Annotated in this window: 49 protein-coding genes (2 of these 49 running past the window's edge); 29 read left to right on the top strand and 20 right to left on the bottom strand. The window is 48.8% G+C overall.

Annotation, left to right across the window (positions count from 1 at the left end; translation table 11 throughout):
- The 6 genes from L0Y31_RS00955 to L0Y31_RS00930 all read left to right on the top strand — a co-directional run.
- Nucleotides 1–58, top strand: partial view of a four-helix bundle copper-binding protein gene (locus L0Y31_RS00955; protein WP_234735195.1) — the final stretch only. 347 nt of this gene lie to the left of the window's left edge; the window shows 58 of its 405 coding nt (coding positions 348–405); the start codon falls outside the window, past its left edge; its stop codon occupies nt 56–58.
- A gap of 131 nt (nt 59–189) precedes the next feature.
- Nucleotides 190–690, top strand: a complete 501-nt coding sequence (locus L0Y31_RS00950; RefSeq protein WP_234735194.1) for a pyridoxamine 5'-phosphate oxidase family protein — start codon at nt 190–192, stop codon at nt 688–690.
- A 204-nt stretch (nt 691–894) separates the two neighbouring features.
- Nucleotides 895–2,193 (top strand): MFS transporter, encoded by a 1,299-nt coding sequence (locus L0Y31_RS00945; RefSeq protein ID WP_234735193.1) that lies wholly within the window; start codon nt 895–897, stop codon nt 2,191–2,193.
- Nucleotides 2,194–2,329: 136 nt separating this feature from the next.
- Nucleotides 2,330–3,055: a DUF3891 family protein gene (locus L0Y31_RS00940; protein WP_234735192.1), complete on the top strand. Its 726-nt coding sequence runs from the start codon at nt 2,330–2,332 to the stop codon at nt 3,053–3,055.
- Between the two features lie 167 nt (nt 3,056–3,222).
- Nucleotides 3,223–4,395, top strand: a complete 1,173-nt coding sequence (locus L0Y31_RS00935; protein ID WP_234735191.1) for a galactokinase — start codon at nt 3,223–3,225, stop codon at nt 4,393–4,395.
- A gap of 38 nt (nt 4,396–4,433) precedes the next feature.
- On the top strand, nt 4,434–5,483 hold the full coding sequence (locus L0Y31_RS00930; protein ID WP_234735190.1) for a glycoside hydrolase family 43 protein: 1,050 nt from the start codon (nt 4,434–4,436) through the stop codon (nt 5,481–5,483).
- A 74-nt stretch (nt 5,484–5,557) separates the two neighbouring features.
- On the opposite strand, the gene glgX is transcribed toward L0Y31_RS00930, so the two are convergent.
- From glgX to L0Y31_RS00910, 4 genes are all read right to left on the bottom strand, one after another.
- Nucleotides 5,558–7,654, bottom strand: a complete 2,097-nt coding sequence (gene glgX, locus L0Y31_RS00925) for a glycogen debranching protein GlgX (protein WP_234735189.1) — start codon at nt 7,652–7,654, stop codon at nt 5,558–5,560.
- 154 nt (nt 7,655–7,808) lie between these two features.
- The gene (locus tag L0Y31_RS00920) at nt 7,809–8,264 is read right to left on the bottom strand and encodes a ferritin-like domain-containing protein (RefSeq protein WP_234735188.1); all 456 of its coding nucleotides are present in this window, start codon (nt 8,262–8,264) and stop codon (nt 7,809–7,811) included.
- A gap of 89 nt (nt 8,265–8,353) precedes the next feature.
- Nucleotides 8,354–8,683, bottom strand: a complete 330-nt coding sequence (locus tag L0Y31_RS00915) for a DUF3140 domain-containing protein (RefSeq protein ID WP_234735187.1) — start codon at nt 8,681–8,683, stop codon at nt 8,354–8,356.
- A 22-nt stretch (nt 8,684–8,705) separates the two neighbouring features.
- The gene (locus L0Y31_RS00910) at nt 8,706–9,413 is read right to left on the bottom strand and encodes a YiaD family glycine zipper/OmpA-like lipoprotein (RefSeq protein ID WP_234735186.1); all 708 of its coding nucleotides are present in this window, start codon (nt 9,411–9,413) and stop codon (nt 8,706–8,708) included.
- 371 nt (nt 9,414–9,784) lie between these two features.
- Between L0Y31_RS00910 and L0Y31_RS00905 the strand changes: the two genes are divergently transcribed.
- Nucleotides 9,785–10,063 carry a hypothetical protein gene (locus tag L0Y31_RS00905; RefSeq protein WP_234735185.1) on the top strand — a complete coding sequence of 93 codons (279 nt, stop codon included), beginning with the start codon at nt 9,785–9,787 and terminating at the stop codon, nt 10,061–10,063.
- Between the two features lie 48 nt (nt 10,064–10,111).
- Here L0Y31_RS00905 and L0Y31_RS00900 read toward each other — a convergent pair whose 3' ends face one another.
- From L0Y31_RS00900 to L0Y31_RS00890, 3 genes are all read right to left on the bottom strand, one after another.
- Entirely contained in the window at nt 10,112–11,404 is a 1,293-nt protein-coding gene (locus tag L0Y31_RS00900; protein ID WP_234735184.1) for a beta-propeller fold lactonase family protein, read from the bottom strand.
- A gap of 125 nt (nt 11,405–11,529) precedes the next feature.
- A complete protein-coding gene (locus L0Y31_RS00895; protein WP_234735183.1) occupies nt 11,530–12,225 on the bottom strand; it encodes a response regulator transcription factor in 696 nt (231 codons plus the stop codon).
- A gap of 11 nt (nt 12,226–12,236) precedes the next feature.
- Nucleotides 12,237–13,475 carry a sensor histidine kinase gene (locus L0Y31_RS00890; protein ID WP_234735182.1) on the bottom strand — a complete coding sequence of 413 codons (1,239 nt, stop codon included), beginning with the start codon at nt 13,473–13,475 and terminating at the stop codon, nt 12,237–12,239.
- A gap of 182 nt (nt 13,476–13,657) precedes the next feature.
- On the opposite strand from L0Y31_RS00890, the gene L0Y31_RS00885 reads away from it, so the two are divergent.
- The 3 genes from L0Y31_RS00885 to L0Y31_RS00875 all read left to right on the top strand — a co-directional run bounded on the left by L0Y31_RS00885 (nt 13,658) and on the right by L0Y31_RS00875 (nt 16,379).
- On the top strand, nt 13,658–14,053 hold the full coding sequence (locus L0Y31_RS00885; protein ID WP_234735181.1) for a DUF1573 domain-containing protein: 396 nt from the start codon (nt 13,658–13,660) through the stop codon (nt 14,051–14,053).
- 227 nt (nt 14,054–14,280) lie between these two features.
- Entirely contained in the window at nt 14,281–15,675 is a 1,395-nt protein-coding gene (locus L0Y31_RS00880; RefSeq protein ID WP_234735180.1) for an NAD-dependent succinate-semialdehyde dehydrogenase, read from the top strand.
- Between the two features lie 11 nt (nt 15,676–15,686).
- Complete coding sequence (locus L0Y31_RS00875; RefSeq protein WP_234735179.1) at nt 15,687–16,379, top strand: type 1 glutamine amidotransferase domain-containing protein; 693 nt, start codon at nt 15,687–15,689, stop codon at nt 16,377–16,379.
- 27 nt (nt 16,380–16,406) lie between these two features.
- Here L0Y31_RS00875 and L0Y31_RS00870 read toward each other — a convergent pair whose 3' ends face one another.
- Both L0Y31_RS00870 and rfbC read right to left on the bottom strand, forming a co-directional pair.
- Nucleotides 16,407–17,168, bottom strand: coding sequence for a tyrosine-protein phosphatase (locus L0Y31_RS00870; protein WP_234735178.1), 762 nt, complete (start codon nt 17,166–17,168; stop codon nt 16,407–16,409).
- A gap of 212 nt (nt 17,169–17,380) precedes the next feature.
- Complete coding sequence (gene rfbC, locus L0Y31_RS00865) at nt 17,381–17,926, bottom strand: dTDP-4-dehydrorhamnose 3,5-epimerase (protein ID WP_234735177.1); 546 nt, start codon at nt 17,924–17,926, stop codon at nt 17,381–17,383.
- A 109-nt stretch (nt 17,927–18,035) separates the two neighbouring features.
- Here rfbC and pyrF point away from each other — a divergent pair, with 109 nt between their 5' ends.
- Complete coding sequence (gene pyrF / locus L0Y31_RS00860; protein ID WP_234735176.1) at nt 18,036–18,848, top strand: orotidine-5'-phosphate decarboxylase; 813 nt, start codon at nt 18,036–18,038, stop codon at nt 18,846–18,848.
- A gap of 111 nt (nt 18,849–18,959) precedes the next feature.
- Nucleotides 18,960–20,252 carry a DUF2851 family protein gene (locus L0Y31_RS00855; RefSeq protein ID WP_234735175.1) on the top strand — a complete coding sequence of 431 codons (1,293 nt, stop codon included), beginning with the start codon at nt 18,960–18,962 and terminating at the stop codon, nt 20,250–20,252.
- Nucleotides 20,253–20,331: 79 nt separating this feature from the next.
- On the opposite strand, the gene L0Y31_RS00850 is transcribed toward L0Y31_RS00855, so the two are convergent.
- The 5 genes from L0Y31_RS00850 to L0Y31_RS00830 form a co-directional block, all read right to left on the bottom strand.
- Complete coding sequence (locus L0Y31_RS00850; RefSeq protein WP_234735174.1) at nt 20,332–21,270, bottom strand: YciE/YciF ferroxidase family protein; 939 nt, start codon at nt 21,268–21,270, stop codon at nt 20,332–20,334.
- Between the two features lie 162 nt (nt 21,271–21,432).
- On the bottom strand, nt 21,433–23,349 hold the full coding sequence (locus L0Y31_RS00845) for a PAS domain-containing sensor histidine kinase (protein ID WP_234735173.1): 1,917 nt from the start codon (nt 23,347–23,349) through the stop codon (nt 21,433–21,435).
- Between the two features lie 232 nt (nt 23,350–23,581).
- On the bottom strand, nt 23,582–23,788 hold the full coding sequence (locus tag L0Y31_RS00840) for a hypothetical protein (protein ID WP_234735172.1): 207 nt from the start codon (nt 23,786–23,788) through the stop codon (nt 23,582–23,584).
- Nucleotides 23,789–23,815: 27 nt separating this feature from the next.
- Nucleotides 23,816–25,282, bottom strand: a complete 1,467-nt coding sequence (locus L0Y31_RS00835) for a CCA tRNA nucleotidyltransferase (protein ID WP_234735171.1) — start codon at nt 25,280–25,282, stop codon at nt 23,816–23,818.
- The gene (locus tag L0Y31_RS00830; protein ID WP_234735170.1) at nt 25,282–25,800 is read right to left on the bottom strand and encodes an L-threonylcarbamoyladenylate synthase; all 519 of its coding nucleotides are present in this window, start codon (nt 25,798–25,800) and stop codon (nt 25,282–25,284) included. The genes L0Y31_RS00835 and L0Y31_RS00830 overlap by 1 nt, the downstream gene beginning before the upstream one ends.
- Before the next feature lie 172 nt (nt 25,801–25,972).
- On the opposite strand from L0Y31_RS00830, the gene L0Y31_RS00825 reads away from it, so the two are divergent.
- The 3 genes from L0Y31_RS00825 to L0Y31_RS00815 all read left to right on the top strand — a co-directional run bounded on the left by L0Y31_RS00825 (nt 25,973) and on the right by L0Y31_RS00815 (nt 28,344).
- Entirely contained in the window at nt 25,973–27,394 is a 1,422-nt protein-coding gene (locus L0Y31_RS00825; protein ID WP_234735169.1) for a glycoside hydrolase family 140 protein, read from the top strand.
- 326 nt (nt 27,395–27,720) lie between these two features.
- On the top strand, nt 27,721–28,026 hold the full coding sequence (locus L0Y31_RS00820) for a response regulator (RefSeq protein WP_234735168.1): 306 nt from the start codon (nt 27,721–27,723) through the stop codon (nt 28,024–28,026).
- Between the two features lie 90 nt (nt 28,027–28,116).
- Nucleotides 28,117–28,344 (top strand): DUF2905 domain-containing protein, encoded by a 228-nt coding sequence (locus L0Y31_RS00815; protein WP_234735167.1) that lies wholly within the window; start codon nt 28,117–28,119, stop codon nt 28,342–28,344.
- On the opposite strand, the gene L0Y31_RS00810 is transcribed toward L0Y31_RS00815, so the two are convergent.
- Nucleotides 28,313–29,890, bottom strand: coding sequence for a hypothetical protein (locus L0Y31_RS00810; protein ID WP_234735166.1), 1,578 nt, complete (start codon nt 29,888–29,890; stop codon nt 28,313–28,315). The genes L0Y31_RS00815 and L0Y31_RS00810 overlap by 32 nt on opposite strands.
- A 145-nt stretch (nt 29,891–30,035) precedes the next feature.
- On the opposite strand from L0Y31_RS00810, the gene argS reads away from it, so the two are divergent.
- The 3 genes from argS to L0Y31_RS00795 all read left to right on the top strand — a co-directional run bounded on the left by argS (nt 30,036) and on the right by L0Y31_RS00795 (nt 33,562).
- Nucleotides 30,036–31,829, top strand: a complete 1,794-nt coding sequence (argS, locus tag L0Y31_RS00805) for an arginine--tRNA ligase (protein ID WP_234735165.1) — start codon at nt 30,036–30,038, stop codon at nt 31,827–31,829.
- A 131-nt stretch (nt 31,830–31,960) separates the two neighbouring features.
- Nucleotides 31,961–32,578 (top strand): glutathione peroxidase, encoded by a 618-nt coding sequence (locus L0Y31_RS00800; RefSeq protein ID WP_234735164.1) that lies wholly within the window; start codon nt 31,961–31,963, stop codon nt 32,576–32,578.
- 81 nt (nt 32,579–32,659) lie between these two features.
- Complete coding sequence (locus tag L0Y31_RS00795; RefSeq protein ID WP_234735163.1) at nt 32,660–33,562, top strand: 1,4-dihydroxy-2-naphthoate polyprenyltransferase; 903 nt, start codon at nt 32,660–32,662, stop codon at nt 33,560–33,562.
- Here L0Y31_RS00795 and L0Y31_RS00790 read toward each other — a convergent pair.
- The 4 genes from L0Y31_RS00790 to L0Y31_RS00775 all read right to left on the bottom strand — a co-directional run bounded on the left by L0Y31_RS00790 (nt 33,518) and on the right by L0Y31_RS00775 (nt 40,090).
- Nucleotides 33,518–34,912 carry a hypothetical protein gene (locus L0Y31_RS00790; protein WP_234735162.1) on the bottom strand — a complete coding sequence of 465 codons (1,395 nt, stop codon included), beginning with the start codon at nt 34,910–34,912 and terminating at the stop codon, nt 33,518–33,520. The two genes, L0Y31_RS00795 and L0Y31_RS00790, sit on opposite strands and share 45 nt — an antisense overlap.
- Nucleotides 34,909–35,505: a hypothetical protein gene (locus L0Y31_RS00785; protein WP_234735161.1), complete on the bottom strand. Its 597-nt coding sequence runs from the start codon at nt 35,503–35,505 to the stop codon at nt 34,909–34,911. The genes L0Y31_RS00790 and L0Y31_RS00785 overlap by 4 nt, the downstream gene beginning before the upstream one ends.
- 13 nt (nt 35,506–35,518) lie before the next feature.
- Nucleotides 35,519–38,956 (bottom strand): isoleucine--tRNA ligase, encoded by a 3,438-nt coding sequence (ileS, locus tag L0Y31_RS00780; RefSeq protein WP_234735160.1) that lies wholly within the window; start codon nt 38,954–38,956, stop codon nt 35,519–35,521.
- A 78-nt stretch (nt 38,957–39,034) separates the two neighbouring features.
- A complete protein-coding gene (locus L0Y31_RS00775) occupies nt 39,035–40,090 on the bottom strand; it encodes a sialidase family protein (RefSeq protein ID WP_234735159.1) in 1,056 nt (351 codons plus the stop codon).
- Nucleotides 40,091–40,298: 208 nt separating this feature from the next.
- On the opposite strand from L0Y31_RS00775, the gene L0Y31_RS00770 reads away from it, so the two are divergent.
- Nucleotides 40,299–42,641, top strand: coding sequence for a glycoside hydrolase family 20 protein (locus L0Y31_RS00770; RefSeq protein WP_234735158.1), 2,343 nt, complete (start codon nt 40,299–40,301; stop codon nt 42,639–42,641).
- Between the two features lie 114 nt (nt 42,642–42,755).
- Here the strand turns inward: L0Y31_RS00770 and L0Y31_RS00765 are convergent, their stop codons facing one another.
- The gene (locus tag L0Y31_RS00765) at nt 42,756–43,547 is read right to left on the bottom strand and encodes a helix-turn-helix transcriptional regulator (protein WP_234735157.1); all 792 of its coding nucleotides are present in this window, start codon (nt 43,545–43,547) and stop codon (nt 42,756–42,758) included.
- Between the two features lie 1,132 nt (nt 43,548–44,679).
- Between L0Y31_RS00765 and L0Y31_RS00760 the strand changes: the two genes are divergently transcribed.
- The 10 genes from L0Y31_RS00760 to L0Y31_RS00715 all read left to right on the top strand — a co-directional run.
- Nucleotides 44,680–46,335, top strand: a complete 1,656-nt coding sequence (locus L0Y31_RS00760; protein WP_234735156.1) for a M14 family metallopeptidase — start codon at nt 44,680–44,682, stop codon at nt 46,333–46,335.
- A gap of 5 nt (nt 46,336–46,340) precedes the next feature.
- On the top strand, nt 46,341–48,107 hold the full coding sequence (locus tag L0Y31_RS00755; protein WP_234735155.1) for a M14 family metallopeptidase: 1,767 nt from the start codon (nt 46,341–46,343) through the stop codon (nt 48,105–48,107).
- A gap of 145 nt (nt 48,108–48,252) precedes the next feature.
- A complete protein-coding gene (locus L0Y31_RS00750) occupies nt 48,253–48,963 on the top strand; it encodes a gluconate 2-dehydrogenase subunit 3 family protein (protein ID WP_234735154.1) in 711 nt (236 codons plus the stop codon).
- Nucleotides 48,964–49,017: 54 nt separating this feature from the next.
- Nucleotides 49,018–50,736, top strand: coding sequence for a GMC oxidoreductase (locus L0Y31_RS00745; RefSeq protein ID WP_234735153.1), 1,719 nt, complete (start codon nt 49,018–49,020; stop codon nt 50,734–50,736).
- Between the two features lie 188 nt (nt 50,737–50,924).
- Nucleotides 50,925–51,149 (top strand): DUF4834 family protein, encoded by a 225-nt coding sequence (locus L0Y31_RS00740; protein ID WP_234735152.1) that lies wholly within the window; start codon nt 50,925–50,927, stop codon nt 51,147–51,149.
- A gap of 123 nt (nt 51,150–51,272) precedes the next feature.
- Nucleotides 51,273–52,751, top strand: coding sequence for an APC family permease (locus L0Y31_RS00735; protein WP_234735151.1), 1,479 nt, complete (start codon nt 51,273–51,275; stop codon nt 52,749–52,751).
- A gap of 129 nt (nt 52,752–52,880) precedes the next feature.
- On the top strand, nt 52,881–54,548 hold the full coding sequence (locus L0Y31_RS00730) for a hypothetical protein (RefSeq protein WP_234735150.1): 1,668 nt from the start codon (nt 52,881–52,883) through the stop codon (nt 54,546–54,548).
- 269 nt (nt 54,549–54,817) lie between these two features.
- Nucleotides 54,818–55,723 (top strand): sugar phosphate isomerase/epimerase family protein, encoded by a 906-nt coding sequence (locus L0Y31_RS00725; RefSeq protein ID WP_234735149.1) that lies wholly within the window; start codon nt 54,818–54,820, stop codon nt 55,721–55,723.
- 54 nt (nt 55,724–55,777) lie between these two features.
- A complete protein-coding gene (locus L0Y31_RS00720; protein WP_234735148.1) occupies nt 55,778–56,899 on the top strand; it encodes a Gfo/Idh/MocA family oxidoreductase in 1,122 nt (373 codons plus the stop codon).
- Between the two features lie 17 nt (nt 56,900–56,916).
- Nucleotides 56,917–57,671, top strand: the beginning of a protein-coding gene (locus L0Y31_RS00715; protein WP_455432033.1) for a PVC-type heme-binding CxxCH protein. The gene runs 3,031 nt beyond the window's last position; the window shows 755 of its 3,786 coding nt (coding positions 1–755); its start codon is at nt 56,917–56,919; its stop codon lies off the right edge, out of view.

Here is a 57,671-nt window from a genome sequence, read left to right as displayed (position 1 = left end):
GGCTTTGTCCCGCACTTTATTTGATGCGCTGGGACGTCAGGAAATGCTCTATAATTAATAACTATTATTACTGGCGGTTCTTTGTAGGATCAGCAGAAACAGCGTTGGCGGACTATTCCTAAAACCTAACCCTTTCTGCATACTCCTATAGAGAACCGCCAACGATTTTCATTCTAATCCACAAATCCCATGAGTACGCAACAGCAAAACCCCGGTATGGAGAAAGTCAAGGAATTGATTGAATCTATTCGAATAGGAATGCTCACAACCCAGAACGAGCAGGGACATCTGGTGAGCCGTCCAATGGCTGTAATGAACATAGATGCACAAGGAAATCTTTGGTTTCTGACGAAAAAGGATTCCGCAAAAACAGATGAGATCCAACAGGATTACCACGTAAACGTAGCCTTTTCTCATCCTGATAAGGCTTCGTATGTATCTGTGGCTGGTACGGCAACAGAAATCCACGATCGTGCAAAAATCGAAGAGCTTTGGTCGCCGATGGCAAAACCCTGGTTCCCCGATGGCAAAGAAGATCCAAGTTTGCTGGCCCTAAAAGTTCATACCGCTACGGCTGAGTACTGGGATTCAACGTCTAGCCGCATGGTGCGCCTTTTTGAGATGGCACGAGCAGCTATCACGGGAGATACCTACAAAGAAGGAGAAAACGAACTGGTTGAAAACCGGTAGTCTATAGATTTTGCAATATCCACACCATTCTTTAAGATAACATAGTTTCCAGTAGGAAACCCGCAACGCCCAATAACAACAGCTTTATAGCTGGATGTTGTTGGGCGTTTCTGCGTTGTTTTAAGGTATGCGTATTTCTGGCTATTTGCCTATATTTAAGCTCTTTTGCTTTTTGGTAACTTGTTAGAAATCGATTCTGAAGACATGCATCAACAAACCACTGAGCCACCGCAGCGAGTCAGAAATCGGCTGAAATCTGTTGTGGGCGGTTCAATTGGCAACCTGATTGAGTGGTACGACTGGTATGCTTACTCGGTATTTGCCCTTTACTTTGCCGGCTCGTTTTTTCCAAAAGAAGATGAAACGGCGCAACTCCTCAATACGGCGGGTATCTTTGCTATCGGGTTTTTGATGCGACCCGTTGGCGGGTGGTTAATGGGTGCCTATGCTGACCGGAAAGGGCGGAAGGCAGCCCTGACATTATCAGTTCTGCTCATGAGTGGGGGCTCATTCCTTATAACCATTGTGCCTGATTATAACCAGATTGGCATTATGGCACCTCTGATTTTAGTCTTGGCCAGAATGTTGCAGGGCCTCAGCGTTGGCGGTGAATACGGAACCGTTGCTACGTATTTGAGCGAAATCGCGCCTGCCAACCAACGGGGCTTCTATTCCAGTTTTCAGTACGTTAGCTCTACCCTGGGTCAGTTGATCGCGCTGGGAATCTTGATGGTGCTGCAACGGTGGGTTTTGAACCCTGAACAATTGAGCGCCTGGGGGTGGCGCATTCCGTTTGGTATCGGAACACTGCTGGCTTTTTCGGCCATTTACCTACGCCGCAACTTGTTAGAAACAGAGTCGTTTCGGCACGAAGAGGTGCCCGCAAAACAACGGGGTACGCTTCGGGAGTTGGCCAAATACAAAAAAGAAGCGGCTACCATCGTTGGTTTTACCATTGGACTGACGGTTGCCTTCTACACTTTTACTGCCTATGTGCAAAAATTTCTGGTCAATACGGCCGGTTTCAGCAAAAACGATTCAACGCTAATTACTACCCTGTCGCTGATTGTTTTCATGCTGGCCCAACCTGTGTTTGGCATGCTGGGCGATCGGTTTGGGCGTAAACGCATGATGATTGTATACGGTGTTCTGGGTGTGATAACTACGGTGCCTCTATTAACCGCGCTTGGTAACACCACAGATATCTGGATGGCTACCTTTTTGGTCATCCTTGCTTTGCTAATTACGAGCATTAACACTTCCCTGTCGGCCATCATCAAGGCGGAGCTTTTTCCGGCCAACGTGCGCTCGCTGGGCGTTAGTTTACCTTATTCTCTGGCGGTAGCTTTGTTCGGCGGAACGGCGGAATACGTGGCGCTGTTGTTCAAAAACGTAGGGCATGCTACCTGGTTTTACTGGTACCTAACTGCCTGTATTGCTGTGTCTTTGGTAGTAAGTGTCAACATGCGTGATCCCGAAAAATATTCAAAGTTAGCGGAGTAATAAGGCAACGGCGGATTTGTGCATCGAAAACACAGTTAAACTCTTCAACCAATACCGCAAGCTTTAAAGAAGAGCCAAATTCCAACAGTTTCAGGTTGGGTGGTGTTCTACGCTACATACTACTATTCGTATAAGCATGATTGTAAACGCCACAGATGAAGGGTGGGAGGTAATCCACCAGCAGGCTCATGGTTTGTTGGCGGTTCAACTCGCCGTAAACTGGAAACCAGAACTGCGCCCGATTCGCTGGATCGAAACCCTTATTGCGCTAACAGAACACGATGATGGGCAGGAAGAGTGGGCAGGAAAAAATCACCTCACAAAAACCGGTGCTCCCAAAGATTTCCAAATTCAGGAATATTCAGTGACCCAGGCCCGCAACATGGTTACCATTGCGTTGGAAAAAAGCCGCTGGAACGCTTTAATGGTATCGATGCACGCTAGGTTTCTGTATGAACCGATGCAAGGAAAAGATCCGCAAATGGATGAATTTCTGGAACAGCAGCGTAAAAACCAGAAAGATTGGCTACGAAAATTAGCCGTTACGAAAGAAGAGGCGCAGTACGCTTACGCTTTCTTACAGTGGTGCGATGCGTTTTCGTTGATTTTGGTTCAGGGCCACATCCCACCTAGCCAGCGTCGTCTGGAGATTAGCCCGGGGCCAGATGGCGTTTCGTATTACCTGTCGCAACGGGCCGATCAAACCCTTCTGGTGGACCCCTGGCCCTTTGAATGCGATGAGTTTACAGCCCATACAGAAGTCTATCACCTGAACGAACTCAGCTTTAAAAATGATCAGGAGCTATACGATGCGATCGGAAAAGCACCTATAGAAGAGCGAAAGTGGACGATTAAGGCTTAATGATCCCCCTGTTTGGACAGAAATAAGAATTTATTTACGGCTAGAGGCACTAAGATTCACAAGGAATATACAACGAGAAACATACTTCACGATCTTTGCGGAAATCTTGGTAAAGAGATACCAGGCGAACCTGCCTAAATGGCTTTATTCAGACTTATTTCTATACAATGGACTTAAAAAATACGTTCTTCCACCAGGTTTCTCAACGTTTTCAGACTCATTTTCAAGCCCAGCCTGAATTAATCGTCCGTGGACCCGGCCGGATTAATTTGATTGGTGAGCATACGGATTATAACGGTGGGTTTGTTTTGCCAGCCAGCATTGACAAGGAAATCATTTTCGCGATTTCAAAAAAAGAAGGAACGACCTGTGAAGTTTACGCCGAAAACGTGGGCGATTCGACGACGTTTAGCCTGGACCAGCTTGAAAAATCCCGGAAAGGATGGCCGAATTACCTGATGGGCGTCGTGGATCAGTTGCAGAAAAGAGGCTGTAAACTGGGTGGCTTTCGGTTGGTATTTGGCGGTGATATTCCAACGGGGGCGGGCCTGTCGTCGTCGGCGGCTATTGAGTGCGGTCTGGCTTTTTGCCTAAACGAGCTCTATGCGTTGGGCTTGTCAAAAATAGAAATGGTAAAGCTAAGCCAGGCGGCTGAAAACCAGTTCGTTGGTGTGCAGTGCGGTATTATGGATCAGTTTGCGTCCATGATGGGAAAAGCAAATTCGGTTATTCAGCTGGACTGTCGGTCGCTGGAATATCAGTATTTTCCGCTGGAACTAAATGATTATTTAGTGGTGCTTTGCGATACGGCAGTAAAACATTCATTGGGTAATAGCGAATACAATACCCGCCGCCAGGAATGTGAAGCAGGCGTGGATATTCTGCAACGAAAATACCCTGAGGTTCAGTTACTACGTGATGCTACGCCAGCGATGGTAGAAACTTGCCGGGACGAAATGCCGGCTAAAGTTTATGATCGGTGCCGTTATATGACCGAAGAAATCGAGCGCGTTCAGCTCGCTTGCCAATTGCTGTTAGCGAACGATTTAGAAGGCTTTGGGCAAAAAATGTACGAAACGCACGACGGCTTGCAGCACCTTTATGAGGTGAGTTGCCCAGAACTGGATTTTCTTGTCGATCAGACGCGTAGTGACGACAACGTATTGGGTTCTCGCATGATGGGCGGCGGATTTGGCGGCTGTACCATTAATATCGTTCGGAAAGATGCGGTTGATGCCTTTGAGCAGAAACTGGCTCAAGCCTACCACGAAGCATTTGGTATCGATTTGAAGTGTTACCGGGTAACCATTACGGATGGTACCGAAGCCATCACGGCCTAAAAGTTTGATTTACAGTACTAAATTCCTAAACTCTTACCATGAGATTGACGTTCGTTAGCCTGCTGTTCCTAATCCTGATTGGACCAACGGCGGTGGCTCAGACGCAGCCAACATCAACAACTTTTTCTAATCCGCTACTGCCCGCTGGTGCCGATCCGTGGAGTATTTACCGGGATGGTTATTATTACTACACGCATACCACAGGCCGGAATATAACGCTTTGGCGAACCCCTTCGCTGGCGGAATTACCCAATGCCGAGAAAAAAGTAGTTTGGACGCCGCCCGCAACCGGGCCTTATAGCAAGGAAATATGGGCACCAGAATTGCACCATATGAATGGACGCTGGTATTTAGTCTTTGCCGCGGATGATGGCCGAAATCGCAACCACCGCCTCTGGGTGCTGGAAAACGAATCAGCAAATCCGCTGGAAGGGGAATGGACCATGAAAGGCCAGATTAAAACACCCGAGGATAAATGGGCCATTGACGGATCGCTATTTGATTATCAAGGCCAGCTTTATCTGGTGTGGTCAGGCTGGGAAGGGGATGAAAACGGGCGGCAGGACATTTACATCTGTCGGATGGAAAATCCCTGGACGGCTGTCGGAGCGCGCACGCTCATTTCAACCCCAACCTACGAATGGGAACGCGACGGCACCCTTTCCCGGCCAGGACCAGATGACAAACCGCTAGTATTAGTAAATGAAGGTCCGCAACCGCTTGTGCGCGACAATAAACTGTTTATTATCTACTCGGCCTCGGGTTGCTGGACAGATAGTTATGCGCTAGGGATGGTTTCGGCAACAGGAGATAAGAATTTGCTGGATGCCAGTTCATGGACAAAACATCCGAAGCCTGTTTTCAAAGCCGTTAACGTTGATGGCACGAACGCCGCCGGACACAATTCGTTTTTCAAATCCCCGGACGGAACGGAAGACTGGATTTTATACCACGCCAATCCAGAATCGGGGCAGGGTTGTGGTCAGAAACGGTCACCAAGAGCGCAGCGTTTCACCTGGACTGCCGATGGCTTACCCGATTTTGGCCAGCCTGTAGCAACGGGAACGATATTGTCTAGCCCCAAGTAAAAAGCCTTAAGGTTTCACAAAAAGGCCCACTCTATTTTGTAGAGTGGGCCTTTTTGTGAATTAGATATGTATGATTAAGCTTTCAAAACCAGCATTGAGCGTGGGGCCAGATCAAGATCCTTTCCGGCTGGAACATCTTTTTTGGATTGATCCTCGGCCGTATTGATCAACACGTCCCATTTGCGCTTACGCCCTGCTTTTGGAATGGAAAACGAGAGAGGCTCCCAATAAGTGTTAAACAGCAATAAGTATTGGCCACCGCTGATTGGTTCTCCATTCTCGTCCTGTTCCTCAACTTTTGAGCCATCAATGTGCAGCCCCAGGCAGCGCGTGTTACAGTCATGCCAGTTTTCAGGCGTCATTGCTTCACCATTTGTACAGAGCCACGATACTTCGTCCTGCGTATAGAACTTACGGCGGCGGAGCAGAGCGATGTCTTTACGAAGCGCTAATACCTGACGGGTATAATCAAACAAAGCTTGTTGCTTTTCATCCCACTCCCAGTTAAACCAGCTAATTTCGTTATCCTGTGAGTAAGCGTTGTTATTTCCCTGCTGGGTCCGGCCACACTCATCGCCCATAAGCAACATTGGAGTTCCTTGGCTCAGCAGGAGCGTTGCCAGAAAATTACGCTTTTGCTTTTCCCGCAATGCGTTGATTTCAGCGTCATCGGTTGGGCCTTCCGCCCCGCAGTTCCAACTCAGGTTGTCGTTGTGTCCGTCGCGGTTGTCTTCGCCGTTAGCGTCGTTGTGTTTATCGTTGTAGCTAACGAGATCATTGAGCGTAAAACCGTCGTGAGCCGTAATCAGGTTGATGCTGTTGGTTGGATTTCGTCCATCGTTGCCGTACAAATCCGGGCTACCCAATACACGCAGCGCCAATTCATGTGCCTGTCCTTCATCACCTTTCCAGAATGACCGAACGCAGTCGCGGTATTTTCCATTCCACTCCGACCATTTTACCGGGAAGTTCCCAACATGGTAGCTTTGAATATCCCAAGGCTCTGCAATCAGTTTTACCTGCGACAGAATTGGATCCTGGTGAACCGCATCCAGGAAGGCCGACAATTGACCGGCGGCGCTCAGGCTTTGCGCCAGGGCCGAAGCCAGGTCGAAGCGGAAACCATCGACGTGCATTTCCGTAACCCAGTACCGCAGGCTGTCCATAACGAGTTGCAACGTCCGCGGATGGTTCATGTTCACGGTATTACCCGTTCCGGTATAATCCATGTAAAAGGCTTTGTTGTCTTCAACCAGCCAGTAATAAGCCGGGTTGTCAATGCCTTTCATGGAAAGCGTTGGGCCAAACTGGTTGCCTTCCGCCGTGTGGTTGTACACAACGTCCAGCACAACTTCCAGACCTGCTTTGTGCAAGGCTTTAACCATGCCTTTAAATTCATCAACTTGCTGGCCCATAGCACCGTTAGCCGCATATCCGGAGTGAGGAGCGAAAAAACCAATGCTGTTGTAGCCCCAGTAACTTTCTCCCGTAAACTGATGCACAGGCATTAGTTCAACAGTCGTAACGCCAAGCTTCGTCAGGTAGTCGATGGCTTCCGGGCTGGCCAGACCAGCGTAGGTTCCCCGTATGTTTTTAGGGAGTTTCGGATGCTGAGCGGTAAAGCCTTTAACGTGTAATTCATAGATAACCGAGCGGTTTTGCGGAATGTCAGGACTCTTGTCGTCTTCCCAGTCGAACGCATTGTCGATAACAATGGATTTAGGAATGACCGCACTATTATCCGTCGTGCTTTGTGTGCGAAAGCGCTCATCCGACTCATCATCCAGATCATAACCCAACAACTCAACCTCTCCGTCAATAGGGCCACTAATGGCTTTGGCATAGGGGTCGAGCAACACTTTGTTGGGGTTGAAAAGCAAACCCTGCGATGGATCAAAAGGACCATCAACGCGATAGCCGTAAAGTTGTCCTGGTTTTATGTCGTCAAGGTAAATATGCCAGACATAGTCGGTTTGTTCAGTTAATGCGATGGTTTGAATTTCCTTAGTTGGGTCATTGGCGTCGTACAAACAAAGCATAACACCCGTTGCATGCTCACTAAACAAGGCAAAATTGACACCTTCGCCATCAAATGTAGCTCCTAGTGGATATGGTTTTCCGGGTTTAGACCGGAGTGATTCAGAATTTTCGATTGTGATAGTGTTTTCCATAGACGAACACGGACTAAGCCGCCGAAGAGATTACTAATTTATTGTAACTAATGTAGGCACATCAATTTAATGCCTTGAACAAGGAAAAGCCCTCACTTGTTGGAAGTAAGGGCTTTTCAACTAATTCATTTAGCGAAAGGCCACGAAGTACCTATTACAGTACATCAGCTAGCCGGCTCATGGATGAATGGGCTGATTGGATGCGGTCCTGCTGACGAATCAGTAGCTCACGCGTACTAGCTGCCAGGTTAGTTCCTTGCAAAATGTCATTGTAATCGGCCAATGCTTCGCCATCGCCGCGCTTACATTCTTCTGCTACTGCCTTGTCATCATCGCTGGTAAAAGCTGATTTTATATTAATCCAGGCACGGTGTAAATCGGCCATCAGGCTAGTTGTTTTCTCTGGATCGCCCCCCAAAGTCCGAATTTCGCGGTCTAGTTCCAGCGCAAATTCACCCCGCTGTTTCGACTGGGCTAGAAACAGGCTTTTCAGTTCTGGGTCTTTTACGTTTTCAGACGCTTCTTCATAACCACGTTCACCGTCACGTGTACGAGTTAACAATGTATTTAGGCGATCGATCAATTCTTCGCTTGTGTTTGTAACATTCATGGTATTTCAATTAACGTTGTGTGCTACATGTTGACAAGTTGATAGGCTGGAACTCGCTTAGTTAACCTAAGGAGTTCCAGCCATATCCACTACTTCTCGGGATCGTGACCCCAGTTTTTCAATGAAAACGCCCAATTACTCCCCCTCACATCTTTCGGCCTCTGGGCGTTGTGCCTTTTTATATAACTAATCACCTTACGCATATGTTCGTAATCAGGATTAGCTAACTCGCTGTTTTTCTTCTGTTTGATAGTAATAATTTTCTCTCCAGACTTATGCCCGATTGACTCACCATCACCGCTGTCCTGGCCAACCGATTTGGAATCATCTGTTTCCAGCCATTTCTTTAGTTCAGAAGCTGACATGTTTGTTAATTCATCAAACTCATCTAAAACTTCCTTTTTTTCCTGATCAGTCATTGAAGTATCGTTTAGAGATCAATTAGATTTGGCCGCGTTCTGCCGCTTTCTGTAACTTATCGTTTGCAAAAATGGCTACTTCTACCCGACGGTTTCGCTGACGACCTGCCTCCGTTGAATTGTCGGCCAATGGCTGGGCTTCACCGTAACCTTTTTCAGTCAGGCGGTTGTTTTTTACCCCCTGAGAGTTCAGAAAATTAGCTACTTTTTTAGCCCGACGTTCAGAAAGCTTGACGTTATAGTCATCACTTCCCTGCGCATCTGCGTGACCCTCAATCACGACATTGGTATCGTCGTATTTCTTGAGCGTTTCGGCGAGCTGGGTCAAGTTCTGACGAGTTGCAGACTTCAGATCATATTTGTCTACGTCGAATAGCAAGTCAGAATTAAACGTGATTTTTATACCCTCTCCCACACGCTCTACGCGGGCATTCTCCAACCCCCGACGCAATTCCTCTGCCTGCTTATCCATGCGGCGACCAATCAAGGCACCAGCCGCGCCACCCACTGTTGCGCCAAGAATAGCGCCAACAGCCGTGTTTCCTGATTTTCTACCAATCAGACCTCCCGCTACAGCTCCGGCACCAACACCGATGGCTGCTCCGCGCTGGGTCTTGTTTGTATTTTGTTTGATGGATTTACAACTCGTTAACACATCTGTTGCTAAAAGGCTTCCAGCTAGTGCAATTGCCACAGCTTTCACTTTCAGCGTATGGCTACTTGTTTTCATCGTATTCATAGCTTGATTGTATTTAGTTTATGCCAAAACTTGTACCAACTAACACTAAATATTCTACTCTTGCGTGTAAGGGGCTGTTGGCCAATTTCTTATTAGAGAAAGAGGGGTTTAAATGGTTTAACGAGAGAATGTAATTTTTTGGGATAGTGTGGATAGGCGTCAAACATAATGGGGCGACGTTTCCACAATTGGAGCATTTTTTGTTAGCACAGAATTAGTTGCTGAGCAGGTAGAATCGTGACGTAGCAGTGAGCCGCGAAGGCAGTTAAAAAGCCCTTTTAATTCGTGACTATTTAGGGTAGATGCATCTTTATCGTAGTACCGTTTTTCACCAAAAGACAGTTTCATCTCTATCGTTTGTTATGAAAAAGAACCACTATTTAAAAGCCATGCTTTTGCTGGGGGCGCTTGAACTAAGTAGCTGTATGGCACCCAACTGCCCGATTAAAAGCTGTCATGTTCGAAAAGAACACCGGCACGGGAAAATTTATCGAGGAGTAGCTTTTGGCCAGCTTCATAACCCAATCTGGTGGCTGTCTAACCGGCGGGATGAAGGCGTAGCTGCTTCTGGAATCGCGAAGAAAGATTCAAAAGCTAAAAAGCCGAAATTCAAAAAGCTGATGGAGTGGGAGAGTCAATAAAATACGGAAGAACAAACTAGACTAGGTAACGTTTATCCTTCCGTATTTTTAGTAAACCTTGATGGTGTGGCAACCACGGTTCACAGTGATTTTTGCCGGAAGCCTTTCTAAACTGGGTTTATCGCTTTTGTTTACTTTCCAGAACTCGACTGCGCCCTTGCGGTCACCATAGTCGAGGTATTCGTATACAGCCACCGCCAGGGTATTGCCACTTTTGTCAAACTCTACGCTCTGAGGCATTACGCCTTCAAAAGGATAGTCATTGCCCAGTTGTAATTGACCGGCTTTACTCAGGGTATAAATTGATAACGAACTTTTACCCGCCGCCGAATGGCTGTAAGGCTGGTAGGATTGGTTTGAATTAGCAATAACAACCGTTGATCCATCGGGACTGATGGCCAGCGCCTCGGCACTTTCACCGCTAGCAACTTGTGAAATAATTTTACTTTCACCCGGCGCATCGTCTGTGCTGAGTTGAACCACAAAAAGCTCTCCTTTACCAGCACCCTGAGCATTCGCGTTTTTCTTAATGTCGCTTACAATCAGAAAGTTGCCGTCTGGCGTGAAACGGCCCGTTGCGGGTAAACTACCCACTTTGATGGGCTTTCCGTGGGGAATGAGAGTTGGTTTTCGGGCGTTATCGGTTGATAGTTTCAGCAATCCAATCTCCTGCGTTTCCCCGATGATATACGCAATAAAGCGGCCGCCCGGATGCCAGATTAGGTTAGTAATACGGGCACTATCAACTGGAGAGGCCGCCGTTACAATGCGCGTAGGTTTGCCCGTATTATCGACCTCGACCAACCGGATTTCCTTACCCGCTTCGCCCGATGCCACCGCTAGCAGGTTGCCTTGTGGGTTGATAACTACAGCCGTTGGTTGATTGCCAACATTAAATCCATATCGGACAACGGGTTTGCCCGGTATGCTCAAATCAACCGTGAACATTTTCGACGAAAGCGGTAAGTCGCCAAGTCCATTTTTGAGCGTTGTAAGGCTGTCATTCAGGGGGCCGTGGCCTTCCAGAACGAAAGCAACGCGGCCATTTGGGGTAATTGCTAAAGTCTTGTCGTACAGCGCTGATGAGTTAGAAACCGAAGCCTGACCAATGTTTTGGCCACTGCGGTCGAGTGGAAAACTGATAACTGTCAGGGCGTCACGGGTACCTTTTCCTTTGTGTAAGTAACCGTCGGCCACGGTAGAAGCGGCCATGTCGGCGTCCGATAAGGTAATAATGCCCCGCGCCTGAAACGGAATTGTACTTTGTTGCCCATTGCTGCGGAGCGGCCATAAGCTGCCCGCCAGCAGAGCCGTATAGATTACTAAATGCTGTTTTCTCATGCTAGAAAGCCAGGGAGGTTGAGCGCAGGTTACTAAAAAATAAAAACCAGATCTCACAAAGATAAACGAAAGCCTAAAGCTAGGTAAGCCCGGAAAGGCTTTTATACGTATTGTTTGGAGGTTAACTAAAATGAGAATCGAAAACCGATGCCATGCATGTTTTCAATCCGAATGGAGGGGTCATGCCGGAGCCGTTTGCGGAGTCGGGAAATAAAAACATCCAGGCTGCGGCCCATGAAATAATCGTTATCGCCCCAGATTGCTTTCAGGATTTCGTCGCGGCGAACAAGGGTATTCCGCCGCTCAAGCAGGTAAGAAAGCACTTCGGCTTCCCGGTGAGTCAGCGTTTCAACGTGGTTATGAGACTGGATTTTCAGGTTTTGCCGGTCAAAGAGATAATGTCCAATTTGCACGATGGACCCGGATGGCGACGCCTCTGGGCGCTGCTGGCAGCGACGCAGAAAAACGCCGATCTTCAACAATAATTCTTCAATGCTGAAAGGCTTAGTCAAATAATCATCGCCCCCGAGCCGTAAGCCCTGCAACCGATTGTCTTTGTCCGCCAGCGCACTCAGGAACAAAATGGGTACGTGATTGTCGGTTTGCCGAATACGCTGGGCCAGCTCAAAGCCATCGGAGCCGGGGAGCATTACGTCCAGAATGCACAAATCGAATGGCTGACGGTTAAAAGCCTCCCAGGCAGCCACGCCGTTAATGTGGTGTTCAACTTGAAAATGAGCGAGTTCTAGATTGTCCTTCGTGACGAAGCCCAGGTTAATGTCGTCTTCAACGTACAAGATGCGGGCTTTGGGTGTGGGCATAAGACCGGCTTTTACGTTGAAATAATGACAAATTCACTTCCGGCTCCTTCTGCGCTTTGCAGGCGAATTTGCCAGCGATGCGCCCGAATGACCTTCCGAACGTAATAAAGCCCAATGCCAAATCCTTTGACGGTATGCATCCGATCCGTTGGAACGCGGTAAAATTGACCGAATATTTTCTCGTGGTATTCCTGAGCAATGCCAATGCCATTATCCCGCACCGACCAGATCACCTGGGCGCCCTCGTTACGGGTCTGGATGGTTACGCAAGGGGCATCGGTACAGTATTTTACCGCATTGTCGAGCAGGTTTTTGACCAGATTTTCGAGATGGTATCGATCGGCTTTGATGACGGATTGCGCGGCTTTCAGGTCTAAGCTGACGTGCGGTTGATACAACGCGGCCAGCGTTTTTAAAACCTCGTGTAAGTCAAGCTCCTGCCGGTCAAGGGCGAAACGCAGCCGCTCGGAACGAGCCAGTTGCAGCACATCCTGTACCTGATTCTGAAGACGCACACTTTCTTCCTGCAAAATGCGGGTGTACTGACGCAATCGCTCCGGCTGTTCGGTAATGGTATCGGAGCGAAGCACGTCGGCAGCGATGCGGATGGTCGAAATGGGTGTTTGCAGTTCGTGGGTAATGTTGTTGATAAAATCCTGCTGTACTTCGGTTAATCGTCGCTGGCGGAGCACCACGAAAAGCGTATACCCAAAAAATAAAACCACGACCAGCACCGCCACTGAGGAAGCAATGTAATTGTCGAGTTGCGAGGTCAGAAAGCCGGTCTGATTAGGAAAGCGAATCCCAAAATGATACGTAAACTGCGGCAAAGTCGGAAACTGACGGGTTGGCTGAACAGCGGTTAGACTGGCCTGCGTACTGACGTAATTTCCATACACCATGCGATCACTTTCGCAGCTGTAAACACCGTATTCAAAGTCAGTGATTAGGTTGTGCTGTCGCAGCGACTGCGTAATGAAATGCTCGAGTATGGTTGGATCAACGGGGGATTCGGTGTTGACAACGAAGTAGTTAGAGGAAATCTGAGAAACAGCGTCGCAGCGGAGTGTAACTTTATTGAGCTGTGCGACCTGCTCGGCAACATCCTGCAAAGCGATAAAAGCGGTTTGCCGAAATTGGCGCTCACCTAGCCGATAAGCCTGCGTGACCCACACAATCTGCACTGTTAAAATGCCGATGATAGACAGCACCGATAAAACAACCAATATTCTGATAAGCCGTCGGGACATAATGCGTCTGATCTACAAATCAAATGTAACAGCTTCGGGGAAGATTGCAAGAAGGAGTAGCCCGCCATTAACATCTCATTAACATTTATTACCGACTCATTAACAGGCTTGAACGAAGCGTGCAGATACCTTTGCTTTGAACAAAAAGCACTTTGTTGTAACCCATAAACACAGAGAAATTTATGAAAAAATCCTTGATTTTCGCTTCGGTTCTTTGGCTGGCAGCAGCGGCCTATCTGGTGGCTGGCTCGATGGCCGCTGCCTTCAACTGGACAGAAACTACCCACAATTTTGGAAAAATTAAGCAGGGAAAGCCGGTTGTTGCAGAGTTTGCCTTTACCAACAAAGGGCAGGCACCATTGGTGATTACAAACGCCCGGGGTTCCTGCGGTTGCACAGGCGTTGAGTTTCCGAAAAGTGCCATTTTACCGGGCAAAGAAGGAAAAATCAAAGCGACCTTCAACGCGGCGGCCGTAGGGACGTTTAGCAAAACAGTTACCGTCGAATCCAATGCCGAAGGTGGTCTGACAACGCTGGCCATTACGGGTGAAGTAGTGGCCGAAAAAGCAGCCAGGTAATTCATTTCTTATCCACACCAGGTCTATCCTCCGCGTCTTTGTGTACGATTGCGCTTGCCACGCCGTACACAAAGACGCGGAGTTTTTGTTATAGGAGAACAAGCTAATCAAGCAAAGGCTAGGGCAGAAGTGCACCGATTTAGGACAAAAAGTAAATCGAATTTGTCTTCCCGAAAGAATTATGCGTCTTTGTGCTTGAGAAGATTTCACCGATAAGGCAGACTCAGATGGCAAAAATAGTCAAAACCATAAATCCGTATACGCTCGAGCCAGTCGAGGAGTATGCAGAAGAAACCCCCCAGCAAATTGACACCAAAGTAGAGCAGGCGAGTGATGCGCTGGTTCATTGGGCAGAGGTTTCGTTTGCGGAGCGAGGACAATATTTCAAAAATCTGGCCAATTATCTGCGTGCCCATCAAGACAAGCTAGCCACCCTGATTACTACCGAAATGGGAAAAGTTCGGGTGGAAGCGGTAGCTGAGGTGGAAAAATGCGCCGCCCAATGTGCGTATTATGCCGACGAAGCGGAAGGATTGTTACAGCCTGACCTCATTCCAACGGATGCTCAAAAAAGTCTGGTTGTTTACGAACCAGTTGGCATCGTGCTGGCTATCATGCCCTGGAATTTCCCGTTTTGGCAGGTATTTCGGTACTCGGTTCCGGCCCTGATGGCTGGAAATGTAACCTTGCTGAAACATGCGCCAAATGTGTTTGGCTGTGCGCTGGCCATCGAAAAAGCCTACCGGGCGGCTGGGTTCCCGGAAGGAATTTTCCAAACCATTCTGACGGATACGGATGCCGTTGAGCGCCTGTTGGCCGACGACCGCGTGGGCATGGTAACCCTGACGGGCAGTGAGCGGGCGGGGTCGGCGGTGGCTAGTCTGGCCGGGAAAAACATCAAAAAATCAATTCTGGAACTGGGAGGCAGTGATGCCCTCATTGTGTTAGCCGACGCCGATCTTGACAAGGCAGCGGCGGCGGCTGTGCAGTCGCGGATGGCTAATGCCGGACAGGTGTGTCTGGCAGCAAAGCGCTTTTTGGTAGAAAAATCAGTCAAGGAAGCTTTTACACAGAAAGTCAAAAAGCTCATCGAAGAGTTAAAGCAGGGCGACCCGATGAATCCGGAGTCAAAGTTAGGCCCATTGGCACGCCCGGATTTAGCGGATAATCTGGAAAAGCAACTGAAAGAAGCCCTGGCAGAAGGGGCCACCTTGCTGGTCGGTGGACAGCGGGAGGCGTGTAATTTTCAGCCTACTTTGCTGGATCATGTATCGCCGGATTCGGTGGTCTTTCGGGAAGAAACGTTTGGCCCGCTGGCGATCATTACAGAAGTGGCCGATGAAAACGAAGCGATTCGGCTGGCCAATCAATCCCGCTACGGCCTTAGTGCTTCCATTTGGACGCAGGACAGTGCGAAAGCGGAGCGATTAAGCCGGAAATTGGCTGTGGGGAGTGTATTTATCAATGCAGTTCCTCGCTCCGACTCGCGTTTGCCCATCGGCGGCGTTAAAAAATCAGGCTATGGGCGGGAATTGGCCGAAGCCGGAATAAAGGATTTTTGCGTCACAAAAACGGTGTATATTGGTCAAAATGAAGTGGCTACTCGTGCTGCTGGTGAATAAAAATTATCCTTATGAACCCTTACATCCGCGCTTTATTTGTCTGCACAAATCATACAGACTATAAAACAAAACCGCAGAAGACGGGCCTTTGGTTGAGTGAGGCTACGCACTTTTACGATGAATTATCGGATCGGGATATTCCATTCGATGTGGTGAGTCCGCGCGGTGGTGCTATCCCGATAGATCAGCGTAGCCTCGATCTAAAGGACAATACAAACGATAAGTGGTATAACAACCCGATGTTTCGGGAGAAATTGGAAAAATCGCTCTCACCAGAAGAGGTAAATGCGGCTGATTATAAGTTGATTTACTTCACGGGAGGGCATGGAACGATGTGGGATTTTCCGGAAAACAACCACTTGCAGGAACTAACACGACGCGTTTACGAAAATGGCGGTATGGTGGCAGCCGTATGTCATGGCGTAAGTGGATTACTTAACGTCCAGCTGTCCGACAAAACGTGGCTAGTTGCCGGTCGGCAAATTACCGGCTTTTCCAACATGGAGGAAAAACTGGTTCGGCTGGACGAAGAAGTTCCTTTTTTGCTGGAAGATGCACTGCGGCAGAAAAATGCACTCTATAGTAAAGGATTCATTCCGTTCCTGCCCTATATTGAAGTTGATGAGCGGCTAGTAACAGGGCAAAATCCGCTCTCTGCCCGGAAAGTAGGGAAAAAAGTGATGGAGGAAATGTACGAGAAATAGCAAGCAGGGAAAGCCAATCCTTGCTCGCTAGATCGTGTTGTTTAGAATACCTGCCTGAAGAACTTTCTGATAATAGGGCAGCGTCATGGCGTAATGCAGAAGCGGCAATTGATGGTCTTTCTGTAAGTTACTGCCTAGAAAAGAAACCAGCTTCTGGTCGATCATCCATTCGGCCAACTGCTTTGCCTCCCGCGACGGCTGACCCACCAACGATAAAATATTGACTTGAAACAGCACACCCATTTCCTGCAGGGTGAACAGATAAGAGGGCATTTTCTGTAAATAAATGTATTGTTCAGGATGCGTCATCACCGGCGTAATTCCCTGTTTTCTGAAAGCCCGAATGGCATCTTCCAACTCTTGGGGTGCAGTAACCAGACTCGTATCGAAAAGCAGGTACCGGTGCTTTTGTTGGGCATCGCTGAAAGTCAGCAGGGGCTCCTGTTTGTAAAGTAAGCGCATCAAACCACGATCTATGTAGTATTCAGCGGCTGGTTTGATCTCTATTTGGCCATACTCTTCTTCCAGGCGTTCGGTAAGTTCAGCGGCAGTTGCCAGAATGCTGGCAGCTGTATTATCGTAGTAATTATCCATGATGTGCAACGTCGCAATCACCTTGCGAAAGCCATACGCCGCGAGTTCATTTAGCAACATCAGGCTGTGATCGACCGAATCGGTTCCGTCGTGGCGACCGGGGAGCAGGTGCGCGTGGACATCTACCTGTAGGGTAGGCGGCTGAAAGGACGAATTGCTCGGTTTTCGGCCAAGGGGTAAAAATGGGAAAGCCATTGCTCTATGGGTTAGCTACTTGAGAGAACTAAGTGAACTCAATTAAAATGCTAGTTCGAAAGGAGGGCATCTCACTTTCTTAATTTACCCAAAGGCAGGAACCGTGCCAAAAGAACACTAAATAAATTTCGGACTGAAACTTGTATGAGAAAAACGGAAAAAGCGCCTGAGAGTTAATCAAGGCGCTTTTTAGAGTAATTATTTTTCTTTTGTCAGACTAAAATATGCGGAAATAGCTGACGGAGAGAAGCTAGCTCCTGGTCTTTGGCCGACACGATTGGATTGTCGATATTCCAGTCAATATTCAGGTCTGGATCGTTCCAGATAATGCCAGACTCAGCCCCTTTATTGTATACGTTGGTACATTTGTAGCTGAAAATGCTGTCTTCAAGCGCCACAAACCCATGGGCAAAACCGGTCGGAATGTAAACCATGTTGTTCTGCTTCGGATCCAGAATGAACGTTTCGTATTTTCCGAACGTAGGCGAGTCTTCGCGAATATCGACGGCAATATCCATTACTTTTCCAGAAATAACCCGGACGAGTTTCCCTTGCGCAAAAGGCTCATTCTGAAAGTGAAGCCCCCGTAAAACGCCTTTTGTGGAAAACGATTGGTTATCCTGCACAAAGTTGGTTGGCAGACCCAGTTGTTCAAATACTTGTTGGTTGTAAGACTCAAAAAAAGCACCGCGCTCATCTTCAAAGATACGCGGAAAGAGTTCGACGAGTCCTTCAATGGATGTTTTTCTAACTTGCATGGAAAGTGTTTATATGTAGGATGCGGCTATTCAGGTTGTGAAGGCCAAATTTAGGAAACTCTTGCCAGTTCACGTATTTTTAACCGCTTTTTAACTTAAGTCCCTGTTCATGACGCGTAACCAGCTCTATCAGAATATTTTGCAAAAAAAGTCTTATCTCTGTGTTGGTTTAGATACAGATTTACGCCGTATTCCGGCCCATTTGCAGAACGAATCGGATCCAATTGCGGCCTTTAATCGGCAAATTATTGAGGCAACGGCAGAGTTTGCGGTCGCTTATAAACCAAACATTGCCTTTTACGAAGCCCTGGGGCCGCGCGGCTGGGAAAGTTTGCAGCGAACGTTGGAATACATCCCGAAAGATTGTTTTACCATTGCTGATGCCAAGCGGGGTGATATCGGGAATACCTCTGGGTTGTATGCCCGGACGTTTTTCGACCCTTCCTCGTCGGGTCTGGATTTTGATTCGGTAACCGTTGCGCCTTACATGGGCCGCGATTCTGTGGAGCCGTTTTTGGATTACGAAGGGAAGTGGGTTATTCTGCTGGCTTTGACTTCCAACGCAGGAAGCGCCGATTTTCAGCGTTTGGAAGGCAGCGGAGGCGCTTTGTATGAATCTGTAATCAAAACGTCGCAGACCTGGGCAAGTCCTGATCAATTGATGTATGTTGTTGGAGCTACCCAAGCCGATCAGTTGGCGCACATTCGTACGCTCGCACCCGATCATTTTCTGCTGGTACCGGGGGTAGGAGCACAGGGTGGCAGTTTGGAGGAGGTTTCCAAATACGGAATGAATGATCATTGTGGACTGCTGGTCAATGCATCCCGCAGTATTTTATATGCTTCGAGCGGTGTTGATTTTGCCCAGCGGGCGGCTGCCGAAGCGAAGGCGCTGCAACAAGAGATGGCCAATTACCTTTAACAGAGAACGTTCAGCAGGAAGGGGGAACAAGAATAGTTGAACGAGAAGCGTGACTTTTAGGGCGCTTTGACTTCCAACTGAGATAATCAACCCTTCATCCTGAACGCGCCCATGTCTGAAGATTTTCTGTATTTTCTTTGGCAATTTCAGTATTTCCGGCACGATGGTTTGCAGACCGATCAAGCTGAACCCATTGAAATCTATCAGGTTGGTTACCGAAATGAAGATGCCGGACCGGACTTTACCCAGGCTCGCTTGCGAATTGGCACAGTCGAATGGAGCGGTACGGTGGAAATCCACATTAAAGCTTCTGACTGGCGGGTGCATCGGCATCAGTATAATCGAGCTTACGACAACGTTATTTTGCATGTGGTCTGGGAAAATGATCTCCCAGCACCACAGTTGCGCACCAATGGCTCTGCTATTCCAACGCTTTCCTTGCAGGATCGGGCAGATCGCAACTGGCTAAACCGCTACCAAGCGTTGTTGAAAGAATCGGGCGTTATTCCCTGCGCTGGTCGAATTGCCGAAGCAGAAGCCTTGCACCGAACGGCCATGCTGGATAAAATGCTACTGGAACGGATGGAACGAAAGGCAAAGCTGGTGAAGGAAACTTACGAAGCCGCTGGTCAGGACTGGGAAGAAACAACGTATCGGTTACTCGCAACTGCTTTTGGATTCGGGATTAACTCAGAGCCATTTGCTCAGCTGACACGAGGGCTTTCGTTAAAAGTACTGCATAAACATCGGAATAACCTCTTGCAGATTGAAGCGCTTTTATTTGGCGTAGGCGGGCTTTTGCCAGATGAAACGAACGAAGCCGAGACAGAGGGCTATGTTAAGGAGTTACAGCGAGAGTATCGGTTCCTAAAGGTAAAATATAGATTGGAAGACAGCCAGTTACCTGCTTATGTCTGGAAATGGGCAAAGCTTCGGCCCGCTGGTTTTCCGAGTCTACGCATTGCTCAGTTTGCACAGTTAGTTGCCGCGCCCGGTAGTTTGTTTGCGCAATTGATTGAATTTTCGGACAAAACACATTTAAAACGCCTGTTCCAGATCAATCCGTCAGTTTACTGGCAGACGCATTATCGTTTTGGAAAAGCGTCGGAATCGGTGCTGGCCACCCTGGGAGATACGGCTGCCGAAAGTTTATTGATTAATGTGGTTGCGCCCTTACTGGCGGCTTACGCGCACCATACTGGTAATGAAGCTTATCTGGAACGGGCTGTCGAGCTTCTCGAAAATTTACCGGCTGAATATAACCGAATTACCAAAGTATGGAAGTCATTGTGCATTCCCCTTAGCAATGCGTTTGACTCGCAGGCAGCCATTGAGCTCTACAACAATTATTGCCAGCATAAGCGCTGCCTATCCTGTCAAATTGGTTTACAACTCATCAAATAGTAGAAGGAATTGCTTATAAAACAGCCGGGGCACCCCTGCAATCAGAGGTGCCCCGCCGGGTCAAATCATTTGTGACCGCTTACCAGCTCGTATGACCAGGACTATTGGTGTCCTTACGAGGGTTAAGGTCATCAGAATCTACATCGTCAGCGCCACTTACGCGGCCGATCCGGCTATTTGATGAACCCGTGTTCGGATTGTTGGAATACGAATCTTGATCAGCGTAACTGCCTGATGAAGTTTGTCCGGTTCCATACCCCGTGTTGCTCGTTGAGTTTGTACCGTAATCCGTATCAGCATCCGTTGCACGGCTGGTACCTACATTTGCTGACCGACCAAAATCGGCGCTATTAATGGTACCTGCATATTCTGTAGATTCAGTACCAGTGCCAACGACACCGGTGCGGCTGCTTGTGTTGCCATAATCGCCTTCATTTACTCGGTCGCGTACTTCCGAATGCATGTTGTCGTCACCCGACTCTAGCTTAGCGCGTTCGTTGATGAATGATTCAGCGATTTCAGTAAGCTTTTTGTCAGTATTTTTTTCTTCCTGCAAGGTTTCGTCAAGCAGGCGGGCAGCATCATGGTAACCTAGCAAACGGGCCAGTGAGTGTAACGAACCATACGAGGCGATCTCGTGGTGCTCTACTTTCTGACCGGCAATAATTAAGCCTGCATCACGCGTCAGTGAGCCAGAATCTGTGTCGGCAATAACCTGCTGGCCATCATCAACCAGGCCATCGGCTGCATCGCACGTCTTCTCATCTACTTCAACGCCAATGGATTGGAAAATCTGCTCCAGCCGGCGAATTTGATTTTCTGTTTCGGCCCGGTGTTGCTGGAAGGCATCGCGAACAACATCCGTTGTTGCTGCCTCAGCCATTTGCGGTTGTGCATCGGCGAATTGCTTCTCGGCATAATAAATGCCTTTCAATTCGCTGATAAATAATTCCCGCAGAGACGTATCCGTCTCGTTCATTCCAAAGAACTTGGCTAATTGATCCGTGAACGAAGCCATAATAATTAAGTTTTTAAGAGTTTCACTTGTTGAGTTTACAAAGACAATAGACCAAAACTTATACCAAATTGAAAATTATTGATAAACAGACAGTTAGATTTTGACAGGTGTGGACAAAGAGCCACAATAGGGAAGTTGGGTCCTCACTTATCGGCTTTTTAACTATTTATTGCTTTGCTGGCTTGAAGAAGAACTTACCCGAACTGGTAAAAAGATGGAGAAGGTGGCGCCTTGCTCGGCTTGACTGTGTGCAGTGATGTAACCCTGGTGGTTCTCGACCACTTTTTTGCAGATCGCTAAACCAATGCCAGTTCCGGTATAACTACTTTTGCCGTGCAGCCGCTGGAACAATTGGAAGATGCGGTCAAGGTATTTTTCGTCGAAACCAATGCCATTGTCTTTTAAGTCAATTTGCCAGTAGGGTTGTATCTGGGGAGTGGTTTCCTGGCCCGGGATTTGGTTTGCCTCTACCTGGTGACACCGAATTTCGATGTGCGGAGTCTGGCTGGTGGAGGTGAATTTTAAAGCATTGGTCAGCAGATTCTGGAAAAGTTGACGCAACTGAAGCGGGTCACCAACAAGCTCCGGGAGCGGATCAACCTCAATGGTTGCCTTTCGTTCCTGAATGGGAAATTCCAGATCAGAAATAACCTCCTGAATCAGGTCTTGCAGCGAAAGCGTCTGAAAAGTTTGCTGGTGCGTTGCCAGGCGGCTATACATCAGTAAGTCACGAATAAGAGCGCTCATGCGGACGGCAGCCAACTGCATTCGGCGCAGTAAATCCTGCGCTTCGGGTTCCATGCCATTGCCAAACTGATCCAGTAAAATATCACCGAACGACTGGACCTTGCGGAGCGGCTCCTGCAAATCATGGGAAGCTACGTAGGCAAACTGTTGTAGGTTTTCGTTCGAGCGTCTTAGGTCCTGATTGCTGCGTTCGAGCTGAAGCTGGTAATTGCGGTTTTCGGTGATATCAAGAAAAGTAAAAAGAGCACCGTCATTTTGTTTTTGCAGTGCTGCTTCAATCCAGACATCCAGGTTATCTTCCTGATAAGACATCACAAACCGCTGCGATTCGCCCGTTTCAGTTGTTTTCAGCAGGCGCTCAAAAAAGCCGGTTGGCTGCGTTCCCGGAAAGCGTTGGAGCAGGCGTTCGCCCAAAAGTACTTCAATGGGCAACCCGATAGAGCGTGCGTTTGCCTGATTGGTAAGCCGAATCGAGAAGTCAATAATCTGTCCTTGTTCGTCCCGAATGGCCTCAAACAAAGCGATGCCCGCGGGGGAGTTATCGAGAATACTTTGTAAGTATTTGGCTGTCTGCTGATGGCGCTGCATCTCTTCTTTCAGCGCCGTTATGTCGGTAAAGCAATCAATAATACCTTGTCCAAACGTCGAAGTGGTGTGCTCAAACCAGCGGTTTCTGGGAATGAAAAATTGTTCACTTCGCTCTGTTTGGCCCGTTTGCAGCACGCGGATATAACGGGCCAGCGTGCCGTTCGTGGCACTGTCTGGGTCCAGCGAAAGCAAGGTACTCCCAATCATGGCTTCACAATTAAAGTCCGTCAACTCCTGACAACGTTGGTTGCAGAGATAAACCTGAAAATCGACAATTTTGGAGGTTTCATCGTAGATTGGGTTACTTAAAATAACGCCGCTTTGCACCGTATCAAGTACCTTGTTGATGAGCGCGGTTTGTTCCCGTTGGGCAGAGCTGGCCCGGCGGCGGTGCGTAATGTCGGTAATAGTAATGGAAAGGTAGTTCAGTTCGGGGCGCGTAACCGTGACGGCCAGCCAGCGATCTTCATCGGGCTCGTAACGCTCCGTTTGTAACTTAACTCCTGTTTCTAAAGTAGGGTAAAGTTTTCGAATTAACGCTTGTTGAGTCTCGTCTTGGAATAGCGTTAGCAGCGAGTGACTTAGTAAGTCTTCACGGCTACAATGAGTTAGTGTAACCGCCGCGTCATTGATTAGCACAACCCGCAAATCGGTAACCCGATCTTGCTCATCACGCATGGCTTCCAGCAGCGTAATGCCGATGTCGGTGCTGTTTAGCGCGTAGTCATGCAGGGCAGATTTCATAGAGATAAAAGACTGCCGATAGAGCAATGTCCTAGGCATTACAACAACAGTCAGCCGTAATCAGCCTGTTAGCATAGGCTGATTACTTCACTATTTTACTGAACGGTTGACTTTCCCAGAACAAATGAAAACAGGTATGCCGTTTACATACTCAAATGATATGCGTAATGCGCTGATTTATAGGGAAATTTTAGCTGTAACGGGGAGTTTTGTTAAATTGTTCACCGTCTGCTCAGGATTCGCGAACCAGGTTGATTCCAGCCATGAAGAAAACGAGACCGACGAGAAAAGGAGCCAACGATTCCCACTTGGTTACGCTTAGACCCAAGACTGGTTTGCCATCGGACAGAAAGGCAACGCAGGCAAACAAGACAACAATGGTACCCAGAATGGTAAGCATGGCTCCGAAGAATCGGCGAAAATTTGTGTTATTGTTCATTGGGGAACGGTTTCAATTGCGGACGAATTATTCTTGATTTTCACTATTAATTTTCACTGGTTTCAGGCCTAGCTTCTGGCCCTCTTCGAGCATAAACGGGTAGGCGTCGGCCATGGTGTTGGCAATTTTACCGTCCAGAATGGCTTCCCGGATGGTCACTTTGATCTGGCCAACTTCCTTGGACGGTTTCAAACCAAAGGTTTCCATGATCATTTCGCCCGTAACCACCGGCTGAAATTTTCGGAGTTTATCCCGTTCTTCCAGATCCTGTAATTTCCGTTCAACCCGGTCGAAGTTGGCCAGGTGTTTTTTCACCCGTTCGTAGTTTTTGGAGGTAATGTCGGCGCGACAGAGCGTCATCAAGGCTTCCAGGTCTTCTCCCGCATCGAACAGCAGCCGGCGCAGGGCCGAATCGGTGATCTGCTCTTTGACCAGGGCAATTGGCCGCAAATGCAGGCGGACCAATTTTTGAACAAACCGCATTTTTTCGTTCAGCGGAAGTTTCATTCGCCGGAAAATAGCGGGGACCTGTCGCGCACCTAATTCTTCGTGACCGTGGAAGGTCCAGCCAACTTTCTGATCGAAGCGTTTGGTGGCGGGCTTCGCAATGTCATGCAGCAAAGCCGCCCAACGCAGCCAAAGGTCATCACTACCGAAACCGGGGCTTTGGGCCGTAATGTTGTCTAATACCTGAAGCGTGTGGAAGAAATTATCCTTATGACCTTTATTTTCAATGGTTTGAACGCCTTTCAACAGTACGAGCTCCGGGAAAATAACGTCCAGAAGGCCGGAGTATAAAAGCAGCTTGAAGCCATAAGAAGGCTTGGGCGACAAAATGATTTTGTTCAATTCGTCCAGAATACGCTCCTGCGAAACAATCGTGATTCGGTCTTTCATCCGCACGATGGCATCGAACGTATCCGCCTCAATATCAAACGACAGCTGCGAGGCAAACCGAATGGCCCGCATCATGCGCAGGGGATCGTCTGAAAAGGTAATATCGGGATTGAGGGGCGTACGAATGGTTTTTTTACGCAAATCTTCCAGGCCGCCAAACGGATCGAGCAGGCTGCCAAAATCGTGTTTGTTGAGGCTGATTCCCATCGCGTTGATGGTAAAATCTCGTCGATTCTGGTCATCTTCGAGGGTTCCGTCCTCAACAATTGGTTTGCGCGATTCGGCTCGATATGATTCTTTCCGGGCACCCACAAATTCCACCTCCGAGTCAAGTTCGCCGTTTCGGTCGATTCGGAGCATGGCTGTACCAAAATTTTTGAAGACCGCTACGGGTACACCAGCGGCTTTTCCGACTGCTTCGGCCAGTGCAATGCCACTTCCGAGGCAAACAATATCAATATCTTTTGAGGGGCGCTTCAAAATCAGGTCGCGTACGTAACCACCAATGACGTAGGCTTGTACGTCGCCTAGTTCTGCTGCTTGCTGGGCAATCAGGTCGAAAATAGGGTTAGTATGTAGTGTATCTGCAAAATTCATTATTTCCGTAAAAAAGCCACTTCTCCATTCGGGCCAAGTTCCATGATGCGCGGCAATTGTACTTTGGCGGGCGCTTTCCCCCAGGTCAAATCCGGCTCATTCAAACCCACAGGCCACTCCAGTGTTTCGAAGGGCAATACTAAAATACCACGTCCCAGCGCGCCAATCAATTGCTTCACGGGTTCACTCAATGCCTTTCGAACAGGTACTTGCGGCTGAAAAGCTTCCGGTAGATTCACTCCACCCGGCAAAAGGACCGTGAGCGGGTTTTCGGCAAAGTCAATCAGGTCCCAGGCTATTTCCGGAATCGGTCGGACATATAGATTCAGCATGCCGCTATCGGCAATCAAAAGGGTTGGAATCGGCGCCGGAATCAGATCCTGCCGAATCTCCAGCAGCTTTTCAACGGCTTCGGCGTGCTGCGGATCGCAGGCCATAGACAGGCCTGTTTCGTCAGACAACAGAATATACCGGCCTTGCCGGAGAGCAAATGCTATTTCGCGGGTTGTTGGTGTCATGGTTTTATAACCTGCAAAAGTACGGCAAGTTTTTGGAATGGCGTTTGGTAGGTGATAAGAACGTGGTTATTTTCACCAAAAATAACCAGTTTCGTCCGGCCCCTTTGCTATTTTTTTTACCAAGCGCCCGCAGGCATTGGCTGGCAGTGACGGATTACCTACCATTTTATTTATGCATAAATTATTAACGGCAGTTCTGTGTATAATAATTTGTACGACAGGTCTCTATGCGCAAACGCGTAAACCCGCTCCGGCTCAAAAAGGAGCAGCTCCACTAACTAAACTGTACATCATTAAAGACAAGCGCTACATCATGCGCGGTGATCAGAAACCCTTTTTCTGGTTGGGAGATACGGCCTGGGAATTGTTTCACCGCCTGACACGGGAAGAAGCCGATCTGTACCTGAAAAACCGCGCGGCCAAGGGCTTTACGGTCATTCAGGCGGTTGTACTGGCAGAACTGGACGGGCTTACACAACCCAATCAATACGGCGCTTTGCCGCTCAAAGGCAACGATCCGGCGCAACCAAACGAAGCGTATTTTCAGCATGTCGATTGGGTGATTAACCGGGCGGCAGAATTAGGACTCGTTATTGGCCTTTTGCCGACCTGGGGCGATAAATTCAATAAAAAGTGGGGGAAGGGGCCAGAGATTTTTAATACGGCCAATGCGCGGGTCTACGGCGAATATTTGGGGCGGCGTTATAAAAGCAAACCAATTATCTGGATATTGGGTGGCGACCGCAATCCCGAGGGTGAACAGCGCATGGTTACTGTCAGAGCGATGGCGGAAGGGATTAAAAAAGGAGATGGAGGGACTAAATTGATGACCTATCATCCGCAGGGTAACAGCAACTCGGCGGGATTTTTCCATTCCGATCCTTGGCTAAACATCAACATGTTTCAGTCGGGCCACAGTGCACGCAACCAGAAAAGCTACGTGATGCAGCGCCAGAATTACAGCCTGTTTCCGGTGAAGCCAACCCTGGACGGGGAGCCCCGCTACGAAGATCACCCCGTTGACTGGAAGCCCCAGCAAGGTTATTTCGACGATTTCGATGTGCGGCAGGCAGCCTGGTGGGCCATGCTGGCGGGCGGGTGCGGTCATACATACGGCAACCACAACATCTGGCAGTTCTTCGATAAAGACCGGAATGAGCCAATTTCGGTAGCCCGAACTCAGTGGGCACGGGCGATGGACTTGCCAGGCGCTTTTCAGGTGGGGTACATGCGTCGCTTGTATGAGTCGCATCCCTGGACGCGCCTGATGCCCGACCAGAGCCTTATCCTGAACGCAAATCCAGAGGATGGCGGTTACCAAATGGTGGCCGTTTCGGAAGATGATAATTTTCTTTTTGCCTATACGCCGCACGGTCGTCCGTTGACACTCGATCTGGCTCGCCTGAAAGCGGCCCCGCTATTATTGGCCTACTGGTTTAATCCGCGCGATGGCCGAACCGAGCTGATCGGGACTTTTCCAAACACGGGAAAACAGGAGTTTAAGCCTTATGCAGCGGGTCCTGGTACCGACTGGGTCCTGGTCATAGATGATGCCAAAGCCTCTTTTGCGGGCTATGGGCTAAAGCGCAAATAATAAAAAAGTCCTATTGTAAAATATTTCTGCGTATATCCCCACTTGTTCAATAATAGGTGGGGATTTTTATTTTATTTTCATATAAAAACAGTCATTATAGGGTGGTTGATAGAATGAATTGTATTTTTCGACTAATCTTTAAATGGGCGATTATTCTTTAACCATCGCTTCGTAACTTAGCAGAGTACTACGATCCACCTTGTAGTAAACAATGATAATTTCCGCTCGTAACTTGATAAATTTTGACAGTAAGACAGTTTATATGCGTAATACATTTGACCCTATATAAGACTCAACCTTATTAAACAGAGTTGGCAGTACAAGCGATGAGACACATTATTGTAGTTACGGACAAGAAAAAAGAAGAAGCCCCCGCCTTACATCGGCATTTAAATTTTCAGTACCCGCATCACCGGGTAACCTTCAGAACATCGGACGCACCTTTGCAGGATGAATTGGCCAGCCAGTCAGAGAGTGCATGGCCGCAACTGATTTTATTGGATGAATGCGACAATGCAGAAATCGATCAACTGCTTAAGCTAAAAGAGTTGAAGGCAGATCCTGAATTACGCCGCATACCCGTATTGATGCTGACAGCGGCCGCTACGCAAAAACAACTGAGTGTTTACTAATAAATAAGTTGCCTTCTTTGATAAGCAGATTTAATGGCTAAGGTTACAGCGGTATGCGTAACTTTACTCCTTAAATCTGCTTATTAAGTTATGAGTCCTTCCGTCGGTAAAACAATCATTCTGATTGGCCTGCTCGTTCTGGCGGTGGGCGTTATCATCTATTTTTTTGGCGACAAATTAAGCTGGCTGGGTCGCCTGCCCGGCGATATCCGCGTAGAAGGCAAGAACGGTGGATTTTATTTTCCCATCGTGACCTGCCTTGTGGTCAGCCTGCTGCTTAATTTGATTATCGTCCTGATCCGGAAGTTTTTTGGGTAGCTGATTCTGCATCCGGCGCATCAGCCGATTTGCCCAGGTCTTTGGTGCTATAGGTGAGCTTATTGATGTAAAATACTTCACGCGGCGGACCAATGCGTTTGTCGTGGCTGATTTTCTGAAATCCGTAGGCCAGAAAATACTGCCCAAACCAGGCTTCCAGTTGATCCTGCTCCGAGTAAACTACTTTTTCATTTTCGGACAACTTCTTCATGGAGAAGTTCTGGCGTTCCTGTAAGATTTTATCACCTTCAATAACGCCCGCGTTGATCTCGCCTTCCTGCGGATAAGCCAGCACGGTCATATCGCCCTGGCGAGACACCTGCACCATGGGGTGAAGCTCGTGACTGATCACATCCTGAATAGCGAGGCAGTTGTCCCACAGCAGTTTACCGCTCTTGTCAAAGCCGCATAAGAAAGCGTGCGTATAGCGAAAACCTTCCTGATGCCGATCAAACGAGCGCAAGCGGTTCGCGTAAGAAACGGCTGATGCGCTCCCACTTCCTTTGTACTGCGGGTAATAAACCTCGGCAATGAGCATCAACCCGTTTTCGGTTGGAACCAGGTCGTGAACCAGAATCCGGTAGCGAAATTTTACGTTTTTACCCTGGCCTTGTCGGCGGTCAATTCGCGCTAGCATTTTTTCCTGGCGCTTGGGTTTCAGGTAATTAAAGAAGTTTTTTAGCTGCGAAAAATCAATGTATTTTGTTTCGTCAGTAACGACCTCGCCGTTCCGAATGTGCGCTACGTAAAGCCCCTGCGAGTAGGGCGTGCAATCGACCGAATAGTTACCAACCAGCAGAGATTCATCGTCGTTGATAGGAAGAATTTTACCGGTAATAAGGCTGTGCTTCATCCCATCCATATTAACCGTACGCAAAAGCTTTCCTTCGTACGAATACGTTTGAACCGTAAATTCACAGTTGCGTTTGTGCGTGGCGTCGGTCATCACGTGCACGAGCCGCCGTTCTTCATCGACCTCGATGTTATTGAGCTGAATGTGGTTGACATACAGTCCGGGAAGGACTTTGGCCGAGTTGTCGAAGAAGGAAAAAGAAAGAACCATAGGCCGATTCCGGTAATTACCACCGATATAAGCCATGTTGTCGAGCACCTTAAATTGCTGAATTTCCAGTTGCGTCAGCAAGTTGCCTTTAAAAATTTCCGCGTGCCCATCTTCCAGATTAATCCGCAATACCGCGAAATGTTCGGTGCTGGGTTCGCGCAGAAGCCAATAAAAATAATGCGAGGACAGATGCGTCAGAACGGGTTCAAAATAACTTTCAATCTTATAGCCGCTATGCCAGATAAGCTTCAGATTGTCATCATATTTAAGGAAAGAAACTCGGTTGGAGCGTGACGAATAAATATCATCGTGCCGAACTGTAACCAGCACGCCACGCTCGCCCAGAGGAAGCACATCGAAGGTATCTTCTGAGCGGTCACTGGTTGGTAATTCGACTCGTACAGACGGTTCTAACTGCGCCAGCGCAGAACTAACCGTGAGCAGAAGCCAAGCCAGAAGGGTTAAGGGGAGATGTCTGAACATCAAGCTATTGGTTTAATATCACTAAAGTTAACGAAGATCAGGCAATGGTCAAAAGTATTTTGGTCCGAATAAACGGCTATGTTATGTAAAGTACTGCACATACCATTTTTTACCGTACTTTTGCCGCCGGAACAATTCCCATCGAATGGACATTCAACAGCTACTAAAAGATGATATAAGCCGGGCTATCTCGGCGCAGTTTGGGGTTACCACTGAAGAAATTATCCTGCAACCGACCCGAAAAGATTTTGAGGGTCTGTATACGTTTGTTACTTTTTCGTTGACCAAAGCGTTGCGCCAGGCTCCGGCAGCCATCGGCGAAGCAATTGGTAAATACCTGCTCGACAATTCGGCCATTGTGAGCCGGTATAATGTAGTACAGGGTTTTCTGAACCTAAGTCTGTCGGATTCACTTTGGGTCGATGCCCTGAACGACCTGCTGAGCAATCCGTCGTTCGGCCAACTGCTGTCGAAAGGCCAGTCGGTGATGGTTGAGTTTTCCTCCCCAAATACCAACAAACCCCTGCACTTAGGCCACTTGCGCAACAATTTCTTGGGCGCTTCGGTAGCGGAGATCCTGAAAGCCAGCGGCTATGATGTGGTGAAAGCCTGTCTGGTCAACGACCGGGGTATTCACATCTGTAAGTCGATGCTGGCATACCAGAAATTTGGCACCGATTCGTCGGGCCGCGCCGAAACGCCGGAGTCGTCGGGGATGAAGGGCGACCACCTGATTGGAAAATACTACGTCCTTTTTGACAAAGAATACAAACAACAGATTGGTGAGTTAGTGGCGGGGGGCATGGCCAAAGAGGAAGCTGAAAAGAAGGCTCCTTTTATGCTGGAAGCGCAGGAAATGCTCCGCAAGTGGGAGCAGGGCGATCCAGAAACCATCGCTCTCTGGAAGCAGATGAACGAGTGGGTGTACGCCGGATTTAACGAAACGTACCGAAAAATTGGTGTTTCCTTCGATAAAACGTACTACGAATCGCAGACGTACGTACTCGGGAAAGACGTGATCGAAGAAGGGCTGGAAAAAGGGGTTTTCTACCGGAAAGAAGACGGCTCTGTCTGGATCGACCTGACCGAAGAAGGGTTGGACCATAAGCTGGTGCTGCGCTCCGATGGTACGTCGGTTTACATAACCCAGGATTTGGGAACCACTGACCTGAAGTTCCAGGACTACCACAACGACAAAGCAATCTGGGTGGTTGGCAATGAGCAGGATTACCATTTCGACGTTCTGTTTGCCATCCTGAAGCGGCTTGGCCGTCCGTACGCCAACGGATGTTACCACCTGTCGTATGGCATGGTTGATTTGCCAAGCGGCAAAATGAAGTCGCGGGAAGGAACCGTGGTAGATGGCGATGAACTGGTGCAGTCGATGTACGAAACCGCCGAGGGACGCACGCGCGACCTGGGCAAAATCGAAGACTTTGACAGCGACGAAGCAAAGGCCCTGTATCACATGCTGGCGCTGGGTGCCCTAAAATATTATCTGCTGAAGGTAGAGCCTAAAAAACGGATGCTCTTCAATCCGCAGGAATCCATTGACTTTCAAGGTCATACTGGACCATTTATTCAGTACACGCACGCCCGGATTCGGTCGGTTCTTCGGAAAGCCGAACAAATGGGACACAGCCGGACGCAGGCCATCGAGCAGGTTGAACTGTCGGTCATCGAACAACAGATTATCTTTCTGCTGAACGAATACCCGCAACGCATCGCCGAAGCGGGTGCCGACTACGCCCCGTCTTATCTGGCGCAATATGCCTACGACCTGGCTAAGACGTATAACCAGTTTTACGCCGAGCTTTCAATTCTTTCCGAAACGGACCTGACCAAGCAGAAGGTGCGCGTGGCAATTTCGTACGCCGTGGCCGAAACTATCCAGAAAGCAATGCAGTTATTAGGAATTGAAGTACCAATCAAGATGTAGCTAAGTACCGCACAGCATCGCGTCACTACGGCGACCAACCGGCGAAACGTCCTGCTGTGTTCTCTTTGAATGATACAGAATCTTTCATTTTAACTAACAAAAAGGGACAGCGGTAACGTTGTAGAGACATTATGAAAAAGTCAATTCTGATTGCGTCTAGCGTTGTTTTAGCCGTAGTATTATCAAGTTTTGTGTCTGTAAAACCAATCATTAAATTTCTGTTGAGCGACAAAAGCGAAGTAGCTGTGCGCCCGGAATCGGCGGCGGCTCCGACTAAAACATTGTACGATTTTACCGTAAAAACCATCGAAGGCAAAGCCGTTTCGTTGAAGCAGTTTCGGGGTAAAAAAGTGGTTGTTCTGAATACGGCGTCCAAATGTGGTTTTACGCCCCAATTTGAAGATTGGGAAGCTTTTTACAAAGCACATGGCGATAAAGTAGTTGTATTGGGTTTCCCGGCCAACAACTTTAAAAGCCAGGATCCGGGCACAAACGAGGAAATTGCTGAGTTCTGCAAAAAGAATTATGGCGTCACATTTCCGATGTTTGAGAAAGTAGACGTAATCGGCGAAAACCAGGCTCCCATTTACAAATGGCTGTCTGATAAGTCGATGAACGGCTGGAACGATAAAGTTCCTACCTGGAATTTCTGCAAATACGTTATTAACGAAAAAGGTGAATTAACGCACTTCTTCGCCTCGAAGGTGAAACCAACCGACGAAGAGTTCAAGAAAGCGATCGGAATCTAATATTGAAAGGATGGAAGAGCGAAAGCGTGATTGCGGCATAGCGGGTCACTCTTTCGCTCTTTCCTGTTTTCGCTCTTTACCATGACAAAAAACTGGTTGGCAGCAGCGCGGCCGCGTACGTTGCCACTGGCTCTGGCCAGCATTATTTTAGGCAGCTTTCTGGCCGCAGCGGCGGGTCACTTTAGTTGGTTGATTGCCATTCTGGCGGCTCTGACTACCATTTTCCTTCAAATCCTTTCCAACTTTGCCAATGACTATGGCGATGCCATTAGTGGTAAAGACACCGAAGAGCGCGTTGGCCCGCGTCGGGCGGTTGCTACGGGCCTGATTACCAAAGAGAAAATGCTCACTGGGGTAATTATTACATCGGTACTTTCGCTGATGTCGGGCGTCTGGTTGTTGGCCGAGGCGTTGCGTGGCGCTTCATCGAATGTGTTCTGGGCTTTTCTGGTGCTGGGCTTGCTCTGTATTGGCGCTGCCATTGCGTATACCAACGGTAAAAAACCGTATGGCTATAGTGGCTTCGGTGATATTGCTGTCTTGCTTTTCTTCGGCTGGGTTGGCGTTTTGGGCACGTATTTTATGCATACTCAGAATTTTGATTTTCGCTTGTTGCTCCCTGCGACCAGTGTTGGTCTATTCGCAACCGGGGTGCTGAATATCAACAACATCCGGGACATTGAGACAGATGCCAAGACGGGGAAAAACTCGGTTCCGGTGCGGCTGGGCCGGGCGCGGGCTATCCAGTACCACTGGCTGCTGCTGTCGGGTGGGATGGCTTGTGCGCTGGTTTATACCTTTATGACAGCTTCGACGGGCTGGCAATTTTTATACCTGCTTACGTTTCCGTTGTTCATTCTGAATGGCCGCGCCGTAGGGAATCACCAGCAGGCCCGCGAACTAAACCCGCGTCTGGGGCAACTGGCCATGACAACGCTGTTATTTGTTCTGTTGTGGGGTGTGGGAATGACCGTTGGGGCTTAGGTTAATCGAATCCAGCCACTGCGACATTTTTTGAAACAGGGTGGATGAGGCCAGATACATGACCATCAGCGGAATGGCCTTGAAAAACCCCCGCCGGAAGGTATAAGCAACATTAGCCCCGTTGATGTGCTGAAGAATTAAGCCGAAGATCAGGTACAACCCGATCAGCCAGATTAAAAAGAACAAACCCCGCCGATCTCGAAAAAAGAGCAAATTGATGAGCGTTAACGTGCCGAAGAAAGGGATGAGGTAGTTCCAGTAATCCGGTCGCAAAATTACGTCCTTATTCATCGCGGTAAACGTCTTCTGGTAATCAAACGAAGCGAAAGTAAGTAAGCTGCTTCCCGTGTTGGCGGCAGTGGGCAAATACCAGTGCATAAAACCAACGTTCCAGCAAAGAAGGGTTAAAGCTGGAAAAAGAATCATCCCAATGCTAAGCTTGACGGCTCGCCGCCAATTCTGCTTATATTCTTTTTGAAAAACAAATCCTACGCCAATAGGCACAAAAAAGAACGTTTCCGTGCGCGTCCAGCAAGCAAGCGTCATCAATAAGATACTCGTAGCTAAAACGCCTGTTTTCGAAGTAGTAAAGTAACGGTGAAGCAGCCAGACCGAAGCGGCAAAGAAGGCCATGTTGCTGTAATCAGTTTGTATCAGAAACGTATACGCAAACAGTTCAGGCGTGCACCAGTAAACCGCGAAAAGCAACGTAAGCAAAAGCGGATGCACCAGCCGCCGCAGTTCGGCGTATAGAAATAGATTGAAGGCTACCACCAAGGCCGTTAGCCAGAGCTTCCCAAAAGGCAGACCCGTCAGCAGGTACATGATTTGACTCATCGCCGTGAAGGGCGCGTAAAACGGTTGGTTGCTGTACAGCGAAGCAGTGGGGAGGTGTTTCGTGAAAACAGAAGAAACCAGTTGCTCCTCCCGCACGGCATACGTGGCTACCAAATCGGGTCCCACAATTGCATCGAACGAAATATTGGCAAACCAGGCCGCTTTCCAGGCGCTAATGAAAAGTAGATAACCCACCAGTCCCAGCAACGGAAGTTCGCAAAGTTGGAAGCCCCTGCCTTTCTGGGAAAACACTTGTTTTAGATGAGATAGCTTTCTGACTGTATTGAAATTACAAAGCATCATTAGCAAAAAGACCGCCGGGAATACAATCGTTCTCCGCAACGGAATAGCGGCGACTTCCAAGACCAACGGCACCACCGAACTAATCCCTAAACCAACGAGCAGTGAGAGCGCAACAAAACTAACCCGCGACTGAACCGGACGCAGCCAGAGCAGCAGGCCCGCACCCGTAAGAAACTGGAGCAGAAGCAGAATACTGGCCAGGAACGTCATCGGGCTGGCAGGTAAGGCTTGGCCTGCTGAAGCGTGTAACAGCAGAAAGCCGGGTTGTAGGTACGAAATAACGACAGGACCGCCTGCCGATTCTTAGTTGTCAGGGGCGTTAAGTCTAAGCGTCCGTTCTGAACCAGAAAGGTGTGCGTTGCTTTTTCGAGCAGCGAATCGGGTTGGTGCATTTCCAGCAGTTGATAGTGGCCACGGGCGTAATAATACATCACACTCGGATAAACCCAGGCAAAAATCTCGCTGTGCTGCTTCGGCGAATACGCCTTGTCGAGCAGATACCGCTGCGGTGGAATGAGCACGTAGTCAGTGGGTTGGCAATTTCGGCGGAGGATGGCTGCGTAGGTATAAGCTGGGCCTGCACTTTTACGAAGCCTAAAATCAATAGAGTCGTTATGTCCAAATTGCTGCCGTTGTCGATAATAAGTACCTACCTGCTTTTGAAACCAGCGCCGGTTCAAGGGCAGGCGGATAACAAGCAGAACCACACAGCAGGCCACAAAAAAAGTCAACCATTGCACGCAGGCCGAGCGGTGTTGACTCAGCCAGGCGCGAACAGTTGACTTTTTAAGGGACTTACTCAACGAGCGAAAATCGTTAGACTACATCGACTTTCACCCGCAGCAGAAATTCATCCATCTCAATCTCAGCCGCGCCGCCGTTCAGATCTGAAACCAGATCCAGCGATAGCGCCTGCACTTCCTGACAGATGTATGGCTTGTTGGTTTCAATGGCGTCGGCCAGCATGACGTTGTTGTTTTCCAACTCAATCCGAATCTTATCTGTTACGTCGAAATCCCGGTCTTTGCGAAGGTTTTGAATCCGGTTGACAAAATCCCGGGCAATTCCTTCGCGGCGCAGTTCGTCGGTGACGGTAACATCGAGCGCGACGGTCAGCCCGCTTTGGCTCGCTACAATCCAGCCCGGAACGTCTTCTGTCAGGATTTCAACGTCGGCCATCGTAATCTCGCCAATCGCCAGTTGCATCACCCCGGCCCGTTCCAGCGCCTTGATATCGTCTTCGGTCATAGCGTTGATCGTGGCCGCTACGTCTTTCATCATTGGGCCAAATTTTGGTCCGAGCGCCTTGAAGTTCGGCTTGATTTTTTTCTTTAAAATGCCCGACGTATCGTCGATAAACTCAACGGCTTTTACGTTCACTTCCGACTGGATAATCGGAGCAACGTGCTCGATCTGATGCCGGGTCGTTTCGTTCAGCACCGGAATCAGGACTTTGGTCAATGGCTGACGCACTTTGATTTTATGTCCTTTGCGGAGCGAGTGAACCAGCGAACTAACATCCTGCGCCAGACCCATCGACGTTTCCAGATCGTTATCGATTAAGTCCTGTTCCGCTTTCGGGAAAGTCGTCAGGTGAACCGATTCGTTTTCGTTGCCGGTCAGGTTGCGGTAGAGCCAATCTGCGTAAAAAGGCGCAATCGGCGACATCAGCTTGGATACGGTCACCAGACATTCGTACAGGGTTTCGTAAGCTGCGTGCTTGTCATCATCCAGAATTTTAGCGTCTTCAGTACCGTCCTGCGTGGAAGCAGAGCCGGTCCAGAAACGGCGGCGGCAGAGACGCACGTACCAGTTTGACAACTGATCGTTCACGAAATCCTGAATCGCCCGACCTGCTTTGGTAGGGTTATATCCATCCAACTGGGCCTCTACTTCTAGAATCAGCGATTGCAGTTTCGACAAAATCCAGCGATCCAGTTCCGGGCGTTCACTGACCGGAATCGTGCGGCTTTCGGCCACCGTGTAATTATCCAGATTGGCGTACAGCGCAAAGAACGCGTAGGTGTTGGTCAGTGTACCGAAGAAGCGGCGTTGCACCTCCGTGATACCGTCCAGATTGAATTTCAGGTTGTCCCACGGTTCGGCGTTGGTGATCATGTACCAGCGGGTGGCATCGGGACCGTATTGTGCTAGCGTCGAGAACGGATTAACGGCATTGCCCAGCCGCTTCGACATTTTGTTGCCGTTTTTATCCAGCACCAGACCCGTCGAAACTACGTTTTTGAACGCCACCGACGATTCTGTTTCGCCGTCCAGCGTACCCAGCATACCGGCAATGGCGTGCAGGGTGAAGAACCAGCCGCGTGTCTGGTCAACGCCTTCCGAGATAAAATCAGCCGGGAACGACTTCTCGAAAACGTCTTTATTTTCAAACGGATAATGCCACTGCGCGTAGGGCATCGCTCCCGAATCGAACCAAACGTCGATCAGGTCTAGCTCACGCTGCATCACCTGACCCGACTCCGAAATCAGGTATAGTTCATCCACATAAGGCCGGTGAAGGTCGTAATCACTCGACGCCAGTTTTTGTAAATAGGCTTCGTTCTTTGCTTTCTGATCTTCCGACAGCGCGTCTGAGGCCGTAGCTTTTTCGACAAGCTCTTTCAATTGAGCTACCGAACCAATGCAAACCTCCTCCTGGCGAGTACCCGCCGTGGCTTCGCTCCGCCAGATCGGCAGGGGCGTTCCCCAGTAGCGGCTGCGGCTCAGGTTCCAATCCACGAGGTTTTCCAGCCAGTTGCCAAAACGACCTGTTCCGGTGCTTTCGGGGTTCCAGTTGATGGTTTTGTTCAGGGCAACTAGCTTGTCTTTCACCGCCGTTGTCTTGATAAACCAGCTATCAAGCGGGTAATAAAGGACAGGTTTATCCGTCCGCCAGCAGTGCGGGTAAGGGTGTTCGTATTTCTCGACGCGGAAAGCTTTGCCTTCTTCTTTCAGCTTGATGGCAATCAGCACGTCCGTTGGCTTAAATTCCGGGTCTTCCTGCTCTTCGTCCGAGTAGTATTGTTCCTTGACGTAACGGCCACCGAACTCGCCAATTTCTTTCACAAACCGGCCTTGTTTGTCCACGATGGGCACGTCTTTGCCGGTTTCATCCTGCACCATGATCGCCGGAATGCCGTTCTGCTGGGCAACCCGGAAGTCATCCGCCCCGAAGGTAGGCGACGTGTGCACCACGCCAGTACCGTCTTCCGTCGTGACGAAATCGCCGAGGATGACGCGGAAAGCGGGTGTGCTGGGCTGCACGTAAGGCAGCAATTGTTCGTATTCAATTCCAGCCAGTTCGGACCCTTTAAATTCTTTCAGGATCGCCCACGGTAACAGCTTTTTATCCGAAGCAGCGTACCCTTCAAAGTCTCCGTTGGATCCTTTCTCCGAGAACCAGCGGCTCACCAGTGCTTTGGCCAGCACCACGTTAGCCGGTTCGTGCGTGTACGGGTTGAAGGTTTTGATCAGTACATAGTCGATGTTTCCACCAACGGTCAGCGCCGAGTTGGCGGGCAGGGTCCAGGGCGTGGTTGTCCAGGCCAGGATGTAGCTTGGATTGCCATCGGGCGTACTCAGCAAGGCGTCGGCCTGCATGCCTGCTTTTACCTGGAACATGGCCACAATGGTCGTGTCTTTCACGTCTTTATACGTCCCCGGCATGTTTAGCTCGTGCGACGAAAGACCCGTTCCGGCTTTGGGTGAATAGGGCTGGATCGTGTAGCCTTTGTACAGCAAACCTTTGTCGTACAGCCGCTTCAGCAGGTTCCAGATCGATTCGATGTATTCGTTATGGTACGTAACGTACGGATTGTCGAGGTCAACCCAGTAGCCCATTTTCTCGGTCAGGTCGTTCCACTGGTCGGTGAAGCGCATGACCGTCTCGCGGCATTTCTGGTTGTATTCCTCAACGCTGATTTTCTTGCCAATATCTTCTTTGGTGATACCCAGTTCTTTTTCAACCTGCAACTCGATGGGCAGGCCGTGGGTATCCCAGCCGCCTTTCCGTTTTACCTGAAAATTTTGTAACGTTTTGTAACGGCAGAAAATATCCTTGATGGTCCGGGCCATGACGTGGTGAATACCAGGTGCGCCATTGGCGGATGGTGGGCCTTCATAAAAGGTAAATGTCGGCTGGCCTTCGCGGGTTTCGACCGATTGCTCGAACACCCGGTTCGCTTTCCAGAACTGTAAAACGTCTTCGGCAACCTGAGGGTAGTTCAGGTTTTTGTATTCTTTATAACTCACGGTATTGCAGATTTTGAAAACAGCTGCAAAGATACGGAATAATTAGGCCGAATGCAGCTTGAAATTCGCGTTAGGGTCTTACCGATTCGGCCAATTTCCGTCTTTTATATCGGTAAGTTCCAGCTTGGCGGGATCGAGAACCACATACTTGATTTTCTTCCGGTGATGCGTGTAAGTAATGTGCACGCGTCCGTCGCGGCTTTGAATAACGGCGGGATACGAAAATTCGCCACCCGCTTCGTTTTCCAGCACGGCAGCAGCTTGCCAGCGTTTGCCATCGGGCGAAAGAGCCACGTTGAGCGGCGAGCGTCCTTTAGCGGTATGGTTATACACGATCAATTGACGACCATCGCGGAGCGTGACGGCATCCGTACCCGAATTAGGGTTGGGCAAACTCGTGGGCTGAAGCGCCGACCAGGTTTTGCCGTTATCGCTCGACCAGGCTTCCAGAACCGCTTTGTTTTTGCTGCGGCAAAGCAATTGCAGGCGGTTGTTGGGGTGAAACAGAATACTGGCCTGAATGGCGCTAAAGGTCTTGCCATCGTTGAGCGGCTCCGATTTTTTCCAGGTTTTGCCGCCGTCAGCGGTGGTTTCCATATGCAGGCGCCAGCCATCGTGTTCGCTGCTCGATGGGCAAAGCAACTGGCCCGACGAAAGCAAAACCGGTTTGTTCTTGATCGGTCCCAGGATGCCTTCGGGCAGGCGCGTCGGTTTGGCCCAGGTCTTGCCGCCGTCGGTCGAGGAGGTTAGCATCCCCCACCAGGTTGACGGGCTGGGACCCACTTTGAAGAACAACAGCAGCGGACCGTTGGGCATTTGAAACAAGACCGGGTTCCAGCTGGCGTACCGTTTTCCGTCGGCCTGCACGCCATTTGCGACTTCGACCGGGGCGGTCCATTTGTCGTTCACTAACTGACTAAACCAGATCCCCACGTCTGGATTGTTTTCGTGGGTACCGCCAAACCAGGCGGCTACGATGCCCTGCGGCGTTTCGGCCAGCGTCGAAGCATGGCAGGAAGGAAACGGAGCCTGTTCGTAAATAAATTCAGATTTGAGTACTCCCTTGGCAGTCTGGCCAAGTGAAATCTGGGCAAAAAATAGGAGCGAGAGAAAGGTAAAGTGCAGGAGCTTCATAGAAAAGGTAAGAGCGAATGAGTTCAAATGTACCAGAAAAGTTAGCTTCCGTTATCAGGTCGCGCGGAAATTTCTTGTCTGATTGCTTCCTATATTATACGCAAAGTCCCTCAAAATAGGCCATGCAATAATGGTAGGTATCTATCTTAATGTTCTTGCTGGTTTTTCGCTACTTTTGAATAATTAAAAATTTTAAAAACTAACCCTTATGCTCAAAGCCAGTTTCTTATGGCTTGGCTTACTAATGTCCTCGGTGGGATTTAGCCAGTCAGCCAATGAATACCCAATTATTCCTAAACCGGCTAAACTGGAGGCCCGCCAGGGTAAATTTCAGCTCAGTAATACTACCACGGTCATGGTTCCTGTGGGAAACGACGAGGTAAAATCCATTGCCGATCTGTTTACTAACCAGCTTAACGCTTCCAGCGGCCTGAAGGTGGCAGTTCGCAATAGCAATAAAATGGCGCTTCCCGGAAATCTGATTTCTTTTCAGCCTTCGCAGGATGCCAGTATTGGTGAAGAAGGCTACCGCATTGATATCAAACCAGAAGTCGTTACGATTGAAGCGCTCAACCCCAAAGGATTCTTTTATGCGGTTCAGTCGCTGATGCAGCTTTTACCGAGCGAGGTGTTCCGGGGAAGTGTGAATACGCAAATGGTGATCGACTGGGCAATTCCGTCTTGCCGCATTGAGGATAAACCGCGCTATAGCTACCGGGGCTTGCACCTGGACGTTTCCCGCCATTTCATGCCGGTGGCATTCGTTAAAAAATACATCGACCTGATTGCGCTGCATAAAATGAATACGTTTCACTGGCACCTGACCGACGACCAGGGCTGGCGAATTGAAATCAAAAAGTATCCGAAATTAACCCAGCAGGGAGCAGAACGGAAAGAAACGATCATTGGCCACTATTATGAATCGGACCCGCAGCGCTTCGACGGCCAGCCTTACGATGGTTTCTACACCCAGAATGAAGTTCGGGAGGTGGTGAAATATGCCCAATCCAAATACGTGACGATTATCCCCGAAATTGAAATGCCGGGTCACGCGCTGGCGGCTCTGCGGGCTTATCCCGAGTACGGTTGCACGGGCGGACCCTACGAAACGGCCACCAAATGGGGTATTTTTCCGGAGGTGTTCTGTCCGTATGACAAAACATTTGAGTTTTTGCAGAATATCCTGACGGAAGTAATGGAGCTGTTTCCCAGCCAGTACATTCACATCGGTGGGGATGAGTGCCCGAAAGATTCCTGGAAACAAAGCAAATTCTGTCAGGATTTAATTAAGAAGTTAGGGCTGAAAGATGAGCACGAACTGCAAAGCTATTTCATCACCCGAATCGACAAATGGGTGACGTCAAAAGGACGTAAAATCATCGGTTGGGACGAAATTCTGGAAGGTGGTCTGTCGCCAAACGCGACCGTCATGAGCTGGCGCGGAACCGAAGGCGGGATTGCGGCGGCAAAACAAGGCCACGACGCCATTATGACGCCGGGAAATTTCTTGTATCTGGATAAATACCAGTCAGATCCGACACAAGAACCAACGTCGATTGGTGGATTCTTGCCGTTGGAACAAACGTACTCGTACGAACCAACGCCGCAGAATTTGTCAGCCGATGCGCAGAAACGCATCATCGGGGCACAGGCCAACGTCTGGACGGAGTACATAAAAACGCCGGAGCACGTTGAGTACATGGTTTGGCCACGGGCGGCGGCTTTGTCGGAAGTGGTCTGGACTCCGCGTGAACAAAAAGACTGGAAAGATTTCAGCAAGCGGATTCAGCCGCACCTTGAGCGGCTTGGCTTCCTAAACGTGAGCTACTCCCGGGCCTTTTACGATGTGCTGGCCGAGACAACGCCGACCAAGGACGGTGGCCTGCGCGTTACGCTCAAAGCGAAAGACGACGATTGCCAGATTCGGTACTCACTGAACGGAAGTGAGCCTATGCTGCAATCGGCGGCGTATAACAAACCACTGGTATTAACGCAGTCGGGAACCGTCAAGGCGGTGGCTGTCAAAGGCGGTCAGGTAATGGGCGAAGTTCAGTCCTGGAATTATATTGTGTCGAAAGCAACGGGCAAAAGCGTTCAACTGGCTACGGCAGCAACGCGGCCTAAAAATGCCGATCTGGCTGTTCTGACGGATGGCAAACCAGGCTCAGCGATTGGTTACCTGGATGATATCCGGGGCATCGCGGGCGTGAAAAATGCCGACTTTAACGCAACGATTGATCTGGGGGCGGCGCAACCGATAACCATGGTGACGATTGGACTGGTGAAGGCGACAGCAGGGAATGTTTTATTGCCAAAACAGATTGACGTTCAGGTTTCTGACGATGGAAAGGCGTTTAAATCGGTCAAGGTGGTAACACTGGACCCAACCGAGCGGGGCAAAAAAGAAGTGCTTAAGCAGATCATTACCTTCGGACAGACGAACGCGCGGTACGTACGGGTGATTGCCCAGAATGTGGGTAAAGTCCCTGCCGGAATGCCTAACGCGGGTAAGGACGCCTGGGTAGCTGCCGACGAGATTACCGTCGATTAAAAAAGCGAAATAAGAAGGTTAAAAGGCCTGTTCATCGATGAACAGGCCTTTTTTATGGTGTGGATATAGACTATATGCTTTTAACTGGAAACGTAATTTTTTGTTTTTGGGTGATTACAACTGATAAATCAGCTTTTCCAGATCGTCATCGGGATTGAGTTGCAGCCGCTTCCGCAATCGATACCGGGCGGTGTTGGCACTTTGAGGCGAAATGCCCAGAATATCCGCAATTTCCTTGGTGCTAAGCTTCATTTTTAGCAGCGCGATCAGGCGTATATCATTCGAGTTTAGGGCCGGAAATTGCGCGTGAACGCGGCTAAAGAAGTCGGGATGCACATTTTCGAATACATCTTTAAAGTAGGTCCACTTGCTTTCACCCTGCAAATGGATGCTGATCAGGTTAGGAATTTTTTTTATTTCAGCCGGTTCCTCTTGTTGAATACTTTTTCTGATTTCTTCCAGAAAGCGGCTGTTTTTCATTTCCTGTAGGGTATAGCTGGTTAGCTCGCGGCTGCGTTGCTCCAGTTTGTGGTCTTGTTGCTGTTTTTCCTGCTCAAGCAGACACGTGTATGTTTCCAGTTTTTCTTTCTGTATCTGGATGGTATGCAGGTTTAAAAACTTTTGTATTTCCAGGTTGTAAAAATAGGTCGATCCCAGAAAAGTCATAAAAGTGATCCCGATGCATTCGTATATATAAGAGATTTTTATGGAGCTACCCGAAATAGGAGGAAAGAGATAAATCAGGGTACTCATGGATAAAAGGCCAACGACGGAGATACAAATCCGGGCTTTCCAGTTGGTCAGAAGTAAAAGCTGAAGGGTGATCAGGGCGGTCATGTAAAAGTTCAGCGACCCTCTTTCCAGATAAACAAAAACAGATCGACCAATAAGATAAAGGCTACCCATAGTCAAACAGGCATAGTAACTTATACGGACATGCCGCGATAAATAGTGTGCACCCCGAGGCCACTTCTTTAAGGTGTAAACAGCCAGCCCAATGCTGATTATCATTACACCTTGGAAATACAGCATGTAAAGATGAATCGGATCGGAAAAAAGGATCTTACTGCGGTACTTAATAATGTCTAATAAAACGATCTGAAGAAAAATAACAATGGAGGCCCAAAGCAGATACCTCAAACGGCTGCGGCTAATGGAAAGCGTGTAATGCTCAAAGGCAGTTGCATAGGTGGAAGGTACTTTTCTAAAAATAACGGACAAAGACAGAGCTGGCACGGCTAACTAGGGTAATAAAACAGTAAAAATGGTAACATTTTGTCTATTCGCAAAGGCTGTCTATATCAAGTCTATCCTGTTTTTTTGGTAGAATGCCTCATTTAGGCCGTTTTTTGCACTATAAACGCACACAGCCTATTGGCCATTGAAGAGCTTCTGGATCTTGTGTCTACAAATTTAGCGTACTAATCAGTAAGTAAGTAATTGCCTTCTTTTCGGGATAAATGAAAAGACGATCACATACCACCGCTGTTAACTTGTACACTTTTAACTCGTCTGTCTATGTTAGCATTAGCTACATCTGCCTGTTTTTCTGATGAATTCTTCACAACGCAACGGCGCCTTCAGCCAGTGTCACTAACCCTTATTTTCTCCAAAAATTACTAATTGTTAGTAGTCAACCTAAAGGGTGGTTTGTTGGATCTAATCGTCCCGCTCATCCACGGTTGATCTTCTATTATTAGCGGAAAATTTATAGAAAACGACCGCAATAATATTTATAAATAAAGGCCTAAATAAAAGTTGAGTAGTGGTTTAGGTCGCTACTTAACTAGGATCAAATATTAAAATAAACTTTCGTGGCGAAAGTTCTCACTTAGTAAATAACCTTTGTTACCTCCGAAAAGAAACCAGCTTTGAAAGCTGGTTTTTTTGCTTCCATGTGATTGAGAAAAGCCAGATTAGTGCTTGAATAAGCGGCTTTTGCGCAGGAATAGCAGATTATCTACCGCTCAATTCACTTTTTCCTTACTTTTGAGCGTCAACAAACTTCCGTTTATTCTTTCTTCGTTTACTTAACTAAATGGTATTCAAACGTATACTGCTTTTTGTTTTTGCTGGTTGTTTTGTCCCTGTGCTAGCAAGCGCCCAGACACCAGGTTATAACTCTCACGCTCAGCTCACCAGTCGATTAAAAGCCCTCTCCGGTCGCTACAACGCCTTGACCAATTTGCAGTCAATTGGCAAATCGCGGGGGGGCAAAGAGGTGTGGTTATTGACCGTAGGGCGTGGCCAGGCCGCTCAGAAACCCGCCGTGGCTATCGTAGCAGGCGTGGAAGGAACTCATCTGGCTGGGAGTGAACTGGCCGTTCAACTAGCTGAAAAACTGCTCGCTAGCTCGAATCAGGATAGCGTGGCACGTCTCCTGGACAGTAAAACCTTTTACATTTTTCCGAGCGTAAATCCCGACGCGCAGGAGCAATTTACGAGCCCGCTACGCTACGAACGCAGCGGCAACGGCGCCGAAACGGATGATGATCGCGATGGACGCGTGAACGAAGATCCATTCGAAGACCTGAACCGCGACGGGTTAATTACGCAAGTGCGGGTCGAAGATCCGACGGGGCTTTTTGTGCCTAGTAAAGAAGATCCACGGGTGCTGGTTAAAGCCGATCCGTCGAAAGGGGAGGCTGGACGCTACCTGCTAATCTCGGAAGGGACTGATAATGACAAAGACGGCCAGTTTAACGAAGACGGCCCTGGCGGGGTTAATCTCGACAAGAATTTTACCTTCGATTATCCCATTTTTGTGCCCGGTTCGGGCGAAATGGCGGTTTCGGAGCCGGAAAATCAGGCATTGCTTAACTTCCTTTACAAGGCATCCAACGTCTACGCAGTCTTTACTTTCGGCCCGTATAACAACCTTTCGGAAGCGCCTAAATTCGACCGGGCTAAAACCACAAAACGGATTGTAACGGGTGTTCTGGAAAAAGATGCCACTGTTGGCGATCTTGTGTCAAAGCTATACAACGTGCAAACGGGTTTGAAAGATGCACCAGCGATGCCAGCCACGAAAGGAAACTTTGCGCAGACGGCATACTACCACTACGGACGGCTAAGCTTCTCGACCCCAGGCTGGTGGGTGCCAAAAACGACCTCTGCCGATACAGCGAAAGCCAAAGCCGGCACGAAAGCCTCTGACAATGAGGAAGTGAAATTCCTGAAATGGGCCGATGCCAATAACCTGCGAGATGCATTCGTAACCTGGACGTCCATTAACCACCCCGATTTTCCGGGTAAAAAAGTAGAGGTAGGTGGCCTTGCACCTTATGCCAAAAATAATCCGCCCGTGCAATTTCTGAATGAAGCGGCGGACAAGCACCTCAAATTCCTGACCAGCTTTGCGCGCCAGATGCCGGTGATCGACATTGTGAATCTGCGTACCGAAAGTCTGTCGGGTGGACTGACGCGGATAACGGCGCAGGTGGTTAACAAAGGATTACTGCCTACGGGTGCTGAATTAGGTGATCGTGTACGTTTTGTGCCCAAGATGAAAATTGAGCTGAAAACAGGAAATGGCCAGACCGTGGTGTCAGGACGTCGCTTGCTTCTTCGGGGAGCTATGGGGGCTGGCGAGTCGATGGAAGTAAGCTTCCTCGTGAGCGGAAACGGTCGGGCTACGCTGGAAGCGGGCAATGCCATGACGGGTATCAAATCAGTAGACGTAAATCTGAAGTAAGTCGAATGAAAAAGCTTTTAATACTGGCGTTTAGCCTTTGTTCATACCTTGCCTTTGCGCAGCAGAAAACCAATTCAAAAGAGCAGGCCATCAGCGACGAATTAACGGGTTTGCGAGCAATTGGCTCCCCGGCTAATCCGAAAGTCCCGATGCGTTGGAACCACTACAACGACTACGCGGGAATCGCTAAATTTTGCCAGGACATGGCCAAAGCGCACCCGAATCTGGTCAAAGTAGAGTCGATGGGGAAAACGTTTCAGGGCCGTGATCTATGGGTAATGGTTGTCTCCGATTTTAAGACCGGCAACCCCGAACGCAAACCCGGTTTTTACATCGACGGAAATATTCACTCGAATGAGTTACAAGGCTCGGAAATCGCGATGTACACGGCCTGGTATCTGGCCGAAAACTTTGGGAACGTGGAGTTTATAACCAATTTGTTGAAAGACAAAACGTTCTACATTGCTCCGTCCATCAACCCGGACGCGCGTGAAGATTTTATCCGCAAACCCAATAATGCCAATTCGCCGCGTTCGGGCATGATGCCGCTGGATGACGATGGCGATGGCTATGTGGATGAGGATGGGTATGATGATCTCGATGGGGACGGAAATATTGTGCAGATGCGCCGGAAATCGCCCCTGGGCCGTTGGAAACAAGATCCCAATGATCCTTTGCGCCTGATTCCCGCCAAGGCGGATGAACCCGGCGAGTACGAAATTCTGGGCTACGAAGGCATTGACAACGATGGTGATGGGCTGGTAAACGAGGACGGGGCGGGTCGCTACGATCCAAACCGCGACTGGGGTTGGAGCTGGCAGCCCGATTACATTCAGGGCGGGGCGCTGTTCTACCCCGGTACGCTGCCGGAAACCCAGGCCATCAAGAAATACATCATGAGCCACCCGAACATTGCCGGCGCCCAGAGCTACCACAACTACGGCGGTATGTTTCTACGGGGTCCAGGAGCGGAGGAAGACCAGCAATATTATGCATCTTCGGACATTGCAGTCTACGATGTGATTGGAAAACTAGGCGAGAAAATCATTCCGGGATACAATTATTACGTTATCCACAAAGATTTATACACCGTTTACGGAGGTGAGATAGATTGGCTGGCTTTGGGACGGGGGATTTTTACGTTTTCCAATGAGTTAATGACTTCCTATCTGCTGTATCGCCAGAAAGCTACCGACGACAATCGCTTTCAGAACGATGAGTTCAATCAGTTTAGTAAATATTTACTGTTTGATGACGCGTATGTGCCCTGGAAGTCGTTCAAGCATCCGCAATACGGCGACATCGAGATTGGTGGATCTAAGAAAAATTACGTTCGGAACCACCCCGGTTTCATGCTTGAGGAAGACGCACACCGGAACATGGCCTTCACACTTTACCACGCCAATCAGACGCCTAAACTGGATATACAGAACATTTCTTCCCGCTCACTGGATAATGGTCTGACCGAAGTAACGGCTGTCATTATCAACCAGCGCGTTATTCCGACGCACTCGGCCCACGACGTTAGATTCAAAATTGAGCGGCCCGATTACATTACGCTCAAAGGAGGCAATGTTGTGGCTGCCATGATTGTCGAAAATGCGGACCTGGGCTTGACAAGAGAGCAAAAAAATAATCCGGCAACCATCGAGGTTCCTAGCATTCCAGGTATGGGAAATGTGAAAGTACGCTGGATCGTCAAGGGAAATCCCGGCAAATACACTGTTTCGGTAGATAGCCGCAAAGGCGGTGTCGTCGAAAAAACGATGTAAGAACCTGGTAAAAAAAGGATAATTTATCTTAAGATTGTTTAAATTAGTAGCCATAATCGGGGCTTAGTGCCTTGTTAACTACCCCACTAGCCATATGAAATAGCGGGGGCCTAGATTGTTCCTTTTACTTTAATCCGTTACAACGTTGAATAGAAGAGATGCTTTACAGCGAGTGGCGCTCTTGATGGGCGGAACCCTTTCCACGCCAACCATGGCAGCCATCTTGGCGAGTCCTCAACCAGCCGTTGCCGGTGGTGTGGCTCCAACAAGTTTTGCTTTAGCGGCCGATCAGCAGGCCCTGCTCGCTGAAATTGCCGAGATGATTATCCCGACTACCTCAACGCCGGGAGCCAAAGCAGCGGGTGTAGGGCCTTTTGTTGAAATGATGCTCAAGGATTGTTACGACGACCGGCAACGGAAAAGCTTTCAAAAAGGGCTGGACGATGTAGAGCAGGAAAGTAAAAAGGCGCATAATAAATCGTTCGTTGAGCTGTCGAATGAGCAGAAAACGGCCATCTTGACGGAATTTGAAGATCGGGCGGAGAAAGAAATCAAACGCGGTAAGGACGATGGTAAAATGGCGGGTCAGAAAGCGGGCGGCGCTCCGCCAGATTGGGTAGAAACTGCAACCGCCAAATCCAATGAGGTAGATAGTGAAACAGGCTCTATCAAACAGGAAGCGCGCAAGAAGAATGAGCCGGTTACTCCGTTTTTTACCCTGATGAAAGAATTAACCCTGCTCGGTTATTTCACCTCCGAAATCGGGGCCACAAAAGCCCTGGCTTATGTACAGATTCCGGGTCGTTATGATGGCTGTGTGAAACTGGAAAAAGGCCAGAAAGCCTGGGCAATCTAACCCTTTTTAGGTGCCGTTTTTAGTCTTAAACGTTTTATTTCTCCTACAGAACGCATGAATTTAAATATAGATGCAAAAAAAGCCCTGACTTACGATGCCATTGTGGTAGGGTCAGGTATTTCTGGTGGATGGGCCGCCAAAGAGTTGACTCAGAAAGGCTTACGTGTCCTGATGCTGGAGCGTGGTCGGGATATTAAACACATATCGGGCTACGAAACAGCCATGAAGGACCCCTGGGAGTTTGCACACCGGGGCCGGGTAGACAACGTGGCCCGCGAGGAATACTGGGCCGGTGTACGAACGGGTTATACCGCCAATGAGCCAAACGCGTATCTATTTGAGAATGACAAGGAAAATCCATATGAGGAAAAACGTCCCTTCGACTGGGTTCGGGCGTATCACCTGGGCGGGCGTTCGCTGGTCTGGGGTCGCCAGAGTTACCGCTGGAACGAAAAGGACTTTACGGCCAACCTCGAAGACGGTCATGGGGTAGATTGGCCAGTTCGCTATAAAGATTTGGCCCCCTGGTATTCATACGTTGAAAAATTTATTGGGGTTTCGGGAAGCAAAGAAGGCCTGGATGTGCTGCCAGATGGCGAATTTCAGCCCCCCATGCAGATGAACTGCGTGGAAAAAGATGTGAAAAAGTCCATCGAGAAGCACTTCCCGGAACGGCGTCTGACCATTGGGCGCCCGGCTATCCTGACCGCAGCCACGAAGATTCAGACGGATCTGGGCCGCTCAACCTGCCAGTACCGAAACCTGTGTATTCGGGGGTGTCCGTATGGCGCTTACTTCAGCACGCAGTCGTCTACACTGCCAGCCGCCGCCAAAACAGGGCGGTTGACCGTGGTTACGGATAAGATTGTGTATAACGTCATTTATGACGATAAAACGCAGAAAGCGACCGGCGTTCGCGTAATTGACCAGAATACCAAACAGCACCAGGAATACTTTGCCAAAATCATTTTCCTGAATGCGTCGGCTATCAATACGGCTTGGTTGATGATGCAATCGACCTCGAAGCGTTTCCCGAATGGGCTGGGCAACGATTCTGATCAGTTGGGCCGTAACATTATGGATCACCACCTGAATGCAGGCGCCAGCGGCGATTTTGCCGGTATGGAAGACATGTATTACTACGGTCGGCGGGGGAACGGAATTTATCTGCCTCGTTTTGCCAACTGGGGTAAAGACAAAAAACGCGATTTCGTTCGTGGTTTTGGCTATCAGGGTGGTGGCAGCCGCGAAAGCTGGGTGCGTGGCTCATCCATGAAAGGCTTCGGACCAGCCTTCAAGGAGTCGCTGACTGAACCTGGTAAATGGACGTTCAACCTGGGTGGTTTTGGCGAGACATTGCCCGACGAAAAGAACCGCATGCGCCTCACGGACAAAAAAGACAAGTGGGGTTTACCGATTATTGAATTTGATGCAGCCTGGGGCGAAAATGCCATGAAAATGCGCGTAGCGATGATGAACGAAGCGGCTGAAATGCTGGACGCTGCCGGTCTAAAAAACATCAAAACACGCAATGACCTGACAAAAAATCCGGGCATTGGTATTCACGAAATGGGTACGGCCCGGATGGGACGCGATCCGAAAACGTCAGTCCTAAACGCAAACAACCAGGTTTGGGGCGCTAAAAACGTTTTTGTAACCGATGGGGCTGCTATGACATCTGCTTCCTGTGTAAACCCATCACTCACGTACATGGCGCTCACGGCGCGGGCGGCTGAGTTTGCCGTTAATGAATTGAAAAAGAAAAATTTATAAGTTTGACTAAACGCAGTGTTCGCCTAAATTACGCCGCTGGCTAGTGGTGGTAGTTAGTGCAAACACTGCGTTTAAAATTCAAAGGCTTCAGTCAACTCTTTTGCCCTAATTTTCGTTAAAGGATAAACGATCGATTCTTTATTAGCTGGCTGAGTAGATAGCAATACAGCAGCAAACTCCTGATAACCATGTTAAAATACCTGTTTCTTGTTTTCTTGATTATTGCTTTTGTTCCCGCTGTGCGACGCTTTGTATTTTGGTTGTTGGTAGGGCGCCAACTAGTAAACGCACAGAAAAAGGCGGCTAAGCAGTACGAAAAAAACCAAGGAAAAACAAAGGTAGATCATGTCCCGCCCGGGGCTACTGACTCGCGAATCAAGGGAGGCGATTATGTGGACTACGAAGAGGTGTAAAAATACCTTAATTAACCGCTAATAGTCTAAAAATGTCCTATTGAGGTTGATTTGTTGACGGAGATGAGAAAAAACCGCTTCAATTCTCTAGTTTAGGGGTGAGATCATAACTTCTTTCCTCGCATGTCAGAATCAACAGACGTTTTAAACGAAGAACAAACCGATTTTAAGCGTTCCCTTGGCCTGGTTGACTCGACGCTCATTGTGTCGGGTACCATGATTGGCTCCGGTATTTTTATTGTTTCTGCCGATATGGGGCGGAATGTTGGCTCAACAGGCTGGCTGCTTTTGCTCTGGGTGCTTACGGGCGTAATCACCGTTGCGGCGGCACTTAGCTACGGCGAGCTGGCGGGGATGATGCCTAAAGCGGGGGGGCAGTATGTATACATCCAGCGCGCTTATAACTCACTAACCGGTTTTGTCTACGGATGGACCGTTTTCACCGTTATCCAGACGGGAACCATTGCGGCAGTGGCGGTGGCCTTCACTAAATTCTCGGCGGTTTTTATTCCCGCACTTAATCCTGAAAACGTAATTCTTACCTTAGGTTCCATCAAAATAACGATTGGATCGCTGTATGCCATTGCCAGTATTGTCCTGCTGACTTGGCTAAATAGCCGGGGAGTTCAGGCGGGAAAACTCATTCAAAACGTCTTTACTTCCGCTAAAATAATTGCCCTGCTGGGGTTGATCATTGTCGGCATTTCTCTGGGCCTCGGAAGTGGAACTCTGGCCGCTAATTTTGACAACGCCTGGGAGGCAACCAAAACGACCTTGGATCCGGATGGAAATGTCGTTTCTGTTTTGCCACTGACAGGAATCGCCTTGCTATTGGCTTTCGGGACATCCATGATTGGCTCTTTGTTCTCCGCCGATTCCTGGAACAACGTGACCTTTATTGCCGGGGAAATCAAAAATCCGCGCCGCAACATTCCTCTGAGCCTTTTCCTGGGTACGTTGATTGTAACGACGATTTACGCCTTAGCAAATATTTCCTATCTGTCGCTGCTACCGCTGAAAGGCGATCCGGCTGCTACGGACGTACTTAGCCGCGGTATCCAGTTTGCGGAATACGACCGCGTGGGAACGGCAGCCGCGTCCGTTATTTTCGGAGATATTGGCGTCGGGATCATGGCGCTACTCATCATGATTTCCACGTTTGGCTGTAACAACGGGTTGATTCTGGCGGGTGCGCGCTTGTATTACGCCATGGCGAAAGACGGCCTTTTCCCGAAGCAAGCATCGCAACTAAACCGACACTCCGTACCCGCGAAAGCGTTGTGGTTGCAGTGTCTCTGGGCTTCGATCCTATGCCTTTCGGGTCGTTATGGTGACCTGCTCGACTATTGCACTTTTGCGTCGCTGTGTTTTTACATTGTAACCATCGGCGGCATCTTCCTGCTTCGTCGGAAAGAACCTAATACAGAACGGCCTTACCGGGCATTTGGCTATCCGCTCGTCCCCATTATTTACATTGTTGCAGGCCTGTTGATTTGCGTTATTCTTCTAAAAGAGAAAACCTTCAACACGGGTATGGGTCTGTTAATTGCAGGGTTGGGTATTCCGGTTTATTATTTCACGCAGCGAGGCCAAAAAGCGTAACATCTTCGTTCAAGAAGACTACTTAAACTTTAAGGTGAAATATTTGTAATATATGATCTAGTCGTATGTATAAATGTTAATAAGTAATGATAAATTGTGCCTGTAATTTTATCTTACTTATTAACATTTATGTCTGTTAAAAAACTTTTACCTCTCTGTTTTGTTCCCTTTATCTCATTTGCACAGACAATTGAGAAGTCAGTTTCCTTCGATTATTCTGACTATAAAAAAACGACCAACAAGCCGGTTTTGACCGCTATTCAGCTTGACGCTGGCTCTGGCGAAATTGACGTATATGGGTGGCACCGCATAGAAGGCGAGGTCCGGCCTGAAATTGTCAAGAAAGAGAAAAAAGGAGGCAGCTTTCTTAACAAAATGGCCAGAGCCATGGTCGATCCATCCGTTCTTGGTATCTCGACCACCCAAGGCATGCCAGCAACACCTGCTGTTCCCTTGCTTATATCGAACCGGTTTAATCCCGCGACGCTGAAACGAACTAGTAAACAGGAAGAGTTTATTGCCCCTTCAGCCTTAGATCCAGACAATAAATACAACATGTTCTCTACAGACCGGCTGGATGAGATGTCTGGCAAAAAACCGGTGACACTGAATTACGCGGCAGCCGCAGAAAAATACCCATTTCTGGCTGGTAAACAGGTAAAGCGGAAATACGCTTTCGAATCAGAAGGAGGCCGGTATGCATTGGCCGCCAGTCCGTCTGAACTACCAATCATTTCTCATCCTGCTACGGGCGAATTAGTTTACAAGATGCTCAAAGCGCAAAACCGCGAAGAAAATGCGCGGCAGCTTGAAGGCTTAAGAGTATTGGAAAGCAGCCCTATATATCCTATTCCGGGTTCTAACTTACACGTTGGAATCGTCACCAAAAAAGACAAAGACAACTGGGCGATGTACAAGCTGTTCCAGTTTATAGTCTTTGATGAAAACTGTACTATTTTGCGAATTATCGACCCTGGATTTGAATACATTCGGTCTTTGAACGGTGTTACGCCAGTTATCGATGAGTCAGGCAAGCCCAGAGGAATCTTATTATCATACCGGAGTTTAGTCAGTATGGCCAGTAAGAAACAGAGAGACCCGTTAGAGAACCGGCATAACATTATTTTCATCGATCTGGAAGGAAAACCGAAATATCAATATCCTATCGAACAGGGATCGCCAGAGAATTCGCGGGGTTTTTATCCAGAGTTGGCGATTGAAAAAGGAGCTGAGTTGCATGTTCTTTCGACGAATGTGGAGAAAATTCTCAAGCCATACCAGGAAGTTGTGGTACTGAATGATAAAGGAAAAGTTTCGTCGACCCGGCTGGATAATGCCAAAGAAGCAGGCACGCTATCTGCGGGAGACAGAAGCCAAATTTTTGTGGCGAACAACAAAATATACCTTGCAAACCAAAACTTTGAGAGCGATAAGAACCTCTACAGTACCTTGTACATCTCCGGTATAAATCCAGACTTTACGGTTTCTTCGGCGGTAAAAGTTGCTTTGGCACCTTCGAGCAAGCCTGCTCAGATTGAATTAATTGACGAGAAAGAAGCTACTCCCCGGTTTATTATTGCTAGCCCAGGAGGCAATCAAATTGTCAATCTAGGGGAGAAAATGCAGGTAACGGATATAACGCCTAAAGGTAGCCTGATGCCCGATTCGCCTTTGATGCTTAAAAATTATGTGTATGACACTACGCATAAAAAAGCCTATTTCGTCTATGAAACAGCCAAATCTGGTGAAGGAAAAATGGTGGAAGTTTCCATGAATGCCATGACCGCCAACCGGTAAGGAACTCGCAAAATTTCGGAATTTATTGCTGAAAAAAGCCCGTATTGATACGGGCTTTTTTTGTATTTACGTTTTATAATAAGAACGGCTTTATGGATTGAGAAAACAAAACAGCTCTTTAGCGGTATAACCCCATTTTGACTCTCTTTTGACGAATTAAATTGCTAGATTCGGGATAACATATCAAAATCCTACTAATCTTAGGTAAAATAAGCTAAGCTAAAGAGGCAGATAATTGTTAGGTTTGTGCTACTTTTCCGTGATTTTATATGAACAAGCTAGGAATAAATCTTTTTCTGTGGACAACAACCATGGAGGAAGACTTGTCGGATACGCTTCTGTTTTTAAAGCAGGCAGGGTATGACTTTGTCGAGGTTCCCATCGGTGATACTCATGTCCCGAAATGGGAGCGTCTGGGTAAGCAGTTAGACCAATTGGGTCTGGAGCGGGTGGCCTGTTCGATTGCCGGGCCGGAATTTAGCCTGATCAGTCCCGATGCTACTGTGCGGGAAGCGGCTGTCGCGCGCATCAAAGGTGTAGTAGATTGTACCAAAGCACTGGGCGCAACGGTCCTGACCGGGCCGTATCATTCAGGCTTCAAAACTTTCACGGGTAAACCCGCTACCGAGCAGGAGTGGGCGTGGTCTGTGGAAGGCATGCGCGAAATTGCCGAATATGCCGGTACGCAGGGCATTACGCTGTCTCTGGAATACCTGAACCGCTTCGAATGCTTTTTCCTGACCAGTGCCGACGAACTGATTCGGTACGTGGAGGCCGTTAATCACCCGGCTTGTCGGTTGATGTACGATACGTTTCACGCGCACATTGAAGAGAAAAACCAGGCCGAAGCCCTACGCCGCTGCGCTCCTTACCTGACACACGTTCAGATTTCGGAGAATGACCGGTCAACACCAGGACAAGGCCAGGTTGATTTCGACGCCATTTTTCGGGTGTTGCACGAAATTGATTACAAAGGCACCATCTCTATTGAGGCGTTTGGCTTAACCCCGCCTGATCTGGCTGCGGCAGCGCACATTGTTCGGAAGATGTTTGAATCACAGGAACAATTAGCCACCGACGGACTGGCCCTGATGCAGGCTAAACTAGAAACGCTCGCGGCATCGGAAAATGGACTGGCTTTAGAAACCAACCACGCCACCGAAAAGTCACTGTAGTTTTTACGCATTTGATGTATAATTCCTTTTCAATCCCCAACTGTTAATCCCTTTATGTCCTCTGTTAATATAGCCATTGTTGGCCTCGGTTTTGGGGCAGAATTTATTCCCATTTATCAGCGGCATCCAAATGCCAATATGTATGCCATCTGCCAGCGCACGCCTGAAAAGCTAAATGCAATTGGCGATGCTTTTGGTGTGGAGAAACGCTACGCGGATTATGATGAATTGCTGGCCGATCCTAATGTCGATGCGGTACACATCAACTCACCAATTCACAACCACGCTGAGCAAAGCCTGAAAGCCCTCCGCGCTGGCAAGCACGTTGCCTGTACTGTTCCGATGGCAACTACTGTTGAAGAATGCAAAGAAATCGTGCGGGCTTGTAACGAGTCCGGCAAAAAATACATGATGATGGAAACGGTGGTTTATAGCCGTGAGTTTCTGTTTGTCAAAGAGTTATACGAAAAAGGCGAACTGGGTAAAGTTCAGTTCCTGAAAGCCAGCCACCAGCAGGACATGGATGGATGGCCGGGTTACTGGCCAGGTCTGCCGCCCATGCACTACGCGACGCACTGCGTTGGCCCCGTGGCCGGTCTGTTGAAGCTCGAAGCGGAATACGTATCCTGCTTCGGGTCAGGAACCATCCGCGAAGAACTGATCAAGCATTATAACTCACCGTTTGCCATTGAGTCGGCGCATATCAAATTCAAGGATTCGGATTTGTCGGCCAATGTGTATCGGTCCCTGTTTGATGTGGCTCGTCAGTACCGCGAAAGCTTTGAAGTTTATGGCTCTAAAAAATCATTTGAGTGGCCATTGATTGAAGGCGAAGAAGCGGTGATTCACACGGCGAAAAAAGAAGAGCACGAAATTCCTGCGCGGGTGACAGTGCCTGATTACGGTCATCTGCTGCCGAGCGAAATCAGCGATTTTACAACCAAAGGGGTGTATGATCTGGATGAAAACTCGCACTTGTCGTTTGTACAGGGCAGCGGCCACGGTGGATCGCACCCGCACCTGGTACATGAGTTTGTGTCGGCCATTATTGAAGACCGTGACCCATTCCCAAATGCTTGGCAGTCAGCTAACTGGACAAGCGTAGGGATTCTGGCGCACGAATCGGCCATGCAGGGCGGCAAGCTGATGAACCTGCCCGATTACCAGAACTTATAATGAATAACCCTCCCTATATGAAAAGCTGGAAGTTAATTTTATTTTTTCTCTGCCTGACGGGACTGCTGGCGCAGTGTACAAGGCAGGGAGGCTCGCAGCAGGGCAATGCGGGGCGCTTGTCGAAAGCAAGCCCATCGGCCCGTCGCGTTGAAATCCTGTTTCTGGGCGACCGGGGACACCATCGTCCCATAGAACGGGTGCCTTCATTGATGGCGGCTTTGGGGGATAAAGGAATCAACCTGACCTACACGGAGAACCTGAACGACATCAACGCAGAAAATCTGGCCCGTTACGACGGTTTGATGATTTATGCCAACTGGGACAGCATTCCACCAGCTCCTGAAAAGGCGCTGATTGATTTTGTGGCTTCCGGAAAAGGTCTTATCCCGGTTCACTGTGCTTCGTACTGCTTCCGCAATTCAGCGGAGTATGTAAAAATGGTTGGTGGGCAGTTCTGGCGGCACCGGATGGATACCATCCAGACAACCACGCTGCAACCAAACCACCCGATCATGATGGGCTTGAAGTCGTTCAAAGCCTTCGACGAAACCTATCTGCACGAGAAACTTCAGGCCGACAACAACGTCCTGGCTGAACGGGAAATCAAAGCGGATCAGGCGAAAGACAAGCCCGGTCAGAAAACCGAACCGTATACCTGGACTCGGACGTATGGCAAAGGTCGGGTGTTCTACACGGCTTATGGTCACGACGAACGTACTTGGGATAACGTTGATTTCCAGCAGTTGATGGAGCGTGGCGTTTTGTGGGCGGT

This window comes from Tellurirhabdus bombi (genome assembly GCF_021484805.1).
Lineage (GTDB): Bacteria > Bacteroidota > Bacteroidia > Cytophagales > Spirosomataceae > Tellurirhabdus > Tellurirhabdus bombi.
The sequence above is the reverse complement of the archived record's forward strand: the minus strand, read 5'-3'. Positions and strand labels throughout refer to the sequence as shown.

Bases quoted from the DNA above. Each gene is read 5' to 3' on its own strand.
- L0Y31_RS00835 (WP_234735171.1), bottom strand. From the start codon at position 25,282: ATGAATTTTGCAGATACACTACATACTAACCCTATTTTCGACCTGATT.
- L0Y31_RS00855 (WP_234735175.1), top strand. From the start codon at position 18,960: ATGTCTGAAGATTTTCTGTATTTTCTTTGGCAATTTCAGTATTTCCGG.
- L0Y31_RS00910 (WP_234735186.1), bottom strand. From the start codon at position 9,413: ATGAAAACAAGTAGCCATACGCTGAAAGTGAAAGCTGTGGCAATTGCA.
- L0Y31_RS00890 (WP_234735182.1), bottom strand. From the start codon at position 13,475: ATGTCCCGACGGCTTATCAGAATATTGGTTGTTTTATCGGTGCTGTCT.
- L0Y31_RS00770 (WP_234735158.1), top strand. From the start codon at position 40,299: ATGCTCAAAGCCAGTTTCTTATGGCTTGGCTTACTAATGTCCTCGGTG.
- L0Y31_RS00755 (WP_234735155.1), top strand. From the start codon at position 46,341: ATGAAAAAGCTTTTAATACTGGCGTTTAGCCTTTGTTCATACCTTGCC.
- L0Y31_RS00850 (WP_234735174.1), bottom strand. From the start codon at position 21,270: ATGGCTTCGTTCACGGATCAATTAGCCAAGTTCTTTGGAATGAACGAG.
- L0Y31_RS00875 (WP_234735179.1), top strand. From the start codon at position 15,687: ATGAACCCTTACATCCGCGCTTTATTTGTCTGCACAAATCATACAGAC.
- L0Y31_RS00870 (WP_234735178.1), bottom strand. From the start codon at position 17,168: ATGGCTTTCCCATTTTTACCCCTTGGCCGAAAACCGAGCAATTCGTCC.
- L0Y31_RS00885 (WP_234735181.1), top strand. From the start codon at position 13,658: ATGAAAAAATCCTTGATTTTCGCTTCGGTTCTTTGGCTGGCAGCAGCG.
- L0Y31_RS00730 (WP_234735150.1), top strand. From the start codon at position 52,881: ATGTCTGTTAAAAAACTTTTACCTCTCTGTTTTGTTCCCTTTATCTCA.
- pyrF (WP_234735176.1), top strand. From the start codon at position 18,036: ATGACGCGTAACCAGCTCTATCAGAATATTTTGCAAAAAAAGTCTTAT.
- L0Y31_RS00720 (WP_234735148.1), top strand. From the start codon at position 55,778: ATGTCCTCTGTTAATATAGCCATTGTTGGCCTCGGTTTTGGGGCAGAA.
- L0Y31_RS00940 (WP_234735192.1), top strand. From the start codon at position 2,330: ATGATTGTAAACGCCACAGATGAAGGGTGGGAGGTAATCCACCAGCAG.
- L0Y31_RS00895 (WP_234735183.1), bottom strand. From the start codon at position 12,225: ATGCCCACACCCAAAGCCCGCATCTTGTACGTTGAAGACGACATTAAC.
- L0Y31_RS00735 (WP_234735151.1), top strand. From the start codon at position 51,273: ATGTCAGAATCAACAGACGTTTTAAACGAAGAACAAACCGATTTTAAG.
- L0Y31_RS00935 (WP_234735191.1), top strand. From the start codon at position 3,223: ATGGACTTAAAAAATACGTTCTTCCACCAGGTTTCTCAACGTTTTCAG.
- L0Y31_RS00810 (WP_234735166.1), bottom strand. From the start codon at position 29,890: ATGTTCAGACATCTCCCCTTAACCCTTCTGGCTTGGCTTCTGCTCACG.
- L0Y31_RS00825 (WP_234735169.1), top strand. From the start codon at position 25,973: ATGCATAAATTATTAACGGCAGTTCTGTGTATAATAATTTGTACGACA.
- L0Y31_RS00795 (WP_234735163.1), top strand. From the start codon at position 32,660: ATGACAAAAAACTGGTTGGCAGCAGCGCGGCCGCGTACGTTGCCACTG.
- L0Y31_RS00880 (WP_234735180.1), top strand. From the start codon at position 14,281: ATGGCAAAAATAGTCAAAACCATAAATCCGTATACGCTCGAGCCAGTC.
- L0Y31_RS00765 (WP_234735157.1), bottom strand. From the start codon at position 43,547: ATGGGTAGCCTTTATCTTATTGGTCGATCTGTTTTTGTTTATCTGGAA.
- L0Y31_RS00930 (WP_234735190.1), top strand. From the start codon at position 4,434: ATGAGATTGACGTTCGTTAGCCTGCTGTTCCTAATCCTGATTGGACCA.
- L0Y31_RS00920 (WP_234735188.1), bottom strand. From the start codon at position 8,264: ATGAATGTTACAAACACAAGCGAAGAATTGATCGATCGCCTAAATACA.
- L0Y31_RS00945 (WP_234735193.1), top strand. From the start codon at position 895: ATGCATCAACAAACCACTGAGCCACCGCAGCGAGTCAGAAATCGGCTG.
- L0Y31_RS00815 (WP_234735167.1), top strand. From the start codon at position 28,117: ATGAGTCCTTCCGTCGGTAAAACAATCATTCTGATTGGCCTGCTCGTT.
- glgX (WP_234735189.1), bottom strand. From the start codon at position 7,654: ATGGAAAACACTATCACAATCGAAAATTCTGAATCACTCCGGTCTAAA.
- L0Y31_RS00745 (WP_234735153.1), top strand. From the start codon at position 49,018: ATGAATTTAAATATAGATGCAAAAAAAGCCCTGACTTACGATGCCATT.
- L0Y31_RS00740 (WP_234735152.1), top strand. From the start codon at position 50,925: ATGTTAAAATACCTGTTTCTTGTTTTCTTGATTATTGCTTTTGTTCCC.
- L0Y31_RS00760 (WP_234735156.1), top strand. From the start codon at position 44,680: ATGGTATTCAAACGTATACTGCTTTTTGTTTTTGCTGGTTGTTTTGTC.
- L0Y31_RS00775 (WP_234735159.1), bottom strand. From the start codon at position 40,090: ATGAAGCTCCTGCACTTTACCTTTCTCTCGCTCCTATTTTTTGCCCAG.
- L0Y31_RS00820 (WP_234735168.1), top strand. From the start codon at position 27,721: ATGAGACACATTATTGTAGTTACGGACAAGAAAAAAGAAGAAGCCCCC.
- L0Y31_RS00900 (WP_234735184.1), bottom strand. From the start codon at position 11,404: ATGAGAAAACAGCATTTAGTAATCTATACGGCTCTGCTGGCGGGCAGC.
- L0Y31_RS00905 (WP_234735185.1), top strand. From the start codon at position 9,785: ATGAAAAAGAACCACTATTTAAAAGCCATGCTTTTGCTGGGGGCGCTT.
- L0Y31_RS00725 (WP_234735149.1), top strand. From the start codon at position 54,818: ATGAACAAGCTAGGAATAAATCTTTTTCTGTGGACAACAACCATGGAG.
- argS (WP_234735165.1), top strand. From the start codon at position 30,036: ATGGACATTCAACAGCTACTAAAAGATGATATAAGCCGGGCTATCTCG.
- L0Y31_RS00845 (WP_234735173.1), bottom strand. From the start codon at position 23,349: ATGAAATCTGCCCTGCATGACTACGCGCTAAACAGCACCGACATCGGC.
- L0Y31_RS00915 (WP_234735187.1), bottom strand. From the start codon at position 8,683: ATGACTGATCAGGAAAAAAAGGAAGTTTTAGATGAGTTTGATGAATTA.
- L0Y31_RS00840 (WP_234735172.1), bottom strand. From the start codon at position 23,788: ATGAACAATAACACAAATTTTCGCCGATTCTTCGGAGCCATGCTTACC.
- L0Y31_RS00950 (WP_234735194.1), top strand. From the start codon at position 190: ATGAGTACGCAACAGCAAAACCCCGGTATGGAGAAAGTCAAGGAATTG.
- rfbC (WP_234735177.1), bottom strand. From the start codon at position 17,926: ATGCAAGTTAGAAAAACATCCATTGAAGGACTCGTCGAACTCTTTCCG.
- L0Y31_RS00800 (WP_234735164.1), top strand. From the start codon at position 31,961: ATGAAAAAGTCAATTCTGATTGCGTCTAGCGTTGTTTTAGCCGTAGTA.
- L0Y31_RS00830 (WP_234735170.1), bottom strand. From the start codon at position 25,800: ATGACACCAACAACCCGCGAAATAGCATTTGCTCTCCGGCAAGGCCGG.
- L0Y31_RS00790 (WP_234735162.1), bottom strand. From the start codon at position 34,912: ATGACGTTCCTGGCCAGTATTCTGCTTCTGCTCCAGTTTCTTACGGGT.